Origin of the sequence: Enterococcus sp. DIV0436a, from assembly GCF_051711605.1 — a bacterium.
Classification (GTDB): Bacteria; Bacillota; Bacilli; order Lactobacillales; family Enterococcaceae; genus Enterococcus_B; species Enterococcus_B faecium.
Window position 1 is genome coordinate 1 of sequence record NZ_JBIONA010000001.1, and the last position, 57,671, is coordinate 57,671.

At 38.8% G+C, this 57,671-nt stretch carries 52 protein-coding genes (1 of these 52 running past the window's edge); 41 read left to right on the forward strand and 11 right to left on the reverse strand.

The window, feature by feature from the left end:
* The 14 genes from dnaA to IGL15_RS00070 form a co-directional block, all read left to right on the forward strand.
* Positions 1-1,335: chromosomal replication initiator protein DnaA (gene dnaA, locus IGL15_RS00005; protein WP_002288360.1), on the forward strand; the 1,335-nt coding region annotated here is incomplete at its 5' end.
* 197 nt (positions 1,336-1,532) lie between these two features.
* Positions 1,533-2,663 (forward strand): DNA polymerase III subunit beta, encoded by a 1,131-nt coding sequence (dnaN, locus tag IGL15_RS00010; RefSeq protein WP_002288361.1) that lies wholly within the window; start codon positions 1,533-1,535, stop codon positions 2,661-2,663.
* Positions 2,664-2,891: 228 nt separating this feature from the next.
* On the forward strand, positions 2,892-3,134 hold the full coding sequence (gene yaaA / locus IGL15_RS00015; RefSeq protein WP_002295251.1) for a S4 domain-containing protein YaaA: 243 nt from the start codon (positions 2,892-2,894) through the stop codon (positions 3,132-3,134).
* Positions 3,121-4,245, forward strand: coding sequence for a DNA replication/repair protein RecF (gene recF / locus IGL15_RS00020; RefSeq protein ID WP_002288363.1), 1,125 nt, complete (start codon positions 3,121-3,123; stop codon positions 4,243-4,245). Before yaaA ends, recF begins: the two co-directional genes overlap by 14 nt.
* Complete coding sequence (gene gyrB / locus IGL15_RS00025) at positions 4,242-6,188, forward strand: DNA topoisomerase (ATP-hydrolyzing) subunit B (protein ID WP_104765499.1); 1,947 nt, start codon at positions 4,242-4,244, stop codon at positions 6,186-6,188. The genes recF and gyrB overlap by 4 nt, the downstream gene beginning before the upstream one ends.
* Before the next feature lie 19 nt (positions 6,189-6,207).
* Positions 6,208-8,679 carry a DNA gyrase subunit A gene (gyrA, locus tag IGL15_RS00030; RefSeq protein ID WP_002307296.1) on the forward strand — a complete coding sequence of 824 codons (2,472 nt, stop codon included), beginning with the start codon at positions 6,208-6,210 and terminating at the stop codon, positions 8,677-8,679.
* Between the two features lie 235 nt (positions 8,680-8,914).
* The gene (gene rpsF / locus IGL15_RS00035; protein WP_002288366.1) at positions 8,915-9,214 is read left to right on the forward strand and encodes a 30S ribosomal protein S6; all 300 of its coding nucleotides are present in this window, start codon (positions 8,915-8,917) and stop codon (positions 9,212-9,214) included.
* Positions 9,215-9,263: 49 nt separating this feature from the next.
* On the forward strand, positions 9,264-9,776 hold the full coding sequence (gene ssb, locus IGL15_RS00040; RefSeq protein WP_002288368.1) for a single-stranded DNA-binding protein: 513 nt from the start codon (positions 9,264-9,266) through the stop codon (positions 9,774-9,776).
* A 25-nt stretch (positions 9,777-9,801) separates the two neighbouring features.
* Complete coding sequence (gene rpsR, locus IGL15_RS00045; RefSeq protein WP_002288370.1) at positions 9,802-10,038, forward strand: 30S ribosomal protein S18; 237 nt, start codon at positions 9,802-9,804, stop codon at positions 10,036-10,038.
* A 142-nt stretch (positions 10,039-10,180) separates the two neighbouring features.
* Positions 10,181-12,154, forward strand: coding sequence for a DHH family phosphoesterase (locus tag IGL15_RS00050; RefSeq protein ID WP_002288371.1), 1,974 nt, complete (start codon positions 10,181-10,183; stop codon positions 12,152-12,154).
* A gap of 5 nt (positions 12,155-12,159) precedes the next feature.
* The gene (rplI, locus tag IGL15_RS00055; RefSeq protein WP_002288372.1) at positions 12,160-12,612 is read left to right on the forward strand and encodes a 50S ribosomal protein L9; all 453 of its coding nucleotides are present in this window, start codon (positions 12,160-12,162) and stop codon (positions 12,610-12,612) included.
* A gap of 273 nt (positions 12,613-12,885) precedes the next feature.
* Positions 12,886-14,253, forward strand: a complete 1,368-nt coding sequence (gene dnaB / locus IGL15_RS00060) for a replicative DNA helicase (RefSeq protein WP_002288373.1) — start codon at positions 12,886-12,888, stop codon at positions 14,251-14,253.
* A gap of 780 nt (positions 14,254-15,033) precedes the next feature.
* Complete coding sequence (locus IGL15_RS00065) at positions 15,034-16,326, forward strand: adenylosuccinate synthase (RefSeq protein ID WP_002288375.1); 1,293 nt, start codon at positions 15,034-15,036, stop codon at positions 16,324-16,326.
* Between the two features lie 664 nt (positions 16,327-16,990).
* Positions 16,991-17,854 (forward strand): DegV family protein, encoded by an 864-nt coding sequence (locus IGL15_RS00070; RefSeq protein ID WP_002297799.1) that lies wholly within the window; start codon positions 16,991-16,993, stop codon positions 17,852-17,854.
* Between the two features lie 128 nt (positions 17,855-17,982).
* Here IGL15_RS00070 and IGL15_RS00075 read toward each other — a convergent pair whose 3' ends face one another.
* The gene (locus tag IGL15_RS00075; RefSeq protein WP_002297801.1) at positions 17,983-19,605 is read right to left on the reverse strand and encodes an ABC-F family ATP-binding cassette domain-containing protein; all 1,623 of its coding nucleotides are present in this window, start codon (positions 19,603-19,605) and stop codon (positions 17,983-17,985) included.
* A 248-nt stretch (positions 19,606-19,853) separates the two neighbouring features.
* On the opposite strand from IGL15_RS00075, the gene IGL15_RS00080 reads away from it, so the two are divergent.
* Positions 19,854-20,375, forward strand: coding sequence for an HdeD family acid-resistance protein (locus tag IGL15_RS00080; RefSeq protein ID WP_002324269.1), 522 nt, complete (start codon positions 19,854-19,856; stop codon positions 20,373-20,375).
* 185 nt (positions 20,376-20,560) lie between these two features.
* Here IGL15_RS00080 and spxB read toward each other — a convergent pair whose 3' ends face one another.
* The gene (gene spxB, locus IGL15_RS00085; protein WP_104765590.1) at positions 20,561-22,291 is read right to left on the reverse strand and encodes a pyruvate oxidase; all 1,731 of its coding nucleotides are present in this window, start codon (positions 22,289-22,291) and stop codon (positions 20,561-20,563) included.
* Between the two features lie 164 nt (positions 22,292-22,455).
* Between spxB and IGL15_RS00090 the strand changes: the two genes are divergently transcribed.
* Positions 22,456-23,274, forward strand: coding sequence for a ZIP family metal transporter (locus IGL15_RS00090; protein ID WP_002294342.1), 819 nt, complete (start codon positions 22,456-22,458; stop codon positions 23,272-23,274).
* A 102-nt stretch (positions 23,275-23,376) separates the two neighbouring features.
* Here the strand turns inward: IGL15_RS00090 and IGL15_RS00095 are convergent, their stop codons facing one another.
* Positions 23,377-23,574, reverse strand: coding sequence for a hypothetical protein (locus IGL15_RS00095; protein ID WP_002294340.1), 198 nt, complete (start codon positions 23,572-23,574; stop codon positions 23,377-23,379).
* Positions 23,575-23,742: 168 nt separating this feature from the next.
* Between IGL15_RS00095 and IGL15_RS00100 the strand changes: the two genes are divergently transcribed.
* Together IGL15_RS00100 and IGL15_RS00105 are read left to right on the forward strand one after the other, a co-directional pair.
* Positions 23,743-24,321, forward strand: coding sequence for a TMEM175 family protein (locus tag IGL15_RS00100; protein WP_002288651.1), 579 nt, complete (start codon positions 23,743-23,745; stop codon positions 24,319-24,321).
* A gap of 94 nt (positions 24,322-24,415) precedes the next feature.
* Positions 24,416-24,553: a hypothetical protein gene (locus IGL15_RS00105; protein ID WP_181045231.1), complete on the forward strand. Its 138-nt coding sequence runs from the start codon at positions 24,416-24,418 to the stop codon at positions 24,551-24,553.
* 801 nt (positions 24,554-25,354) lie between these two features.
* Here the strand turns inward: IGL15_RS00105 and IGL15_RS00110 are convergent.
* Complete coding sequence (locus tag IGL15_RS00110; RefSeq protein WP_002288650.1) at positions 25,355-25,858, reverse strand: VanZ family protein; 504 nt, start codon at positions 25,856-25,858, stop codon at positions 25,355-25,357.
* A 357-nt stretch (positions 25,859-26,215) separates the two neighbouring features.
* Here IGL15_RS00110 and IGL15_RS00115 point away from each other — a divergent pair, with 357 nt between their 5' ends.
* From IGL15_RS00115 to IGL15_RS00145, 7 genes are all read left to right on the forward strand, one after another.
* On the forward strand, positions 26,216-27,241 hold the full coding sequence (locus IGL15_RS00115; RefSeq protein WP_002325951.1) for an FUSC family protein: 1,026 nt from the start codon (positions 26,216-26,218) through the stop codon (positions 27,239-27,241).
* 322 nt (positions 27,242-27,563) lie between these two features.
* Positions 27,564-28,442 (forward strand): acyltransferase domain-containing protein, encoded by an 879-nt coding sequence (locus IGL15_RS00120; protein WP_002321472.1) that lies wholly within the window; start codon positions 27,564-27,566, stop codon positions 28,440-28,442.
* Between the two features lie 473 nt (positions 28,443-28,915).
* Positions 28,916-29,032 carry a putative metal homeostasis protein gene (locus tag IGL15_RS00125; RefSeq protein WP_002288644.1) on the forward strand — a complete coding sequence of 39 codons (117 nt, stop codon included), beginning with the start codon at positions 28,916-28,918 and terminating at the stop codon, positions 29,030-29,032.
* A 671-nt stretch (positions 29,033-29,703) separates the two neighbouring features.
* Entirely contained in the window at positions 29,704-30,876 is a 1,173-nt protein-coding gene (locus IGL15_RS00130; RefSeq protein WP_000195429.1) for an IS256-like element IS256 family transposase, read from the forward strand.
* Between the two features lie 427 nt (positions 30,877-31,303).
* Positions 31,304-31,642, forward strand: a complete 339-nt coding sequence (locus tag IGL15_RS00135) for a hypothetical protein (RefSeq protein ID WP_002288643.1) — start codon at positions 31,304-31,306, stop codon at positions 31,640-31,642.
* Between the two features lie 93 nt (positions 31,643-31,735).
* Positions 31,736-31,966 carry a DUF6568 family protein gene (locus IGL15_RS00140; RefSeq protein WP_002288642.1) on the forward strand — a complete coding sequence of 77 codons (231 nt, stop codon included), beginning with the start codon at positions 31,736-31,738 and terminating at the stop codon, positions 31,964-31,966.
* 399 nt (positions 31,967-32,365) lie between these two features.
* Positions 32,366-32,737, forward strand: coding sequence for a hypothetical protein (locus IGL15_RS00145; RefSeq protein WP_002288640.1), 372 nt, complete (start codon positions 32,366-32,368; stop codon positions 32,735-32,737).
* 273 nt (positions 32,738-33,010) lie between these two features.
* Here IGL15_RS00145 and IGL15_RS00150 read toward each other — a convergent pair whose 3' ends face one another.
* On the reverse strand, positions 33,011-33,703 hold the full coding sequence (locus IGL15_RS00150) for an HAD family hydrolase (protein ID WP_002288638.1): 693 nt from the start codon (positions 33,701-33,703) through the stop codon (positions 33,011-33,013).
* Positions 33,704-33,705: 2 nt separating this feature from the next.
* Positions 33,706-34,491, reverse strand: coding sequence for a DeoR/GlpR family DNA-binding transcription regulator (locus IGL15_RS00155; protein WP_002288637.1), 786 nt, complete (start codon positions 34,489-34,491; stop codon positions 33,706-33,708).
* Between the two features lie 236 nt (positions 34,492-34,727).
* Here IGL15_RS00155 and lacG point away from each other — a divergent pair, with 236 nt between their 5' ends.
* From lacG to IGL15_RS00175, 4 genes are read left to right on the forward strand one after another with little or no spacing between them, the layout of a single operon-like run.
* The gene (gene lacG / locus IGL15_RS00160) at positions 34,728-36,128 is read left to right on the forward strand and encodes a 6-phospho-beta-galactosidase (RefSeq protein WP_002288636.1); all 1,401 of its coding nucleotides are present in this window, start codon (positions 34,728-34,730) and stop codon (positions 36,126-36,128) included.
* A gap of 24 nt (positions 36,129-36,152) precedes the next feature.
* A complete protein-coding gene (locus tag IGL15_RS00165) occupies positions 36,153-36,470 on the forward strand; it encodes a PTS lactose/cellobiose transporter subunit IIA (RefSeq protein ID WP_002288635.1) in 318 nt (105 codons plus the stop codon).
* 12 nt (positions 36,471-36,482) lie between these two features.
* Positions 36,483-38,156, forward strand: coding sequence for a PTS lactose transporter subunit IIBC (locus IGL15_RS00170; protein ID WP_002288634.1), 1,674 nt, complete (start codon positions 36,483-36,485; stop codon positions 38,154-38,156).
* A 13-nt stretch (positions 38,157-38,169) separates the two neighbouring features.
* The gene (locus IGL15_RS00175; RefSeq protein WP_104765170.1) at positions 38,170-39,801 is read left to right on the forward strand and encodes a glycoside hydrolase family 53 protein; all 1,632 of its coding nucleotides are present in this window, start codon (positions 38,170-38,172) and stop codon (positions 39,799-39,801) included.
* A gap of 490 nt (positions 39,802-40,291) precedes the next feature.
* Here the strand turns inward: IGL15_RS00175 and guaA are convergent, their stop codons facing one another.
* Both guaA and coaA read right to left on the reverse strand, forming a co-directional pair.
* Positions 40,292-41,857, reverse strand: coding sequence for a glutamine-hydrolyzing GMP synthase (guaA, locus tag IGL15_RS00180; RefSeq protein ID WP_002298578.1), 1,566 nt, complete (start codon positions 41,855-41,857; stop codon positions 40,292-40,294).
* Positions 41,858-41,915: 58 nt separating this feature from the next.
* Positions 41,916-42,839, reverse strand: coding sequence for a type I pantothenate kinase (gene coaA / locus IGL15_RS00185; protein WP_002298576.1), 924 nt, complete (start codon positions 42,837-42,839; stop codon positions 41,916-41,918).
* A gap of 195 nt (positions 42,840-43,034) precedes the next feature.
* Between coaA and IGL15_RS00190 the strand changes: the two genes are divergently transcribed.
* From IGL15_RS00190 to deoD, 12 genes are all read left to right on the forward strand, one after another.
* Entirely contained in the window at positions 43,035-43,640 is a 606-nt protein-coding gene (locus tag IGL15_RS00190) for a class I SAM-dependent methyltransferase (RefSeq protein WP_002317543.1), read from the forward strand.
* Between the two features lie 311 nt (positions 43,641-43,951).
* On the forward strand, positions 43,952-44,968 hold the full coding sequence (locus tag IGL15_RS00195; RefSeq protein ID WP_002291103.1) for a LacI family DNA-binding transcriptional regulator: 1,017 nt from the start codon (positions 43,952-43,954) through the stop codon (positions 44,966-44,968).
* Between the two features lie 140 nt (positions 44,969-45,108).
* Positions 45,109-46,410, forward strand: coding sequence for a pyrimidine-nucleoside phosphorylase (locus IGL15_RS00200; protein WP_002298573.1), 1,302 nt, complete (start codon positions 45,109-45,111; stop codon positions 46,408-46,410).
* A 45-nt stretch (positions 46,411-46,455) separates the two neighbouring features.
* On the forward strand, positions 46,456-47,118 hold the full coding sequence (deoC, locus tag IGL15_RS00205) for a deoxyribose-phosphate aldolase (RefSeq protein WP_002289206.1): 663 nt from the start codon (positions 46,456-46,458) through the stop codon (positions 47,116-47,118).
* Between the two features lie 20 nt (positions 47,119-47,138).
* Positions 47,139-47,537, forward strand: coding sequence for a cytidine deaminase (locus IGL15_RS00210; RefSeq protein ID WP_002298572.1), 399 nt, complete (start codon positions 47,139-47,141; stop codon positions 47,535-47,537).
* Positions 47,538-47,602: 65 nt separating this feature from the next.
* Positions 47,603-48,685 carry a BMP family lipoprotein gene (locus IGL15_RS00215; protein ID WP_002289203.1) on the forward strand — a complete coding sequence of 361 codons (1,083 nt, stop codon included), beginning with the start codon at positions 47,603-47,605 and terminating at the stop codon, positions 48,683-48,685.
* A gap of 211 nt (positions 48,686-48,896) precedes the next feature.
* Complete coding sequence (locus IGL15_RS00220; RefSeq protein WP_002289202.1) at positions 48,897-50,459, forward strand: ABC transporter ATP-binding protein; 1,563 nt, start codon at positions 48,897-48,899, stop codon at positions 50,457-50,459.
* On the forward strand, positions 50,452-51,585 hold the full coding sequence (locus IGL15_RS00225) for an ABC transporter permease (RefSeq protein ID WP_002289201.1): 1,134 nt from the start codon (positions 50,452-50,454) through the stop codon (positions 51,583-51,585). Before IGL15_RS00220 ends, IGL15_RS00225 begins: the two co-directional genes overlap by 8 nt.
* Positions 51,585-52,541: an ABC transporter permease gene (locus tag IGL15_RS00230; protein ID WP_002289200.1), complete on the forward strand. Its 957-nt coding sequence runs from the start codon at positions 51,585-51,587 to the stop codon at positions 52,539-52,541. Before IGL15_RS00225 ends, IGL15_RS00230 begins: the two co-directional genes overlap by 1 nt.
* A gap of 98 nt (positions 52,542-52,639) precedes the next feature.
* On the forward strand, positions 52,640-53,806 hold the full coding sequence (gene deoB, locus IGL15_RS00235; RefSeq protein WP_002289199.1) for a phosphopentomutase: 1,167 nt from the start codon (positions 52,640-52,642) through the stop codon (positions 53,804-53,806).
* Between the two features lie 23 nt (positions 53,807-53,829).
* Complete coding sequence (locus tag IGL15_RS00240) at positions 53,830-54,648, forward strand: purine-nucleoside phosphorylase (RefSeq protein WP_002289198.1); 819 nt, start codon at positions 53,830-53,832, stop codon at positions 54,646-54,648.
* A 16-nt stretch (positions 54,649-54,664) separates the two neighbouring features.
* Positions 54,665-55,372, forward strand: coding sequence for a purine-nucleoside phosphorylase (gene deoD / locus IGL15_RS00245; protein ID WP_002289197.1), 708 nt, complete (start codon positions 54,665-54,667; stop codon positions 55,370-55,372).
* Positions 55,373-55,669: 297 nt separating this feature from the next.
* Here the strand turns inward: deoD and gpmA are convergent, their stop codons facing one another.
* The 3 genes from gpmA to rpiA form a co-directional block, all read right to left on the reverse strand.
* Entirely contained in the window at positions 55,670-56,356 is a 687-nt protein-coding gene (gpmA, locus tag IGL15_RS00250; protein ID WP_002294321.1) for a 2,3-diphosphoglycerate-dependent phosphoglycerate mutase, read from the reverse strand.
* Between the two features lie 171 nt (positions 56,357-56,527).
* The gene (locus tag IGL15_RS00255) at positions 56,528-57,109 is read right to left on the reverse strand and encodes a recombinase family protein (RefSeq protein WP_002294320.1); all 582 of its coding nucleotides are present in this window, start codon (positions 57,107-57,109) and stop codon (positions 56,528-56,530) included.
* 132 nt (positions 57,110-57,241) lie between these two features.
* A protein-coding gene (rpiA, locus tag IGL15_RS00260) for a ribose-5-phosphate isomerase RpiA (RefSeq protein WP_002294319.1) crosses the window boundary here: on the reverse strand, positions 57,242-57,671 show its 3' portion. The gene runs 254 nt beyond the window's last position; the window shows 430 of its 684 coding nt (coding positions 255-684); its start codon lies off the right edge, out of view; it ends in the stop codon at positions 57,242-57,244.

Genomic DNA, 57,671 nt, shown 5'->3' on the forward strand with positions numbered 1-57,671 from the left:
ATGGTATCCCTCGATGCTTTATGGAATGAATTAAAAGCAACATACCAAAAGGATTTATCGCCTGCTAGCTATAATACATGGATCGAAACAGCGAACCCTCGAACCCTTGATCAAAACCAGCTCGTTGTTGAGGTTCCTAGCAAGATTCATAAAGAATATTGGGAAAAAAACCTGGCGACAAAAATCGTTGAAGTCGGTTATATGTTATCAGGAAATGAGATTATCCCTCGCTTTATTACTGGCGAAGAAGCAGAGCAAGAAGAAGTTATAGAAGAAAAAAATCCAAAAGTTGTGGCACCTAGTCCGCTAAAAAAAGCCATGCTGAACCCTAAATATACCTTTGATACGTTTGTCATTGGTAAAGGAAACCAGATGGCTCATGCAGCAGCGCTCGTTGTAGCAGAAGATCCAGGTTCTATTTATAACCCGCTCTTCTTTTATGGAGGCGTGGGACTTGGTAAGACTCACTTGATGCATGCAATTGGTCATCAAATGCTGCAAAGTCAGCCTAATGCCAAAGTAAAATATGTAAGCAGTGAAACTTTTGCTAATGATTTCATCAATTCGATCCAAAACAAAACAGCAGAAGAGTTCCGTCAAGAATATCGAAATGTTGATTTACTGCTAGTGGATGACATTCAATTTTTTGCAGAAAAAGAAGCTACGCAAGAAGAGTTTTTCCATACTTTCAATGCCTTGTACAATGAAGGGAAACAAATCGTACTAACCAGTGATCGGTTGCCAAACGAGATTCCGAAACTGCAAGAACGCCTCGTTTCTCGCTTTGCATGGGGGCTGTCTGTTGATATTACACCGCCGGATCTTGAAACAAGAACAGCGATTTTACGTAAAAAAGCGGCGGCTGAACGTCTAGAGATCCCAGATGACACACTAAGCTACATCGCAGGACAAATTGATTCTAACATTCGTGAATTAGAAGGTGCGCTTGTTCGAGTGCAAGCTTTTGCTGCGATGAATAGTGAAGATATTTCGACTAGTCTAGCTGCAGACGCACTGAAAACGTTAAAATCAGGAAAAGGACATCCTCAATTGTCAATCCTGCAGATCCAAGAAGAAGTGGCAAAGTATTATCACATCCAATTGAAAGATCTCAAAGGAAAGAAACGCGTCAAATCTATTGTTGTTCCTAGACAAATCGCTATGTATTTGGCACGTGAGCTCACAGATAATTCTTTACCGAAAATCGGAGCTGAATTCGGTGGCAAGGATCATACAACGGTTATCCATGCTCATGAAAAAATCCAGCAGCTGATGGATTCTAGTGTCAGTATGCAAAATGAAGTATCAGAAATCAAAAACTTTTTACTAAATTAATTTGTCGATTCTATCAACTGAAAATAGCATGTGGATAAAAGAAAAAAACGTTCAAAAGTTATGCACACTTTTTCCACAGCTGTTTTTTCGTTTCTCTCTTACGTTTTTTGAGTTTTCCACAGAATCAACATGCCCTATTACTTTTATTATTCTTTTTAACTAATAATAAATAAACAAACATTCAAAGGAGATACATCATGAAAGTTACTTTAAACCGAGCTAGCTTTATGCAGGAATTGCAAACTGTTCAACGAGCTATTTCAAGCAAAACCACGATCCCTATTTTGACAGGTGTAAAAATCACACTGACACAAGAAGGTTTGACTTTGACGGGGAGCAACGCTGATATATCAATTGAAACTTTTTTGTCTGTTGAAAACGAAAAAGCAAATATGCAAATCGAATCTACTGGTTCCATTGTTTTACAAGCACGTTTCTTTAGCGAAATCATTCGGAGACTTCCTGAAGAAACATTTACTTTAGAAGTTTTAGAAAATAAACAAGTAGCGATTACTTCTGGAAAAGCGAATTTTATCGTAAATGGATTAGATGCAGATAACTATCCTCATCTTCCTGTTGTCGAAAGCCATAACCAGATGAAATTACCTGTACACGTATTGACTAAACTAATCAACGAAACAGTTTTTGCTGTCTCACAACATGAGAGTCGTCCAATCTTGACAGGTGTGCATTTCATTTTATCTGATAATTCTTTATTGGCTGTAGCTACTGATTCTCACCGTCTAAGTCAACGCGTGATTCCAGTAGAACAAGCGGCTGATCATTTTGATATTGTTATTCCTGGAAAAAGTTTGATCGAATTATCTCGCTCATTAACAAATGAAGAAGAAATCGTCGAAATCAGCATTATGGAAAACCAAGTGTTGTTCAAAACAGAAACGATGTATTTCTATTCCCGTTTGCTAGAAGGAAACTATCCTGATACCAATCGTTTGATTCCTTCAAGTTTTAATACAGAGGTTGAATTTTCTGTTCCTAGCTTTTTAGCGGCGATCGAACGGGCTTCTTTACTTTCTCATGAAGGCCGTAACAACATCGTTCGTTTATCTATTCGTCCAGATGCGGTTGTTTTATACGGAAATTCGCCAGAAATCGGGAAAGTAGAAGAAAGCTTGAGTTATACAGCAAGCAGTGGCGATCCATTAGATATTTCTTTCAATCCGGATTATATGAAAGCAGCGTTGCGTGCATTTGGAGATATGAGCATCAAAGTGAAATTTATCTCTGCTATTCGTCCATTTACATTGGAACCAACGGAAGATGGCGTTCAATTTATTCAGCTGATTACTCCTGTACGTACAAATTAACAATGATTTTCATTGTTCTTGAAAATTTAATTGAAAAGAAATAGAAAAAATAAAATTTTAAACAGAAGGCCCTAAAATCTCTTTTAAGGCTTTCTGTTTATTTTTGTTTAAATCACCTTTTTTAGATTAAATCGTCTTATATGGAAAAATATATGGATAAATTTGTTTTATTGCGAAAAAAAAGGTATAATAGAGTATACTTTTAATAATGAAAATGAGGGATGGGCATTGAAACAACAAGTCATTCTAAATACGGAATTCATGACGTTGGGCCAAATGTTGAAAGAAGTCACAGTTATCGGTAGTGGCGGACAAGCAAAATGGTATTTGGCAGAAAACACTGTGTTAGTCGATGGCGAACCAGAAAATCGTCGTGGACGCAAACTTTATCCCGGCATGATGGTTGAAGTTCCAGAAGTAGGAACTTTTTTTATGGTAAAAAAAGGAAACGACGATAATGAGGCTGAATAAGCTGTATTTAAAAAATTATCGAAATTACGAAGAGCTGAACATCGAATTTTCCAAGAACCTCGTCATCTTTTTAGGAGAAAATGCGCAAGGAAAAACGAATCTTTTGGAAAGTATCTACGTATTAGCTATGACGCGAAGTCATCGGACAAGTAGTGAGCAGGAATTGATTGGCTGGACTGACGATCAGGCGATGATTCAAGGAGAGATCACAAAAGGTTCATCCACTCTTCCATTAGAAATCTTATTATCTAAAAAAGGCCGAAAAACCAAGATCAACCATATCGAACAGAAAAAGTTAAGTACTTACGTGGGACAAATGAATGTCATTTTATTTGCACCAGAAGATCTTTCTTTAGTAAAAGGCAGCCCGCAGATCAGGCGGAAGTTTTTAGATATGGAATTAGGCCAGATCAATCCAATCTATCTTTATGATCTTGTCCAATACCAAGCAATTTTGAAACAAAGAAACCAGTATTTAAAGCAATTGAATGAAAAAAAACAAACTGATTTGCTTTATTTGGATATTTTGTCCGAACAACTAGCAGCGTTTGGCAGCAAAGTATTGAAAGCAAGAGCACAGTTCGTCAAGCGATTGGAGTTTTGGGCTAATTCTTTGCATCAGCAAATCACCCATCAAAAAGAGCAGCTGGAAATCGAGTATCTCACCGCAGTCGATTCTTTAGAAACACATACGCAAGAGCAAATCCAAGAACAATTTCTCGCACTTTTGAACCAAAATAAAAAGAAAGACCTTTTTCGGGGAACAACGACAGTTGGTCCTCATCGTGACGATCTTTCCTTTTTTATTAATCAGAAAAATGTGCAGACTTATGGATCGCAAGGACAGCAAAGAACAACTGCACTAAGTGTCAAATTAGCAGAAATCGATTTGATTAAAGAAGAGACAGGGGAATATCCAATCCTTTTGTTAGATGATGTGATGAGCGAGCTGGATGATAATCGTCAACTCCATCTGTTAGAAACAATCGAAGGAAAAGTTCAAACATTCTTAACAACAACGACACTTGACCATGTAAAAAATAAAATGACTGTTGAACCTGAGATTTTTTATGTTCAACAAGGGAAACTAAAAGGAGAAGAAACTGAATGACAGAAGAAAGAAGTTTAGTAGAACGCGCTAAAGAGTATGATGCCAGTCAGATTCAAGTACTTGAAGGACTTGAAGCCGTTCGTAAACGACCTGGCATGTATATCGGTTCGACTAGTTCTGAGGGTCTGCATCACCTTGTTTGGGAAATTGTCGATAATTCGATCGATGAAGTATTAGCAGGTTTTGCAACGAAAATCCATGTGATTATTGAAAAAGACAACAGTATCACCGTTATTGACGACGGTCGGGGGATACCTGTAGATATCCAGGCAAAAACTGGACGTCCTGCAGTTGAAACGGTCTTTACTGTTTTACATGCTGGAGGAAAATTCGGCGGTGGTGGGTACAAAGTTTCTGGTGGACTTCACGGAGTAGGATCTTCTGTTGTTAACGCGCTTTCTACACAGCTTGATGTCAAAGTATACAAAGAAGGAAATGTGTACTATCAAGAATATCGTCGTGGAGCTGTAGTGGACGACTTAAAGATTATCGAACAAACGGATCGCCATGGAACAATGGTTCACTTTACGCCAGACCCTGAAATTTTTACAGAGACAACCGAGTTTGATTTTTCAAAATTGGCTACCCGGATCCGTGAACTTGCTTTCTTGAACCGCGGGATGCGTATATCGATTGAAGACAAACGAGAAGAAGAACCAGTCATCAATGAATACCATTATGACGGCGGGATCAAAAGTTATGTCGAATACTTGAATGCAAACAAAACCGTGATTTTTCCAGAACCTGTATATTTGGAAGGTGAACAGCAAGATATCGCCGTTGAAGTCTCTATGCAATATACAGACGGCTACCATTCCAATATCATGAGTTTTGCCAACAATATCCATACGTATGAAGGCGGAACACATGAATCAGGATTCAAGACTGCTTTAACTCGTGTGATAAATGATTATGCCCGAAAACAAAAGCTGATGAAAGAAAATGATGACAACTTGACCGGTGAAGACGTGCGAGAAGGATTGACAGCTGTTATTTCTATCAAGCATCCTGACCCTCAATTCGAAGGACAAACAAAAACAAAATTGGGCAATTCCGAAGTACGGACAGTCACTGATCGGTTATTTAGCGAACATTTCATGAAATTCTTGCTGGAAAACCCAAGTGTGGGCCGTCAAATTGTTGAAAAAGGATTACTAGCTTCCAGAGCTCGTCTAGCAGCGAAACGTGCGCGTGAAGTAACGAGACGTAAAGGTGCTTTAGAGATTAGTAATCTGCCAGGAAAATTAGCGGACTGCTCTAGCAACGATCCTGAAAAATGCGAATTGTTCATCGTCGAAGGAGATTCGGCCGGCGGATCAGCTAAGCAAGGTCGTAATCGAGAGTTTCAAGCCATCTTGCCTATTCGTGGGAAAATCTTGAATGTTGAAAAAGCAAGCATGGACAAGATCTTGGCAAATGAAGAGATCCGGTCTTTATTTACTGCTATGGGTACAGGGTTTGGAGAAGATTTTGATGTATCGAAAGCTCGCTACCACAAATTAGTTATCATGACTGATGCCGATGTCGACGGCGCGCATATCCGTACATTGCTGCTGACTCTTTTTTATCGTTACATGCGTCCTATTGTTGAAGCTGGATACGTCTATATTGCTCAGCCACCTTTATACGGGGTAAAACAAGGGAAGAATATTACGTATGTACAACCAGGAAAAAATGCAGAAGAAGAGTTGAAACAAGTCGTTGCTTCACTTCCTGCCTCACCAAAACCAAGCGTTCAGCGTTATAAAGGACTTGGAGAAATGGATGATCATCAACTATGGGAAACAACTATGGACCCAAGCAATCGGATGATGGCCCGCGTCAGTGTGGACGATGCTATTGCAGCAGATCAGATATTTGAAATGTTGATGGGGGATCGAGTAGAACCCCGTCGTGCATTCATCGAGGAAAATGCACACTATGTGAAGAACTTAGATATTTAATCATGAAGGAGGAAAAAGAATGAGTGAAGAAATCAGAGAAAACATCCATGATGTCAATCTAACCAGCGAAATGAAAGACTCCTTCATCGATTATGCGATGAGTGTTATTGTCGCACGTGCACTTCCTGATGTCAGAGATGGTCTGAAACCCGTTCACCGCCGTATTTTATACGGCATGAACGAATTAGGTGTAACACCGGATAAAGCCCATAAAAAATCTGCCAGAATCGTCGGAGATGTCATGGGTAAATACCATCCTCATGGAGACAGTGCGATCTATGAGTCAATGGTACGGATGGCGCAGCCATTCAGCTACCGTTATATGCTAGTGGATGGTCATGGAAACTTTGGTTCTGTTGACGGTGACGGTGCCGCCGCTATGCGTTATACCGAAGCACGGATGAGCAAAATCGCTACAGAAATGCTGCGTGATATCAATAAGAACACTGTTGATTTCCAAAGCAACTATGATGATACAGAAAAAGAACCAGTTGTACTACCTGCTCGCTTCCCGAATCTTTTAGTGAACGGAACAACGGGGATCGCCGTAGGTATGGCCACGAATATCCCACCTCATAACTTGTCTGAGGTAGTAGCGGCTATCGATTTGCTGATGGATAATCCTGATGTGACGACCAATGAATTGATGGAAGTATTACCTGGACCAGATTTTCCAACAGGTGGTTTGGTTATGGGGAAATCAGGAATCCGAAGAGCGTATGAAACAGGTAAGGGTTCTATTACCGTACGTGCAAAAGTTGAGATTACTGAGATGCCAAATGGTAAAGAACGGATCATCGTGACAGAATTGCCTTATATGGTCAATAAAGCAAAATTGATCGAACGGATTTCTGAACTGCACAGAGACAAGCGTATCGAAGGGATCACAGATTTGCGGGACGAATCTTCCCGTGAAGGTATGCGGATCGTCATTGACATCCGTCGTGACGCCAGCGCATCCGTTATCTTGAATAACTTATATAAATTGACATCCTTGCAAAATTCATTTGGATTCAATATGTTGGCGATCGAAAAAGGTGTGCCGAAAGTTTTGAGCTTGAAACAAATTCTTGAAAACTATATCGAACATCAGCGCGAAGTCATCACAAGACGGACGGTCTTTGAAAAAGAAAAAGCAGAAGCAAGGGCACACATTTTAGAAGGTTTGCGTATTGCTTTGGATCATATCGATGAAATTATTGCGATTATCCGTGGGTCTAAATCAGATGACGAAGCAAAAGCGACGATGATCGAACGGTTCGATTTATCCGATCGCCAGTCCCAAGCTATTTTAGATATGCGTTTACGCCGATTGACCGGTTTGGAACGGGAAAAAATCGAAAATGAATACCAAGAACTCTTAAAACTGATTGAAGATTTAACTGACATTCTGGCAAGACCAGAACGTGTTACAGAAATTATCAAGAATGAATTAGCAGACTTGAATCAACGATTTGGTGATAAACGACGCACAGAATTACTAGTCGGTGAGGTCTTAAGTCTGGAAGATGAAGATTTAATCGAAGAAGAAGAAATCGTTATTACATTGACAAACAATGGTTACATCAAACGTTTGGCAAATAATGAATTCAGAGCTCAACGAAGGGGTGGACGTGGTGTCCAAGGAATGGGTATCCACAATGACGACTTCGTCAAAAATCTGGTTTCTTGTTCTACCCATGATACATTGTTATTCTTTACGAATAACGGAAAAGTGTATCGGGCAAAAGGATATGAAATTCCAGAATACGGGCGTACAGCCAAAGGAATCCCAATCATCAATTTACTAGGTATCGATTCGAGTGAAAGCATCCAGGCAATCATTGCGGTGACGGGAGAAGCAGAAGAAGGCCACTATCTCTTCTTTACGACGCGTCAAGGTACAGTAAAACGTACTTCTGTCACTGCTTTTGCTAACATCCGAAGTAATGGTCTGATCGCAATTGGTTTGAAAGAAGACGATGAGCTCGTCAATGTGCTACTGACAGATGGTCAATCTAATATCATTATCGGAACACATAACGGCTACTCTGTCACTTTCAAAGAAGAAGCAGTCCGCGATATGGGACGTACAGCTTCCGGGGTCAGAGGGATACGCCTGCGTGAGGAAGATTATGTCGTTGGGGCAGCCTTAATGAAGGGAAATCAAGAAGTATTAGTGATCACAGAAAAAGGTTACGGAAAACGGACAAAAGTATCGGAATATCCAGTGAAAGGCCGCGGAGGTAAAGGGATCAAAACGGCGAACATCACTGAAAAAAATGGTCCACTAGCTGGGTTGACCACTGTTTCTGGAGATGAAGACATCATGCTGATTACAGATAAAGGTGTCATTATCCGTTTCAACGTATCGACTGTTTCTCAAACTGGACGTTCAACATTAGGCGTACGTTTGATGAAGATGGAAGCTGATACGAAAGTTGTCACGATGGCAGCAGTCGAACCAGAAGCTGCAGAACAAACAGTTGAAGAACAAGGATCAGAAGAATAACCATCAAGACTAATTGTGTAAGCTAGCAAGAATGACCGATTAAAAAATCTGGTTATTCCTGCTGGCTTTTTTGATTAGTTGAATTTCTCTTAAAATATTCGAAACTGTTCATTCTGTATTGCTTTTGACCAAAATAGAGTGTATAATCAGAGCTTGTGAGTAGTCTAATTAATTAGATAACTCTCCTTGCTCTTAGGAACCTAAGAGCCGAAAGTCCACAGGGAGGTGAATATCAATGGAAAACACGAAATATGAAATCATGTACATTATTCGTCCAAACATTGATGAAGAAGCAAAAACTGCTTTAATCGAACGTTTCGATGCAATCTTGAAAGATAACGGAGCAGAAGTTATCGAATCAAAAGATTGGGAAAAACGCCGTTTCGCTTATGAAATGAACGGTTACCGTGAAGGTATCTATCACATCGTTAAAGTATCTTCTCCATCATCAGCAAATGCTGTCAATGAATTTGACCGTCTTGCTAAAATCAACGACGATATCATTCGTCACATGATTGTTAAAGAAGAAGCTTAATTGTTGTTTCATGTGAAACAATAGAAAACGATGAGAGGAGATGACTATTTTGATTAATAATGTTGTATTAGTTGGACGTCTGACGAAAGATCCAGATTTGCGTTACACAGCAAGTGGTACGGCAGTCGCAACATTTACTTTGGCTGTGAATCGTAATTTTACAAACCAAAGCGGCAATCGCGAGGCTGATTTTATCAACTGTGTGATTTGGCGCAAATCAGCAGAAACTTTAGCAAACTATGCTCGTAAAGGAACACTTTTAGGTGTTACTGGACGTATCCAAACTCGTTCTTATGATAATCAGCAAGGACAACGTGTATACGTGACAGAAGTAGTAGCTGACAACTTCCAATTGCTGGAAAGTCGTTCTGCATCTGAAAATCGCCAACAAAGCGGCGGATTCCAAAGTTCTGGTCAATCAGCTGGCGGATTTGGCGGAAACAATAACTCTAATCAAACATCTCAATCATCCAACGGTATGCCTGATTTCGACCGTGATACTTCTGACCCATTCGGCTCAAGTTCAACGATCGACATTTCAGACGATGATTTACCATTCTAAACGAATTTGATAGGAGGGAAATAGAATGGCACAACAAAGAAGAGGCGGACGTAAACGTCGTAAAGTAGACTACATTGCTGCTAACCATATTGAATATATCGATTATAAAGATATCGAATTACTAAAAAGATTTATTTCAGAACGCGGTAAAATCTTGCCACGTCGTGTAACTGGTACAGGCGCTAAAAACCAACGTAAAATTACTGTTGCAATCAAACGCGCTCGTATCATGGGCTTGCTACCTTTCGTTAGCGAAGACTAATAAATCCTAGGAATTGAATGACTGATCCTTTTGATCAGCTATTCAATTCCTTTTTTTCTGTAAAAATAACCTCTATTCGTTTAGTCGCTCGAATGACGAAAGTTATGGTAAAATCAAATTAGTCATATATGGGAGGAAAATTATGGAAAATAAAAACAATCATTTATCCCCGAAACCTCTCTTCCTTATCCTGTTTATATTAATCGAAGTATTGGTAGTCTTAATTTTACCATTTCGTTTTGTTAGCGCTTCGGTCATTCTATTGATGAATTTATGGGGTGTTCGCTATTGGTTGAAAATGAAACGTTGGCTTATTTTAAATAAACGTGAAAAAATCCAGCAGGCTTCGACTGTAGCTGAAACCAATCTAGCTTATGTCTCAGAAGTCATGCCTGTAGGAGTGATTGCTTATCAGCCATCAAGCCAAAAAATCGAATGGCTCAATCCATTAGCATTGAAAATCAAAGATCAAAGTGGATTAACAGAGGAAGAATTGCTAGATACTTTTTTTACTGCAAAAGAAAAAAAGAAAAACCAAGTCTATCTAGCAGATAAAACATTTCAGTTTGATATGGATACAGTAAAGGGTGTTGTTTATTTTAATGATATTACCCAAAACCAGTTGTTAAAACTCCATCAGACGAACAGTCAGCCGGTGATTGGTATTTTATCTATTGATAACTATGCAGATGCCATTGATAAATTAGATGACAAAGAGATTTCTTATTTGAACTCTTTCGTCACTACACTAGTTTCTGACTGGATGAATGAATACCATGTCTTTTTCAAAAGAATCAACGCAGAACGGTTTTTCTTCGTAGCACAGATGATCGATCTGAAAAAGATGATGGATAAAAAATTTGATTTGCTGGATCGCTTTCGAGCAGAAGCTGAAAAACAGAGCTCGCCTATCACCCTTAGTATGGGGATTGCTTATGGCTCAAGAACCCTCGATGAAATCGGTGGAGAAGCTCAGAATAATTTAGATGTTGCTTTAGTCCGTGGAGGCGACCAAGTTGTCGTGAAAGAGGTAAAAGAAGGAGCAAAACCTGTTTATTATGGGGGGAAATCTGCTAAGAATGTCAAACGCACGCGTGTTCGTTCTCGAGCGATGAGTACCGCTTTGCGTCGGATTTTTGATGAAACAGGCGATGTGTTTATCATGGGGCACAAGTTTCCGGATATGGATGCTTTAGGCTCTGCTTTTGGTGTCAGTTGTCTGGCACGCTTCAACCAGAAAAAAGCTTACATCGTTATCAACGAGAACGAGATCATTCCAGATGTAGAACGGTGTCTTGAAGAAATCCATAAGCATCCTGAATTAGAAATGCAACTAATCTCTCCAGAACGTGCCATAGAGCTGAAAAAAGAAGAGGACCTCCTCGTGATGGTGGATTACCATAAACCTTCTCTATCGATCTCTCAGGGCCTATATGAGCAATTTGATAAGATTGTGATCATTGATCACCATCGTCGTGGAGAAGAGTTTCCAAGTAAACCTCTGCTGACTTATATCGAATCTTCAGCTTCTTCAGCTTCAGAGCTAGTTTCTGAGCTGATCCAATACCAAAGCAGCAAAACAAATCGCTTAGATCGTTTTGAGGCCACATTATTGCTTGCAGGGATGGTTGTAGATACAAATAGTTTCAATGTCCGTACAACTGCACGAACTTTTGACGTTGCCAGCTATTTAAGGTCTTGTGGAGCAGACGCATCCTTAGTACAATATTTATTGAGCTCGGATTTAGCGACATACTTGGAGATCAGCAATTTGATTGCTGGAAGCGACTATGTGACTTCTGATATTGTTGTGGCGGCAGGGACAGACGAAAAAGAGTATAATAGTGTTATAGCAGCAAAAACAGCAGATACATTGCTTTCGATGATCAATATCAATGCAGCTTTCGTCATTACAAAGCGGACAGACGGCTTGATTGGGATCAGTGCCAGAAGTACCGGCACGATCAACGTCCAAATCATCATGGAATCCTTAGGTGGCGGAGGACACTTCACAAACGCAGCTACTCAACTGGAAAATACGACAGTTGAGGAAACAAAACAGAAGCTATTTGCTGCAATCAAAGAAAATATGAATCAAATATATGATAAGGAGTAATCCAAATGAAAGTAATTTTTTTACAAGATGTAAAAGGAAAAGGTAAAAAAGGGGACATCAAAGAAGTTCCAGCAGGTTATGCACAAAATTATCTAATCAAAAATAACTTGGCAAAAGAAGCAACGAAAAGCAGTATCAGTCAGTTAGCAGGACAAAAGAAAGCGCAAGAAAAACACGAAGCTGAAATCTTGGAAGAAGCTAAAAAGTTAAAAGAATTCTTGGAAAAAGAAGATACTGTAGTCGAATTGAAGGCGAAAGCAGGGGAAGACAGCCGTTTGTTTGGTTCGATCCCTTCAAAACAAATTGCTGAAGGGTTAAACAAACAATACAAAATCAAATTAGATAAACGAAAAATCGAATTAGAAAATCCGATCCGTTCACTAGGCTACACAAACGTACCTGTTAAGCTTCATCATGAGGTGACGGCTACGATCAAAGTTCATGTCGTACAAGAATAACAAATCTTGATAGCGATGTTCAGCTGGTAAGTATAACCAGAAGGAGAAAAGACAAACCGAAATTTATCTGAGAAAACAGCTGCAGCAATGAAAGCAAAAGCTGCAAATCGATTTCAGATTGATTTCGGTTTCTTTTTTGGGAACAGCAAAATAACATAAAGAAAACGAGTATAATAAAAGAGAACTATTTTTTTATTACACTTTCGGTACGAATGATGACTTTTCTCTCATTTTCTTGTAAAATGAAGCAATTGAAGACAAGGAGCGATACGTATGAATGAAGTGTGGCAGGATCGAATCCCACCGCAAAATATTGAAGCTGAACAAGCGGTTTTAGGCTCTGTTTTTCTTGACGCAGAAACGATCATTGATGCCATGGAGTACATAGAGCCAAAAGACTTTTATCGTCGCGGCCATCAAATTATTTTTGAGACAATGATCGAGTTAAATGATCGTAATGAAGCGATTGACGTGGTTACTGTCAAAGACCGGCTGGAACAAGCCAATTTGTTAGAAGATGCCGGTGGTTTAAGTTATCTCTCAGACTTGGCATTAGCAGTTCCGACAGCAGCAAATATCGTCTACTATGCGAAAATCGTTGAAGAAAAATCATTGCTGCGTACATTGATCCAGACAGCAACAGGAATCGTTACGAAAGGATTCGAGCAAGGAGAAGAAGTTCAAACAATTTTAGATGATGCCGAACGCAGTATCTTGGAGGTTTCGGAAAAAAGAAATCGAAGCGGCTTTTTATCTATTGCTGAAGTACTGAACTCCACGATTGAAAATATCGATCGACTAGCTCAAAACAATGAAGAAATCACAGGTCTACCAACTGGCTATCAAGGTCTGGATAAAATGACAGCAGGTTTCCAGCCCGAAGAACTAATCATTCTTGCTGCACGTCCAGCGGTAGGTAAAACAGCGTTCGCATTGAATATTGCTCAAAATGTAGGAACAAAAACAGATCGTTCTGTTGCGATATTCAGTTTGGAAATGGGGGCAGAATCTCTTGTAAATCGGATGCTTTGTGCAGAAGGTTCGATTGAGGCCAGCCATTTACGTACAGGTCAGCTTTCGGAAGAAGAATGGTCGAATCTGATCGTTGCGATGGGGAGTCTTTCTCGAGCAAATATTTTTATCGATGATACACCAGGGATCAAAATCTCTGAAATCCGTGCGAAATGTCGGAAACTAGCTCAAGAAAAAGGCAATCTAGGCTTGATATTGATCGATTATTTGCAGTTGATTGAAGGTAACGGTAAAGAGAACCGTCAACAAGAAGTATCAGATATCTCTCGCCAACTGAAAAAACTGGCGAAAGAGCTGAAAGTACCTGTCATTGCTCTTTCACAGTTATCTCGTGGAGTAGAACAGCGACAAGACAAACGACCAGTGCTAAGTGATATTCGTGAATCCGGATCAATTGAACAAGATGCGGACATCGTAGCCTTCTTGTATCGAGATGATTATTATGAAAGAGAAGGCGGAGATGACGATGATGGAAACGAGCCAAAAAATGACAACGTCATCGAAGTCATCATCGAGAAGAACCGAAGCGGTGCACGAGGAACAGTTGAACTACTGTTTATCAAAGAATACAATAAGTTTTCGTCGCTTTCGCCAAGAGAAGAATTTTAAAGAAGAGGTTGTGAGCCTTGAGCAATGCCGAGAGCTCTCGTAAGAAGATGCAAGGAGTAACCGCAGGAACGACTAGAGTACTTAATTTAAACAGATCTCCAAAGGGATTGTGACAAAAGTCTTGTCACAGTCCCTTTTTCCGAATAAACGGTGTTCAATCAGCTGACCCTTGGTATTAGCTCAGCAAAAGTCAAAATATGAGGAACTATTTTGACGTTTGTTTCTCTAATACTCAGGTCAAAACGCTGATCTTACAACCTCTTTTCCTTAAACGGTGTTCTCCTGCCAACTCCTCGGTCACAAGTCACAATATCATCAAACATGAGAAGCAGTTTTTTGAAATTGCTCCTTGTGACTCAGAGTTAAACGGCAGGCTCACAACCTCTTTCTTAAACGGTGTTCAAAAGCTTGCATCTGCGGTAATACGCCCAATCAAACGAAAAATATGAGAAGCTATTTTTGTTTGGCTGTTCTTATTACTTGATGCAGGACAGCTTTTTCACAACCTCTGATTCACGGTGTTCCAAAAGTAGCTTCTTCGAAAAATAAGTCGAAATTTCACAAAAATTTGAGAAGCAATTTTCATACATTCCTTCTTATTTCTTGAAGCTGACCACTTCTGTTACAACCTTTTTTTTAACAATCACTCTAAAACGATAAAAGTTCGTTTTTTAAGCGTTTTTATAAAATAAAAATAAAAATCATTCGATTTTATTTGAAATATGTATCTATTATTGATACAATGGTTCAGGATTAAATAATATAGAACGAGGTGTTCACATGTCATCTGTAGTAGTAGTAGGTACGCAATGGGGCGATGAAGGGAAAGGAAAAATCACAGACTTTCTCAGTGAAAATGCTGAAGTGATTGCACGGTACCAAGGTGGCGACAATGCAGGGCACACAATTAAGTTTAACGGTGTGACTTATAAACTGCATTTGATTCCTTCTGGGATTTTTTATAAAGACAAGATCAGTGTGATCGGAAACGGCGTTGTAGTCAATCCTAAATCATTGGTTAAAGAATTAGCTTATTTACATGAAAAAGGTGTAGAAACAAGTAATTTGCGTATTTCTGACCGCGCGCACGTAATCTTGCCTTATCATATCAAATTGGACCAATTACAAGAAGATGCTAAGGGCGAAAACAAGATTGGTACAACGATTAAAGGAATCGGACCTGCCTATATGGATAAAGCAGCTCGTGTAGGTATCCGTATTGCAGACTTATTAGATAAAGAAATTTTTGAAGAACGTCTTCGTTTGAATCTAGATGACAAAAACCGTCAATTTGTAAAAATGTTTGATTCAGAACCACTTGATTTTGACGATATTTTTGAAGAATATTATGAATACGGACAACAAATCAAACAATACGTCACAGATACTTCCGTTATCTTGAATGATGCCTTGGATGCAGGCAAACGCGTGTTGTTTGAAGGCGCACAAGGTGTAATGCTGGATATCGACCAGGGAACTTATCCTTTTGTTACTTCTTCTAACCCAGTAGCCGGTGGGGTAACAATCGGAAGCGGTGTAGGGCCTTCAAAAATCAATAAAGTTGTCGGCGTCTGCAAAGCCTATACGTCACGTGTCGGTGATGGACCATTTCCAACTGAATTATTTGATGAAACAGGAGAACAAATCCGCGAAGTAGGACGAGAATACGGTACGACAACTGGTCGTCCGCGTCGTGTAGGCTGGTTTGATTCTGTAGTTATGCGCCATTCTAAACGAGTTTCAGGTATTACCAACCTATCTTTAAACTCGATCGATGTATTAAGTGGATTGGAAACAGTAAAAATTTGTACGGCTTATGAATTAGATGGCGAACTAATCTACCACTATCCAGCAAGCTTGAAAGAGTTGAACCGCTGCAAACCAATCTATGAAGAATTGCCAGGCTGGTCAGAAGACATTACAGGATGCAAAACACTAGCAGAACTGCCAGAAAACGCACGTAACTATGTACGTCGTATCTCAGAGCTTGTTGGTGTACGTATCTCAACATTTTCTGTCGGACCTGATAGAACACAAACAAACATCTTAGAAAGCGTCTGGGCGCAAATCTAAGGATAAAAACGACGACTGAATCAGGACGTTCTTACCAGAGCGAGTCGAAGTGTTTATCTATACGATAATAATAACTTGAAGAGGTAGTGAAAGAGACGTTTAGCCTTATTGCCGATAGGCTGTCTCTTGAACACTGTTTATTCAGAAAAAGGGACTGTGACAAAAACCGTGTCACAGTCCCTTTTTCCGAACAAACGGTGTTCAAAAGCTTGCATCTACGGCACTAAGCCCAATCAGATGAAAAATATGGAGTGCTATTTTTATCTGATTGTTCTTACTGCTTGATGCAGAGCAGCTTTTTCACAACCTCTCCACTAAACGGTGTTCTCCTGCCAACTCCTCGGTCACAAGTCACAATATTCAACAAACATGAGAAGCTGTTTTTTGAAATTGTTCCTTGTGACTCGGAGCTAAACGGCAGGCTCACAACCTCTGATTCACGGTGTTCCAGAAGTAGCTTCTACGGAAATAAGCCGAAATTTCACAAAAATTTGAGAAGCAATTTTCGTAAATTCCTTCTTATTTCTTGAAGCTGACCACTTCTGTCACAACCTCTTATTTTGATTAGAACTTGCGAAAATAAACCGGTTAAAGTGTGTCTAGCGCAAGAGATTTGCTATAATAGACGATAAGGGTAAAATGTAACGAGAAGGGGTTGAAAAATGTGTATCAAATTGTAACAGATTCTTGTTGTGATCTGCCATACCATGTATTAGCAAAAGAAAAAGTTGATTTTTTATCAATGAATCTCCAATTGAATGATCAAGAGTTAGTAGATGACCTCGGAAAGACATTCAATTATGACCGCTACATGAATCAGCTGAAAAATGGTGCGATGCCTACGACATCACAAATCAATGTTGGCCGATATTTAGAATTTTTCCGTTCTTATGCGGAAAAACAGATTCCTGTTTTATATGTGGCTTTTTCCAGTGGATTAAGCGGCTCTTACAGTAGTGCGCTTCAAGCGGTTGAATTGCTGAAGGAAGAATATGAAGACCCTGAGATCTATGTTTTTGATACAAAAGCTGCAAGTATTGGGGAAGGGCTTTTAGTATTGGAAGCTGTAAGATTGAAAAAAGAAGGTAAAGGCATCGAAGAAACCCTAGAGTGGCTGGAAAGTAATTATTTGAAAGTCCATTCATGGGTAACAGTAGACGATCTGAAATATCTAGAACGAGGCGGTAGGATTTCCAAAGCAAGTGCTACTCTTGGCAGTCTATTGAGTGTAAAGCCTATTATTACGGTGGATAAAGAAGGAAGGCTGACGAATGTTGACAAAGTTCGAGGAAGAAACAAGTCGATCCAGACAATCGTCAATGAGACGGTAAAAACAATCGTTGCACCACTTGATCAAATCGTTTATGTGGCTTACGCTGGGGATCTAGAGAGCGCGGAGAAGGCAAAACGGCTTTTGGAAGAGCAGATAAAGATGAAAGATGTGAAGCTTTATCCCTTAGGACCAACGATCGCCAGTCACACAGGCTATGGCTGTATCGCGATTTTTTCGATGGGAATCAGTCGATAAAAGCAGTAACTCATTCTGTAAAAAAGCCCAGAAATTGATTGTAACAAAAACAGCGACTCTTAAAAGATAGATGAGCATCCTATCTCTTAGAGGTCGCTGTTTTTTTATTTTTTAAGCTAAATAGGCCATTATGCCCATAACTCGTTCAATTGTTTTTGAATATCTGCATTTTCCAAAAATTCATCATATGTCGTATCAGCTCGATCGATCACACCTTTATCCGAAACGGCAATGATGCGGTTTGCCAATGTTTGGATAAATTGATGGTCATGTGACGCAAATAAGATTGAGCCAGTAAATGCCATCAAGCCGTCATTCAATGCTGTGATTGATTCTAAGTCTAAATGGTTCGTTGGATCATCTAATACAAGTACGTTAGCTTTCGAAAGCATCATTTTTGAAAGCATGCAACGGACTTTCTCTCCACCAGATAAAACATTCACTGGTTTCAATACTTCTTCACCAGAAAACAACATTCTTCCTAAGAAGCTTCTTAAGAAGGTGTTATCATCTTCTTCTTTACTTGCATATTGACGCAACCAGTCTAAAATTGTTAGATCAGTATCGAATTCTTTCGTTGTATCCTTTGGTAAATAAGAATTACTTGTTGTCACACCCCAACGTACTGTTCCAGTATCTGGCGTAATTTCACCCATGATAACTTTGAATAGCGTTGTTGTTGTTATATCATTTTCTGCGACGAAAGCGACCTTGTCTTCTTTGCTCAAATTAAAAGATATATCATCTAAAATTTTCTTTCCATCAATCGTTACACTTACATTTTCTACCTGCAATAAGTCGTTTCCAATCTCACGTTCAGGTTTGAATCCAACGAATGGATAACGTCTAGAAGAAGGTTGGATATCGTCTAAAGTAATTTTTTCAAGCATTTTTTTACGTGAAGTTGCTTGTTTTGATTTTGATGCATTCGCACTAAAGCGGGCAATAAATTCTTGGAGTTCTTTGATTTGTTCTTCTTTTTTGGCATTTGCGTTTGCTTGAAGTTTAGCCGCTAGTTGACTAGATTCCAACCAAAAATCATAATTTCCTACATAAAGTTTGATTTTACCAAAATCTAGATCCGCCATATGTGTACATACTTTGTTCAAAAAGTGACGGTCATGGGATACAACGATCACAGTATTTTCAAAATTGATCAAAAATTCTTCCAGCCAATTGATCGATTGGATATCCAGACCGTTTGTTGGTTCGTCTAGCAAAAGAACATCAGGTTTACCAAATAGTGTTTGTGCTAATAACACTTTTACCTTTTGTCCACCAGTTAATTCACTCATTTGCTGATGGTGCAATTCTTCAGGGATGTTCAGACCTTGCAGTAAAACAGCTGCTTCTGGTTCAGCTTCCCATCCATTAAGCTCAGCAAATTCTCCTTCTAATTCAGCTGCTCGAATACCATCTTCGTCAGTGAAATCCTCTTTCATGTAAATCGCATCTTTTTCTTTCATCACTTCATACAGACGCTTGTGTCCCATGATGACTGTTTCAAGTACAGTATAGTCTTCATAGTCGTAATGGTTCTGCTTCAATACGGCCATCCGTTCATCTGGTCCCATAGTAACGGAACCTGTGGAAGGCTGCAGATCCCCTGATAACACTTTAAGGAACGTTGATTTACCTGCACCATTTGCACCAATCAAGCCATAGCAGTTTCCGGGGGTAAATTTAATATTCACATCATCAAATAGTTTGCGGTCTGAAAAGTGCAAACTCACATCATTTACAGTAATCAATTTTTTTCCTCACTTTTATCATTATTAGTTTTGACAAGTCTTATAGAATTATATAGGGGAAAGGTAAAAGATTCAAGGCAATCGAACATTCTTTGTGTTTCACGTGAAACAGAATGAAAAAAATAAAAATAAAAGAGGAGCGAAAATAGCTACTATAGGATTTATTAGTTTGCAACAGCATAATTTTTGACGTTATTTATAAGAGGGAGTACTATAAAACTGTAAAAGAAATGAAAGAAGGATTGAAAATGGATGAAAAAAGAACTACCGACTGGGGCTCATTGATTTTAGGGATTTTATTTGTACTTGTCTCATTGTTATCATTTCAAGACCCTGTCGGAAATTTAGTTGCAATTGTAGTAGTCTTTGCGATTTTTGCTTTTATTAAAGGGATATTTGAACTGTTTGTACGTAACAGATTAAAAGAGCTAACAGGATATAAAGGAAAAATGCCCTTAATAATCGGGATCATCGATATTCTAGTTGGCGTCTTTTTCTTATTTAATATTGGTGCAGGAGTCGCAGCATTGCCTTTTGTTTTTGCAGTATGGTTTATTGCTGATTCAGTTTTAGCGTTATTTACTGCTGACTTGGCAAGAGGAGTAAGTGAAGGATATTATTGGTTTACGATCATCGTCAATATTTTAGGAATTTTATTAGGAATTTTCTTATTGTTTAATCCAATTTCTTCTGCGTTGACATTAAGCTTTTTAGTTGGATTCTATTTTATGTTATTTGGTATCACACATATCGTCTATGCATTTAGATAAGTAAAATCAAACAAATAAAAAAGCCGGCTTCCGATTACAGTTTTACTGTTGTAATTGGAAGCTGGCTTTTTTATCATGGACAAATATGCACGAGGTGATTTTTAGGTGACGAGACAAATTTATGCAAAAATGTGAGAAGCTATATACACAAATTTTATCTTAATACTCGAAGCATAGCGCAGTTGTCACAACCTCTTTTCATATAATTCATTCAATACTGGCAAATCATGGACTTCATATTTTTCTTTGAATGCTTGGATTTCTTCTTCAGAATATTTTCTTGGATCTAAATGCAGATCTTCTACTGGCAATGGGCGCTTGTTATTGATCTTCACATCGATTACTACAGGACGATCTGATTTTGCAGCTGCATCAAAGGCAAATCGAAGTTGCGAGTATTCTGTGACTGTAAAGCTATTTGCCCCGAGCGCTTCTCCAACTTTACCGAAATCTGCATCTTCTAAAAATACACCAAATTTCTTTTGTTCCGTATCTTCTTGTTCTGCTTCGATGAAACCAAAAGAATCATTCGAAAAGACAACATTAATAATTGGAAGCTGATATTTGACTTGTGTAATGATATCTTGCATGACCATAGCAAATCCGCCATCACCACTTAAGGTAAATACTTGTTTTTCTGGGTAGCTTAGTTGTGCGGCAATTCCTCCTGGCACACCATTACCCATAGTTGCGAACCATCCAGATGTCGTATGTTTTTGTTTACCGTTCATATTCAATAAACGAATAGAATGGATAGTCGTGTTACCGACATCTGTGACGAAAATCGCATCGTCTTCAGCAATACGATTGATTTCTTTATAGACAGCCTCTGGACGAATCGGTTCTTCCTCTCGATCTTCAAAAGATTTCAACCAATTTACCCATTTTTCTTTATTTTCTTGATTTGCTAGGTACCAGCTATCAGCAGGGCGAGCATCCCCTAACTCGACAAGTCTTTGCAAAGCTGTGTTTGCATCACCGAGGATCGACAAAGATGTTTCATGGCGTCGTCCAAATTTTGACGCATCGATATCGATTTGGATAAATTCAGCAGTTGGATTAAAAAATGCACGTCCAAATGGGAAGTCGCTACCGACAAATAAGATCAGATCGGCTTCTGCCAATGCTTCATTTCCGGGTTTAGTAGCGACACGTCCAGCAAAACCAAGAAAGTTTTCATAATCATCAGGAATAATTCCTTTTGCTAGAACGGAAGCGACAATAGGAACTGAAAAATGTTCTGAGAATTCTTTGATTTGCGGAAATCCGTTTCGCGTTCCTTGACCAACATAAAGAACTGGTTTTTTTGCTTTTTCAAGATAAGGCAAAGCAGCTAGCAAATCTTTTTCTTCTGGTAATATCACACTTGTTTTGTGAGTGTGAGCGGTGGAGAAAGGTTGTTCGTCAATTTCTTCAAAACCAAGATCAACAGGGATAGTCACGATAGCCACGCCTTTATGCTCATAGGCGGCTTTAATGGCTTCATCTACTACATGCGGAAGACTTTGTGGTGTCATGACTGTAAGATTGTATACGCTGACATCTGCGAAAATAGGATTTTCATTTAGTTCCTGGAAAGAGTTATAGTTCATGGATGTAGAAGCAACTTGTCCTAAGAACGCTACTAGAGACACATGGTCCATCTGTGCATCATACAAACCATTGATCAAATGTGTCGCACCAGGTCCTGCAGAGCCGAAGACAGCGCCGACTTTCCCCGTTAATTTTGCATCTGCAGCGGCTGCGAGTGCGCCGACTTCTTCATGACGAACTTGAATGTAGTTGATTTCGGTTTTTTCTTGATATAGCGCATCCATAATTGAATTGAAAGATCCTCCGGGAATGCCATAAATATGGTCGATACCCCAGCTTTCAAGAACTTTTACCATTGCGATTCCTGCATTGATTTTTGACATGGTGTTTCACTCCTTTAGCAATGATGATACATAAATTTTTTGTAACTAGAGTATAGAACTTTTTATCGAAAATCCCAACTAATTCGTCTTTTCACAAAAATGTAGTCATGTTTTTGGGAATATGCTAGAGTAGTACATAGATAGATTCAAGAGAGGGGAATGGCATGGTTGAATGGCTATTGAGACTTGAACCTTGGCAGCAAGCACTTGCTGGGACAGCTTTTACTTATTTTATGACAGCTCTTGGTGCCGGGTTGGTTTTTTTCTTTAAAGAAATTAAAAAAGAAGTGCTAAACTTGATGTTAGGATTTGCTTCTGGTGTCATGATTGCTGCAAGTTTTTGGTCTTTGTTAGATCCGGCTATTACAAAAGCAGAAGAAAATGGAGATATTGCTTGGCTAGTTGTAAGTATTGGGTTTGGTTTAGGCGGTGTGTTTTTATATATGGCAGATAAAACACTGCCCCATATGCATTTTGGACCACAACATGAAGCAGAAGGATTGCCTACCCATTTAAAACGAACGATCTTGCTTGTTTTTTCTATTACATTGCATAACATTCCTGAAGGTTTAGCCGTGGGGGTAGCATTCGGTGCAGCAGCAACTGCGGATAATCCGACAGCCGCTATATTAGCCGCTGTTTCGGTGGCGCTAGGTATTGGTATCCAAAACTTCCCAGAAGGAGCAGCTGTATCAATCCCGTTGCGACAAGAAGGTCTGAGTCGTAAAAAGGCCTTTGTTTACGGACAAGCTTCTGGAATCGTTGAACCAATTGCTGGAGTGATTGGAGCGCTACTAGTAACGAAAGTGGAGCTGCTGCTTCCTTATGCACTTGCTTTTGCCGCAGGAGCAATGATTTATGTCGTGGTGGAAGAATTGATCCCCGAAGCACAGCAGACATTGTCCAGCAAACGTCATTTTGCAGTTTTTGGCGTCATGAGTGGATTTATCATTATGATGATTTTGGATGTGGCATTAGGATAAATAAAAAAAATATATATGATATATCAAATAGGGTCGCGAACTTATATCGCGACCCTATTTTTTTAGTAAGTTATATCATAATGAAGTGAATGGTATCATACATTAATAATAGTTTTTTCTATGTGTATTTCCTTTGATCCAGCGAACAAGCCAGATGATAAGTGCGATTGGGATTAGAACTTTGACCGCAAACCATAAAAGCCCGCTTAGGACACTGACAAAAAGACTGATGACGAAGCTAGCTGCAATTAGCACTAAAAGAACCATGAAGATATTTAAGAACATATTTTTTTGACGCATACAAAACCCTCCTCTTGTTCATTCTTTACTATAGAAAAAGTATAACAGGGATTGTTTAAAAACACCTCCAACTGAAGACTGATTTTTACTTCATCTACTTAAATGATCAAACAATTGCTTTTTCTCTGGTTTATCATCTAAAATAGAGCGGAAAAGGAGGAGAATATCATGCCTAAAAATCGTCTTGAAGCATTTACAGATGCTGTAATCGCGATTATCATGACTATTTTAGTTTTAGAACTTCACGAACCTAACGGAGATACGTGGGAGGCGCTCGCTGCATTAGGTTACCGATTTTTTATCTATATTGTCAGTTTTATCATTTTAGCGATTTATTGGAACAATCATCATCATTTATTTCAAGTTGTACATAAGATAAATGGACGGGTCTTATGGGCGAACAGTTTCTTTGTTTTTGCGCTTTCGCTTTTTCCGTTTGCAACTTCATGGATCAGTGAGTACATCAATAGCCTGGCTCCAGAAATGACTTATGGTTTTGTTACCTTGACCGCTAATATTGCGTATTATATCTTGGCAAAAGAACTTGTCAAAGCAAATAAAGGCCACGAGAAAGCATTGAAGGCGATGTTGAATAATTACAAGAAATCGTATTTATCGATTGGCTTGAATGTGTTAGGAATTGTCTTAGGGTATTTAGTAGCGCCAGTAGCCGTGCTGATCGCAAACATCGTGATTCTAGCTGCTTGGATCATCCCAAGTCGTACCATCGAATCACAATATCGGTAAAATGATCCATGTTTAAAATTTAAGAGAAAAATATAGAAAAAATAAATAAACGATCAAATATCCGAGTGATACTAGTATTCAAAGAGGGATGCAGATGGATCAAAAAAGAATTCATGTAGGACTGATTACTAGTTTTGTCACGATGCTTATTTATTTGGATCAAGGTCAATTGACTTGGACAGTAGTTGGTGTCGTAGGATTTTTGACATTATTCACAGCAATAAAAAAATAAACATCTTTATGTAATATGATGTTCTATCTATTTAAGAAAAGCATGTTTACAGCAGTATGATTCTGTTGTAAACGTGTTTTTATTTGTGGAAAATTTAATTTTTAGAAAAGTGTATCGAAAAATAGATAGTTAGTTTTTCCACAGTGGATAACTTCGTAAGAGATAAAAATAAAAAACTAGTCAAAGAAGGGCGTATAGATTTCTTTTGATAGGAGATATACAACAGAAATGAATAAATATTAACGTTTTTTCAAACAGTATAAAACGGTGTGGTTTTTGGAATAAAAAAATAACGTATCTCATTTTATGCTTTTGTTATTTTATACTTAAAAAATAACGACACAGAAAATACCGTGTCTCAGATTTCTCTACTACTTCTAAAAACTACTGTTTTTTTCCTTTGAAATGCCTTCAAAAAGTAGGATCAGGCAGAATATACTGGCAGAATCAAGGAAAAGGGAGCCTAAATAAGGAGAAAAACCATAGAAAATGTAAAGTAATTACTTATAAAACAAGCTTTTTATAGAAAAATAATATACCTGAGCAGGGTATAAATTAAGACGGAATTCCTTTCTAGATTGAGATATTGACTAGGAAGAATGTTAAGCCTTTAAGCTAAAAAACCCTTTTTGTTAAATAAGGGGAATATAGCCTGTCAGTTTCAAACTGCAAGTCGTCCTGCTGCAATAATATAGTAGATTAGAGATGAAAATAGATTTTTTTAAACCAATGACTGAATAAAAAGACCGTCATAGATACACATTGGAATGTGTCTATTACGGTCTTTTTTTACGAACGATTTTATTGAAGACGGACAGTTCGGGTCAAAAATAAAAAAGCTACGATCAGAAATAAGAATAAAATGTATCCCAAAATAATGGCTAGACGGTCTAACTTATTTGTCGATAGATGTTTGTTTAGAAGCTGATAGGCCCATAAACCTATCAGTCCTCCTGTTGTATTAGTTATCAAATCAGTGATGTCCGCTACTCCAATACCGAATAGGAATTGAATCAATTCTGCCAAGAAGCTTACAAGGAAAATAATCCCTAATTTTTTAGAAAAAGAAAGTCTCTTGAAATTGACATTCAAAAGCACCCCAAAAGGAAAAAAGACAATCAAGTTATAAGTGGTCTCGCGTAATACCGTTGTATTTTCAAAAGAAAAAGTAGAAAAAGGGACGAGATTGACATTGCTGTAAGAATAAGTGAGGAATTGTGGAAGATTAAATGATAGCTTGAATAAAATCAACCATAATAAAAAGAATAAATAAATTCCTAATAAAAATTTTGATACATACCGCATAGACATCTCCTCCATTTAAAAAGTATACCATCGAAAACCGCTGAAAAATCATAAAAAAGTATGAAGTTTAAGGACCAGCGTAGTTATCGTACGAAAATTAAAAGCTTTTTTTGTTGGGAATCCGGTTTCTTTAACAAAGCTAAGATAGCGAGTTGCTTGGAAAAGTTGCTATCTTTTTTTTGTTAAAACGACTCGGAATGTTCGTTCTTTGTTTTGACTTTTCCAAGCCTTTTTCTTCTTGACACTAATTTTATGAAAAATCAAGAAATAGTTGTTATACTAGGTAATGCTGACAAACGGGATTGGCATTTCATTTTGATTCAGCTTTTTTTCCAATTACTAGGAAGGAGGGATAGATTGTTCAAGACTTATTTTCGTTTCAATAAAATACAAGATAATCCTTTTCGTATCATGAACCTGATGCTACTTATCTTTATTGTATTATGGTTAGGTTACATAAATCATGATTTTTTGATTTCAAGTTTTTCATCATTAGGGATCTTTACTTTTTTCTATTATCAAAACATACCGATGAAATATTTGCTGAAACGTATGTTTCTGATCGGTTGCGGACTGTTGGTTGCTTTCGTTTTGGGGATCTTATCGACTTATGTTTTATGGCTTGAACCATTTGCCGTAGCTTTGGTTGCTTTTTCCAGCAGATTCGTGTTGCGATTATTCCATATTTCTAAACCAGGTGGCTTGTTTTTTGCGATGCTTTCTGCCATGGGAACGAGTATGCAGCTGCCGATCGTCCAATTACCAATCGTCTCACTTTATTTTTTTATGGGCGTCGTTTTTGCACTGATTGCGGCAGTGATTACAAAATTACTGGATTCACGGCCTGAGCAGACAATTGAAAAAGCAACTTTAAAAGAAAGATTTCACGAAGAGCCTTTAGTGATCATTGATTCTGTTTTCTACAGCGCTGCCTTATTTCTTTCCGTTTATGTCAGTCACGGCTTGAATCTGCATAATCCTTATTGGTTGACCTTGTCATGTGCATCGATTTTGCTAGCAGAAAACTTGGATGCGATGAAGCATCGACAAGTCCAATATCTGATTGGATCGATGGGTGGGTTATGTGTGTCGGCATTCTTGTCATTTGTGCCGTTTACGCAGTTGCAGACCATTTTTCTGATCACTTTTCTATATGGAATCGCACAATTTCTAGTTGCTAGAAATTATGCAGTTGCTAATATTTTTCTTAATCCGATGGCGTTGATGCTATCTACACTTATTCGTGGAGCATACTTGATTTCTTTGATCGAATATCGTTTTTTAGGGATCGTCATAGGAAGTTTCATCGGTTTAGGTGTTGCGTGGGTAATGACGGTTGGTTTGCAACATTATTTAACGGTTGTTCGTCAAAAATTAGAATAGAAGGACAAATATATGTGCCAAAAGAGGTTATGACAAGATTTTTGTCACAACCTCTAATTCAAGGTGTTCAAAAGCCAGATTCTCAGCATTAAGTCAAATTCACACAAAAATGTGGAAAGGAACTTTCAAAAAAATTTTATATTTATTCTATCAAAAAATTTTGTTTATGATGGTAACTGAATAAACTTTCCTGAGATGGTCAATGCTTTCCTTGAAAGTCTTACAGATATTCTTTCTTCATAGAAAGTTTAAGTTTTATAGTTAGTGTACAATAAAAGTATGTTTATACCATATGGTGTCCGGATAATCAGTCATTTAAACAATGAGGTTCAAAGATATGAAAAGGGGAAATTTGATGAAGAAAATAAGCAATGAAATCCAAATTCTGGCAGAAACTTTAACTCTTCCCAAAGTCGTTATAGAGCAAATGATTGTACAAGCAAAAAACATCCTTGATGAGGTGTTTGAGCAATATAGTCATGAACTAATGGATCCTAATAAAGCAAAGGCGACTGCAAAGAAAATAGACAAAGTCTATGAAGAGGAACCTTTTGCAGCATTAGCTATTTATCTATATGCAGCTTCTCAAAGTTGGAAAAAAATTTATCAACCATTGAAGATTCCAAGAACTATCTATTTGGCAACAATGAATGCTTTTACTAGATTTATTCATGAACATTTCCAAGTAACAGGAAGCTATCGCTTTGACCGTGGTTTTTGGATTTGGCATTACACTAGTGGCTTGATCTTTCGGATTGGTGAATTGGAGTACGAAATGACATATTTTCCGAAAGGGTACACGGATCTAAGATTAGAAGGAAAGCAGTGCCTTTCTCTTCATATTCCTTCCGATGCAGATTTATCTCAGAATAAGATAAGAGATAGTTACGAAAGTGCCATTCGTTTTTTTGAACTTTATTTTCCTGATTACCATTACCAAGTGATGTACACAGATACTTGGTTACTATCACCCAATCTTACTAAATGGTTGAAAAAAGAGTCAAAAATCTGTCTTTTTGCAGCCGATTATCGATTATTATCAGTTGATGAACAGGACGATAGTGGAGTCCCTTGGATCTTTGGACGAGTAGATGCCCAAATACATGATTATCCAGAAAGTACGAGTTTACAGCGACAAGCAAAAGAGCAATTGCTTGCAGGCGAGCACATTGGCTCTGGCTTAGGTATTCTCACTTCATAAGTTTAGTACTTCGAAATAGTTTAAAAGAGCGTGAGACAAAAGTAAAGAACACTTTTGTCTCACGCTCTAAACACGTATAAACGGTGGAAGCAGAAGCAACTCCTTCGGAAATAAGCTGAAATTCACAAAAATTTGAAAAGCAATTTTCGTGAATTTCTTCTTATTTCTTGGAGTTAAACGCTTCTGTCCCAGCCTCTTTTTTAGTGTTCTATCGAACACAGTACGTTCAATAGGTAAACTAGCTATAACAATAGATATTAAAGTTAACGGACAAGAGGGCCTTTTTTAGGTAGCTAAAACGTAATAATGAAAATTTATTTCCAGAGATAGGAGTCAATCAGCTAGTCTGATCGACTGTTTTAACAAGTTGACTTTCATTTTAACTTTTGATACCATTTAAAACACAAATCGTAATTGTTTCGATTTGTGTTTTTTAGCATGACTACAATCAAAGAAGAAAGTGGGTCGTCCATATGGAAAAAACAGATATCTCAAGTGCATACCGCCGCTTGAAAAGTCCAAATATCAAAACACGAAAACGTGCGCTGAAGATCATCAAAGATGTGAAACGGAATAGTGGGAAAAGGTAAGAAGAAGGAAACTTAATTAAAAAAATAGCCGAAAAACGTTTTTCGGCTATTTTCAATAATCGGTTTTTGTGTAAGGTTTCCGAAAGAACTGCTGTTGATTTTCCATTTTTAACATATGATAAATTGGTAGAATCTTTCTTTTCAAATTGATACCATTCCCTAATTCCAGTTATATAGTTAACTACAGAACCACAAAGCACGTACGTTTATAAAAGTATTATCTGTAGTTATTTTTCAATTCCCTTTCAACCTCTTATTTTGACCAGTAGTATTGATCACTTTACCTTTTAACACCTTTGTTCGTTTTTGAAACATTTTTAGTCAAGAATGGAAACGTAACTACATAATCAAAGGTTTTGCGAAATATTTCATGAAATATTTCATGAAATATTTCATGTAGAAGCGAGCAATACGGTTGCAAATAACCATTATCGTTTAATAAGCAGTTACGAAAGCTCCCAATATCTCTAACGTTCAGCTCACTCCATTTCTTTTCTTCAAAAAAATCAGTGATTCGTATCTCTTTCTATTTGTCGAAAAAGTTAACTTTAAAAAGTAACGCCGAAAAAAGATAAAGTCCGTATAATTGTGTAAAAGTAAAAAGGCCATATAACAGTCCTTTTACGGTACAATGTTTTTAACGACAAAAACATACCCAGGAGGACTTTTACATGACCCAAGTACATTTTACACTGAAAAGCGAAGAGATTCAAAGCATTATTGAATATTCTGTAAAGGATGACGTTTCTAAAAATATTTTAACAACGGTATTTAATCAACTAATGGAAAATCAACGAACAGAATATATTCAAGCAAAAGAATATGAACGAACAGAAAACCGACAAAGTCAACGAAATGGCTATTATGAGCGCAGCTTTACGACACGTGTAGGCACGCTAGAATTAAAAGTACCCAGAACACGTGATGGCCATTTTTCACCCACAGTGTTTGAACGTTATCAACGAAACGAAAAAGCCCTCATGGCTTCAATGTTGGAAATGTATGTATCAGGCGTTTCAACTCGTAAAGTATCAAAAATTGTGGAAGAACTTTGTGGTAAATCCGTCTCTAAGTCCTTCGTTTCTAGCTTAACAGAACAGCTAGAACCTATGGTTAACGAGTGGCAGAATCGTTTATTATCAGAAAAAAATTATCCTTACTTAATGACCGATGTACTCTATATAAAAGTACGAGAAGAAAATCGAGTACTCTCAAAAAGCTGTCATATAGCGATTGGAATAACCAAAGATGGCGACCGTGAAATTATCGGCTTCATGATTCAAAGTGGCGAAAGCGAAGAGACCTGGACAACATTTTTTGAATACCTAAAAGAACGCGGTTTACAAGGTACGGAACTCGTTATTTCTGATGCGCACAAAGGATTAGTCTCTGCCATTAGAAAATCCTTCACCAACGTAAGTTGGCAAAGATGCCAAGTTCACTTCCTAAGAAATATCTTTACCACCATTCCTAAAAAAAATTCAAAATCTTTCAGAGAAGCTGTTAAAGGAATTTTTAAGTTCACAGATATTAACTTAGCGCGTGAGGCTAAAAATCGATTGATTCATGATTATATCGATCAACCAAAATATTCAAAAGCTTGCGCATCATTGGATGATGGATTCGAAGACGCCTTTCAATATACCGTACAAGGAAATTCCCACAATCGACTAAAGAGTACCAATCTAATTGAACGACTGAATCAAGAAGTACGCAGAAGAGAAAAGATTATTCGCATCTTCCCCAATCAAACATCAGCCAATCGCTTAATTGGAGCCGTTCTTATGGACCTACATGATGAATGGATTTATTCTTCAAGAAAATACATCAATTTTGATAAGTAGAAATGGTAAAAACATTGTATAGCATTTTACACAGGAGTCTGGACTTGACTCGAAAAAATATGCAAAAAAATAAAAAAGCAGTTACTATTGCTAGAATAACATCAAGGAATAATAAGTTTTGGTTTTCAGATAATAGTCGATAAGTTGTGTATTGGAATTTTAGATACAGTAATAAAGTATTTTTCATGAAATTTTGTGAGAATCACTATTACAAGTATCTTTAATAAAATTAATGGTTAAGGAGGAACTTAAAGTAGAATGTAAATGAATAGTTGTAGTCAGTCGATTGTGATACTAGACTCAAAGTTGCAGGAATAAGTTTTTCAATTTGTGATTGGAAGATAAAAAATGAAAAAGAAGGGCTTTTTTTTATACTTTGTTGATTGTAGTGTTTATTTTCCCTCTGTTTAGCCAAGTAACATTTTCTATGACTCAACCAGTTTCAAGTGAGGAACATGATAACCTTTTTCGTGCTACAGAAGAGTTTAAGAAATATCAGGAAAATATTGTTCCGGAGACTCCATTAGCTAGTGAGCCAATTACTGATATTGATGGAAACCAAATAGGATGGTATATACAGTACGAAGTTATGGTGGTAAATAATGACTCAATAGTAAAAAATACAGTAGGCTTAGAGCTAACACCGATTGAAAAGGTGAGTTCATTGTTAACGTATATTTATACTGATGAAAGTGACGAGACTGAGATCATTTTAACGGATTACTCAAAAATTGCTACTGATAAAAAGTATATATTGTGGATGTAGACACTAGTGAAATACTTTATGATATAGAAATTGATGAAAATTTACTAGATGTAGCACAAGAAATCGATCATCAAAAGCAGGAAGCTATTCGATATGCTGGTAGAAAAGGGAAAAGAAAATATTTATTACGTGAATGTAGCAAAAGTTAGAGAAGATGAAAATGAGTGGAAAGAATTCAAGAGTCGCTACTCAATTAACTCGACTCCGACATTTACAGTTTACAGAGAAGGATCGATAGAAAAAACTGTTTTTTGGACTAAAGAAAGTGGAATGTCTTTAGCTGAAGTAGAAGAGTTTTTGGATTATGTTAGTATGCAACAGTAAGGGAGTTCTTATTATGAAAAATTTTGACACATATTATGTTATTGTTTTTTCGATATCTTTGCTGTTAATATTACTAACTTTAATGCAGTATAAAGAGTATCCAGAGTATTTTATTTTAACTTTTGTATATTTAGTAAGTAGCTACACACTTCTATATAAATTCAGAAGTTCTTCTAGAGTTTCTAAAGTTTGTTTCTTAATTAGCTTATTGATTCTATAATATTTTTGATTTATATAGGAAATTAAAAATATTATAGAATCAACACTCAGAGAACGGGTTGGTTTTTAATAGATTTAATAAGTACTGATAATGAAATTTCTCCTGGTTGGGAAAACGAAGTTGGTTACCCTGTAGAAGAATTTTTTCAAGATTACTTTGCGGAGTATGCCGATAGGATAATGAGAGATTACGTAACAGATAAAACTCAAGAAGTCATCAATCAATCCCAGTCATTAAATGAATTATCTGATAAGGCGAAAGAAGAAGCAGTTGCCATTATTTCTTCAGGGATTAGTGACTATATTGATATGAGTGGTGAAATCAATTATGGCGATAAAGACAAAATTGTACGCATGATAAAAGCTTTTATCAAAACTTTTGATGTGAAGGCAGATCTTAAGTTTAATGATACTTACCTAGTAGGAAAATTAATTAATATCCTTGGGACAGAGAAAGATACGGAAACGTTTATTTCCTCTTTGTCTATGTTGTTTACAGATAAGCATTTTTCAACTCAGCTTGGTGGAGAGGAACTAGTGGAAATCTTTTAACCATTACGCCCAGCATTAATAAAAGTATATCAAAAAAGTACTCCTGATGATTTTTAAGATTGGTTTGAGAAATAATGTGAAAACACTATTTTTAATGTTAATTATAGATAGAGATGAACGCGTCATATGGTTAAAAGAATGAAAAAGTCAAAGATACACTGCTATATTTCACTAAGGATATAGCAGTGTATCTTTCATGTCGTTTCACTGGCAGTTTTTTATAAAAGGAGGTGTGCATTTCAGTTGCTTTTCTTTGGTAGTTAGTTGAATCGTTTAAGAATTAACGGATGTGGCAGACAGGTGCTCTGTCCAAAAACCAGTAAAATCTTTGATGGTTCCATCTTTATTTAGCTGTGCCTGTTCAAATACTGTTTTGTTTTTACCGAATGGATCAATTGCAATAATTGTTCCGATCCCCGCACGTTTGGCAGCAAGTAATCCTGAGTAAGCATCTTCGATAACAAGACAATCAGCCGGAGCTAAGCTCAGTTTGTCTGCCGCTTTAAGAAAAATATCCGGTTGCGGTTTCCCAGGGAAAGAGCCGTCGTCATAGACAATCTTGTCCCAGTCAAACCAGCGGGCTAAATCGAAAATATCAAAATAAAAAGCAACATTCTCTTTGACAGTAGCCGTGGCAATCGTTAATGGAATCTGTTGGTCAGTCAGCTGGTCAAGAGTCGCTTCAAGCCCTTTTGTCAACTGAAGCTCGTTTTCATTTTGCAAGCAAAGCATACGATAATAGCTTTCTTTTTCTTCTGACAATACGGCGATCTCAGAGGCGGTCAAATGCTCTGAAATGAAATGTTTCAAAATCTCCGTATTCGTCCGACCATGAATATTTTTTAAAATATCCTCGTCTGATAAACCATCTTTTGTATGATCATGTATCATATGCAGCCAAGCAGCTTCATGCAGATGAGAGTCCAAAAACATTGTTCCGTTGAAATCAAATATAATCCCTTTCATAGTTACGCTCCTATAGTGGTATTTTCGGTTGAATCAGCAATTTGCAGATCGACATATTGTGCATAGTGCTCTTGAACCTCCCGCGAGATCTGGCGATCCGTAATGAGCAGATCGAAATCATGCAAATTATAAAACACATAAAAATCATCTCGATTGAATTTTTTATTATCAACGAGTAGATATTTCTTACGGGAATTATTTAGAGCGATCTGCTGTGCTTCTCCTTCTTCGGTACTGTAAGTAGAGATCGCTTCGTTGTGAACGCCATTTGAACTGATAAATGCTTTTGTAAACTTTAGTCTTCTTAAATTGTCGTTGGTGATCGGTCCGACAAATGCGCCGGTATTTTTCCGGAAATCACCGCCAATCAGTAGAATTTCTGGTCCATCTGCTTGAGCAAGAATATCAAAAACTGGATAATTATTTGTAATGATCCGAATTTTCTTGTTCAGTAAATGCGTCGCCAATAGTTCGATTGTTGTACCTGGTCCTAAGAAAATCGTTTCTCCCTCGTGAATCAAGGAGGCTGCTGTGGCAGCAATTTCTTTTTTTTCTTGAATCTGCAGAGTGGCTTTTTCAGTGTGAGAAAGTTCTTGATCTAAAGTGTAGGAAAGACTTTGAGCCCCTCCATGGACACGCAGCAGCTTGCCCGATTTTTCTAATTCATCTAAATCTCTGCGAACGGTCATATCAGAAACATCTAATTGATTGATGATTTCATTAACGGTAAGGATTCCTTTTTTATTGACCATTTCTACGATAGTAAGCAATCTTTCTTTTTTCAACATTGTCTTCACCTCTAATTTAAGGATAATCTATCATATAAACGGACAACAGTCAATCTAATTCGAACAAAAGTAAACATTTAGGGTGGTTTTTATGTTTGTTACAATAGATTTTATTGCTGTTTTCTGGTTTTTATGATTATTTGTGTTTGTTTTTGTTGACAAATGTTTTGGATGCGTTTACAATGCAATCAGTTAGAAAGAGCGAAAACTGATTATAGATTTGAGGAGAGATGTACATGCTTAAATTACCAGAAGATTTTATTTTTGGCGGAGCCACAGCAGCCTATCAGGTTGAAGGAGCCACTAAGGAAGGTGGCAAAGGCGCTGTTGCTTGGGATGACTTTTTAGAGGAACAAGGGCGATTCAGTCCCGATCCGGCAAGTGATTTTTATCATCAATATGCAAAGGACATTGAATTGTGTGAACGTTTTGGTGTAAATGGTCTAAGATTATCCATTGCTTGGAGCCGCATTTTTCCTGATGGAGCTGGGAAACCAAATCCAGAAGGAATCGCTTTTTATCATCGTGTGTTCGAAGAATGTAAGAAAAGAAACGTAACGCCGTTTGTGACGTTGCATCATTTTGATACCCCTAAACGTTTGTTTGACCATGGAGATTTTTTGAATCGAGAAACAATAGAAGCATTTGTTTCCTATGCCATTTTTTGTTTTCATGAATTCAAAGAAGTCAAGGTGTGGAGTACCTTTAATGAAATCTATCCAGTTGCAACCAATCAATATTTGTTAGGTGTTTTCCCACCAGGAATCAAATATGATTTTACAAAGATCGTCGCCTGTCTTCATAATATGATGGTTGCTCATGCCCGTGTAGTGAACTATTTCAAAGAAAACGAACTTCCGGGTGAAATTGGTGTAGTTCACTCATTAGAGACGAAATATGCGGCAACAGACGCGCCGGAAGATAAGCATGCTGCCTTTTTAGACGATGCATTGTCGATCCGTTTCTTATTAGATGCTACCTATTTAGGCTATTATTCAACTGAAACCTTGACTGCTCTTGATGAGATATGTGAAGCAAATCAGGCCAGCTATCATTTTCCTGAAGAAGATTTCGTTGAATTGAAAAAAGCATCCACGCGTAATGACTACTTAGGGATCAATCACTACCAATGCCATTTTGTCAAAGCTTACGATGGAGAAAATGCAATCCATCATAACGGTACGGGTGAAAAAGGGACCTCTGTTTATAAAGTGAAGGGAATCGGAGAACGTATTTATAAAGAAGGAATTCCTCGAACTGATTGGGACTGGCTGATTTATCCAGAAGGTCTATATGACTTGTTGCTGCGAATTAAAAGCGATTACCCACATTACAACAAAATCTATATCACTGAGAACGGGATGGGGTATAAAGATCAGTTTGAAGATGGCATTATTATGGATCAGCCGAGAATCGACTATTTGAGAGTCTATTTGGAATCCTTAAGCAAGGCGATAACAGCCGGGGTAAATGTGAAGGGGTATTTTTTGTGGTCGCTTATGGATCTTTTCTCATGGACAAATGGGTATAACAAAAGGTATGGCTTGTTTTATGTTGATTTTGAAACCCAGAAGCGTTACCCAAAAGAATCAGCTTACTGGTACAAGTTGGTCAGTGAAACCAAAACGATTATTTAATAAGTGATAATGGAGGAAGAAAAGATGAATAAAGAGGAATTACAAATGCTTGGTTTTGAGATCGTTGCATATTCAGGCGACGCTCGCAGTACATTATTGAAATTATTGAAAGAAGTAAGACAAGGAAACTTTGAACATGTTGATTCGGCGTTGAAAGAAGCCGACGAAAATTTAACCCTTGCACATAATTCGCAAACAAAAATTTTAGCGGAAGAAGCATCTGGGAAAGAGATGGAGATGGGATTCATTTTTATCCATGGGCAGGATCATTTAATGACCACTTTATTGCTGAGAGATCTGATTCAAGACTTTATTGTACTGTACAGACAGAATCAAGGATAGGAGAAGAACGCTATGGATGGAATCATTAAACAAATCGAAAAAGGGAAACCATTTTTTGAAAAAATCTCACGTAATAGTTATTTAGGAGCCGTTCGTGACGGATTTTTAACAGCGATGCCAGCTATTTTATTTTCAAGCATTTTCATTTTGATTGCTGCGGTTCCTGAGATTTTTGGTTACCAATGGCCTGAATCTGTCTCCACATGGCTATGGAAAGTCTATAATTATTCGATGGGTGTTGTAGGGTTACTCGTTTCAGCAACCACTGCTCGCTGCTTGGCTGATTCGATGAATCGTCGCTTACCGAAAAACAAAGTAATCAACACCACCTCTGTGATGCTGGCCTCTGTGGTAAGTTTCCTGTTGTTAAGCGTCTCTCCGATTGAAGGTGGATTTTCAACGGAATATATGGGGACAAAGGGACTACTGGCTTCCTTTGTCGCTGCATTTTTAACAGTTAATTTATATAAGTTTTGTGTGCTGAAAGATATTACCATTAAAATGCCTAAAGAAGTTCCTGGAACGATTTCGCAAACCTTCCGAGATATTTTTCCTTTCTCTTTTTCAGTATTTGCGGCCGTTTTAATTGATTTAGGCATTCGACAAATCTTCCAAATCTCATTTGCAGAAGCAATCATTACGGTGCTGCAGCCGCTATTTACAGCAGCTGACGGGTACTTAGGAATCGCTATTATCTGGGGAGCGATGGCGCTGTTTTGGTTTGTCGGTGTTCATGGACCGTCGATCGTGGAGCCGGCAATTGCGGCAATTATCTATGCCAATGTGGAAACCAATCTGCAATTGTTCAATTCCGGTGAACAAGCTTCTAAAGTACTGACGGTGGGTTTAGGGAATTTTGTAGGAACTATGGGAGGAACTGGGGCAACATTGGTTGTTCCTTTTATCTTCCTACTCTTTGCTAAGTCTAAGCAGTTGAAGGCAGTTGGGAAAGCTTCCTTTATTCCAGTAAGTTTCGCTGTCAACGAACCATTGCTATTTGCGGCACCCATGATTTTGAACCCTTATTTTTTTATTCCATTTTTGTTAACACCTGTTGTAAACGTTTGCCTGTTCAAGTTTTTTGTCGATGTATTGGGCATGAACAGCTTTATGTACGTTTTGCCTTGGGCAACTCCAGCACCGATCGGTTTGGTTCTAGGAACGGGCATGGGTATCTTAGCTTTTGTTCTAGCAGCGGTTCTAATCGTCGTTGACTTCCTGATCTATCTACCATTTTGCAAAGCATACGATGCTGTCTTAGTAGAGAAAGAAGCACAAAAAGCAGAGGTGATCGCAACCGAGGAAGGTGCTTCTGCCGATGTACGTGAGGAAGTACCTGTGGCAGCGAGTCAAGTTATCAGCGATGCAAATAAAGAAATCAATGTGTTGGTACTTTGTGCTGGCGCAGGGACAAGTGCGATGTTAGCTAATGCTTTAAAAAAAGGTGCATCTGAATCGAAAGCACCGATCAGTGCAATGGCGGGTGCTTATGGTTCTCATTACGAAATGCTGCAGGATTTTGATATGGTGGTCTTAGCACCGCAAGTCAATTCTTACTATGATGATATCAAAGAAGACACCGATCGCTTAGGAATCAAGCTGGTTGCGACAAAAGGAGCAGAATATATCGGATTAACGAGAGATCCTGAAAAAGCTGTTCAGTTTATTCTGAACCAATTTCAATAAAGGAGGAGCCATAATGAAAATGGGAATTTGGTTGCGTAAAGCTGTTTTATTTGCAGCTGTGTTAGGGGCTTTGGGGGCTGTTTCAAAAACTGTTGAAGCATCTGCCAGCGAATTTATTCGCGGAGCAGATATTTCGATCCTGTCAGATATGGAAAAATCTGGTGCAAAATATTATGAAGACGATATTTCAAAAGATGCCTTAGAGATTTTAAAAAATAATGGTGTCAACTATGTTCGACTGCGTTTGTGGCAGGATCCTTATAATAGTAATGGAGAAAGTTATGGAGCAGGGACAAATGATCTGGAAACGACGATTGACCTTGCAAAACGAGCAAAAAATCTGGGACTTAAGGTGCTGCTGGATTTTCACTACAGTGATTTTTGGGTTGATCCTGGGAAACAGAATCTTCCTAAAGCATGGCAAGGTCTGACCTTTGAAGAAATGAATACGGCATTGTACGACTATACAAAGAACGTTCTGTCGGAAATGAAGCAGCTGGACGTTTATCCTGATATGGTTCAGATCGGCAATGAACTGAATAGCGGAATGCTCTGGCCTTATGGCAAGTCTTGGGGAGAAGGCGGGGGAGAATTTGATCGATTGGCTGCTTTTTTGAAGTCTGGTATCCAAGCTGTTCGAGACACTCAACCTAAAACAACTCCAGTAATGCTCCACTTAGCTGATGGTGGCGATACAGGAGCATTTACTTGGTGGTTTGATGAAATCACGAGTCGAGGTGTGTCATTTGATTTAATTGGAGTGTCGTATTATCCGTATTGGCACGGTTCAATGAATGAACTTCAAACCAATATGAATGCGATCAGCCAACGGTATGGTAAAGAAGTGATCGTAGTTGAAACAGCTTATGGGCATACAACAGCGAATGCCGATACTATGCCAAATGCTTTTGGCGAAGCCGAAGCAGCTGCGGGGGGATATGAACCAACACCGACAGGACAAGCAGAGTATTTGCTGGATCTTGCCGATCGGATTCAGGCAGTACCGAATAATCGCGGGGCGGGCTTCTTCTATTGGGAACCTCTTTGGTACAACGGAAATGTGAGTTGGGCAACACAAGCAGGTATGAATTATCTCAGTGTTCAATCCACTATGGGAAACGAATGGGACAATCAAGCGATGTTTGATTTTGCTGGAAACGCCTTGCCAAGCTTGCGTGCGTTTAAACAAGCAGGGGCGCAAATAAATCTAGTTAAAAATGCAAGTTTCGAAAGCGATGGACCAACGACCAGTCCTTCCAATTGGCAAACCTGGTTTCAACAAGGAACCGCTAAGGGTACGATCAAAACGGAAGCGGGCACTTTTTTTGGGGACTACAAACTAACTTTTTGGCAGGATCAAGCATACGAGGCATCAGCTTATCAAAATGTTAGTGGCATAAGCAGAGGAACTTACACATTGAGTGCCTATGTAATGTCTGGGGGAGAGTTTGATACTAATCAGTTATATATCAAAAATTATGGTGGAGCGGAACTAAATACTGCGGTTGTTAAAACAAGTGAATGGACAAAAATTACAATCAAAGACATTCCAATTACAACAGGTGTTTGTGAAATTGGGGTTTATAGCAAGGCTTCAGGAAATGCTTGGACGAACGTTGATTTTGTTTCATTGGTGAAACAATAGACTGCGGATCGTTTCGATTCAAGATCGGAGGTTCCCTTCAGCCACATCGTTAGCGTAGAAGGCAGGAATCGAACCTGCACCTCGCCTTTGCCAAAAATAACCAGAAACGATTTCCAGTCATTTTTACCAAAACGAGTAAAGCACCAGACTTCATCTACACTTTGTATTATGCTAAAGAGAGTTCAACGATTTCGTAAGAAGCAATGAAAAAATTGCAAAAAGTTGTGCAGATAACATAAAGTTTGTTTAAGAAAGGGTAACCTTAGAATTCCGTCGTGAATATGATTTGAGCACTTAGATGGATAGAAAAAAGTTCTCGGAAAACAGTTCGTTTTTCGAGAACTTCTTTTTATGATAAGAATGAAACAAATTAACTTATATTATAGTCTCTTTTGGTAGGGAACCATCTTATTTTTAATGAAAATCAAGCATTTTAGCTATTGAAGAATGTTGATTTATAGGGATTCCCCCTCCATATTATGTTGGCTCTTTATTCCCACTCCACTGTTGCTGGTGGTTTAGAAGTGATGTCATACACGATACGGTTGACGTGGGCTACTTCGTTTACGATACGTACAGAGATTTTTTGCAAGACTTCCCATGGGATACGGGCAAAGTCAGCGGTCATTCCGTCGATTGAAGTTACAGCACGGATACCGACTGTGTAGTCGTAAGTACGTCCGTCACCCATAACACCGACAGAGCGGATCCCTGGAAGAACAGTGAAATATTGCCAGATATCACGGTCAAGTCCAGCAGCTGCGATTTCTTCACGCAAGATAGCATCAGATTCGCGTACGATTTCTAGCTTGTCTTCAGTGATTTCGCCAAGAACACGAATACCAAGACCAGGACCAGGGAATGGCTGACGCCAAACGATTGAATCAGGCATGCCTAACTGAGTCCCTAATTCACGGACTTCGTCTTTGAATAATGTGTTTAATGGTTCGATCAATTCAAATTGCATATCTTCTGGCAGTCCGCCTACATTATGGTGAGATTTGATCGTCTGTGCTGTTTCTGTACCAGATTCGATAACGTCAGTATACAACGTTCCTTGTGCTAAGAAAGAGACGCCTTCTTCACCAGCAAGTTTTGTTGCTTCATCATCAAAAACATATACGAATTCATTCCCAATGATTTTACGTTTTTGTTCTGGGTCAGATACACCTTTCAACTTGTCTAAGAAGCGATCTCTTGCATCGACTTTGATGATGTTCAAGCCGAATTTTCCGCCTAGACTTTCCATTACTTGTTCCGCTTCGCCTTTGCGTAGCAGACCATGGTCAACGAAGATAGATGTCAATTGGTCACCAATTGCTTTTTGTAAAAGAACCCCAACGACACTAGAATCAACGCCGCCTGAAAGACCAAGCAAGACTTTTTTGTCACCAACTTGTTCACGGATTTTTTCTACTTGCATATCGATAAAGTTATCCATTGTCCAGTTACCTTCACAGTGACAAACATCAAAGGCAAAGTGGCGCAGCAATTCGATTCCGTATTCGGAATGACGTACTTCTGCATGGAATTGGATACCATAAAAATTACGTGTTGTGTCTTGGATAGAAGCAATCGGACAATCTTTGCTTGTTCCGACTGTTTCAAAGCCTTCAGGAACTTTAGTTACCAAGTCACCATGGCTCATCCATACTGTTTGTTGTTTTGGTGTTTCTTTAAACAAGACAGCTTGATCGCTTGTTACTTCTAACAAGGCTTTCCCATATTCGCGGTTTTTAGCAGGCTCTACGGAACCGCCAAGTTTGTACGTGATCAATTGCATACCATAGCAAATCCCTAATACAGGAATACCTAAATTGAAGATCTCAGGATCGATCCCAAATGCATTCTCATCATATACACTGTTTGGTCCGCCAGAAAGAATGATTCCCTTTGGATTCATCGCTTTTACTTCTTCTGCAGTAATGCGGTGGCTCAATAATTCGGAAAAGACTCCAAGATCACGAATACGTCTTGTGATCAATTGGTTATACTGACTACCGTAGTCTAATACGATAATCTTTTCAACGTTCGTCATATCGGCAACGTTTGTCAAATTTATTACCCCTATCCCTTTAAATTTTATCTCAAAATAGTCAAACTATTTTAAAATGCTAATATTTTCGCATGAAAATCGAATCGATGATATGATTTTCAGTTTTATGGAGAATTATATCGGCTCTTCCTCGTGTAGGCAAGATATATTCCTGTAAATTTTTCAAATTCACATTTTTCCATACATCTTTTGCCATTTTAAAGGCTTCTTCACGATCTCCGATAGCAAAACGATAATAATAATTCTCTGGATTTTGGAAAGCTGTATCCAGTAACGCACCAAAACGATCCAAATACCATTTTTCGATCAGCAAGGGATCAGCATCGACATAGACAGAAAAATCAAAAAAGTCGCTGACGTAGATTTGCTGATTCGCAGGTAATTGAAGCGTATTGATCCCCTCAACGATCAAGATATCAGGTTGCTGGATCAATTCGTACTTGTCTGGAATGATATCATACACATCATGTGAGTAAACAGGTACTTTTATCTCTTCCTGACCAGATTTTACACGGTTCAAGAAATCGATCAGCATCTCCATATCATAACTTTCAGGAAATCCTTTACGGTCCATGATTCCACGCTCTTTTAATATACGATTTGGATAAAGAAATCCGTCAGTCGTGATCAGCTGAACGTTTCTTCGTTTGAAGGTACGAGACAAAATCGTCTGCAGCAGTCTGGCTGTTGTACTTTTTCCAACGGCTACACTTCCGGCGATCCCGATAATAAAAGGCGGTACTTCTACGTATTTATGAAGAAATAAACCTTTACTCAAGAACAAAGATTCAAATTCTTTCATATAAAGATAAATCAGATGAGCAAGAGGTACATAGATATCTCGAACATCCTGCATGGAAATGCGGTCATTCAAACTTTTGATATTATCTAGTTCATCTTGTGTCAAAGGTGCTTGCCCATTACGATAAAATTCTCGCCATTCTTCTCTTGCCACACGGTAGTAGTTCATTGGATCATTCATATTAGCCTCCTGCGTTCTCCCATCAATGGAACTATTTTAACACAAAATAAACGCAAACCCCACCACTTAAGAGAGATTGCCGATCTTTTTGTATAATCTTTATAATAGAAAGAAACGGAGTCTTATTCTTGACTTGCGCACGGATACATAAAAGGATAGACTGTTGTCATGAAAGAAATGAGAAGGATGGAAGACATGACAAATCATTACTATTCTGAACGCCCAGATACGGCGCACGATTTTGAACAATGGGCTTTTGAGTTAAAAGGCAAAACCTTTCAATTTGTAACAGATTCTGGTGTATTTTCACGTGAAACAGTGGATTATGGTTCACGTGTCCTGATTGATGCTTTCGATTGGGAAGAGTTACCTGATGAAGGAAAGATCTTAGATGTGGGATGCGGGTATGGACCGATTGGGTTAGCTTTGGCATTTGCGACACAGCGGTTTGTTGAAATGGTCGACATTAATGAACGAGCGGTAAGTCTAGCGCAAGGAAACGCAAAGCGTAACCAAATCGAACATGTTGATATCCATCAATCGAATATCTATGAAGCAGTTCATGAAGAAACCTATGCAGCTATCGTAAGCAATCCGCCGATCCGTGCTGGAAAAAAAGTTGTACATAAAATTTTGACAGGCGCATATCATCGGTTGAAGAAGGGCGGTACACTGACAATTGTGATCCAGAAGAAACAAGGAGCGCCGAGTGCGCAAAAGAAAATGGAAGAAACATTTGGCAATGCAGAAATCGTCACAAAAGATAAAGGATATTATATCATCAAAAGTGTGAAAGAATAACTAGCTGAAAAATAGTGGAGCGACGAAAGAGTGGAACTGGGCGTACATATTACATATATGGTACGCATCAGTTCTTTTTTATTGATGACTTTTTTAATCAAGGAACTATCTTTTCTTAAAAAAGAAGTAGCAGAATCAGAATCATGTTTTTTTACGATAAAATAAATAAGATACAGAACTTGTATAGAAGGCTGCCAAGTCGGTAGATAAAGGAGATTTTTATCAAAAAACATACTTTCCTTTTTTCTCTATTCTTTTCTTGGGGGTTTTGGTACACTGATAGGGAATTTAGATAGAAGGGAGCCAATAGGATGAAGCTGACCATCAGAGATATCGCAGAAATGGCAGGCGTATCAGTAACAACTGTCTCACAGATTTTGAATAACAAAGGAAGCAGATTTAGTGATAAGACAAGGAAAAAAGTGTTGTCGATCGTGAATGAACATCATTATAAGCCCGATTATTTCGCTTCAAATGTGATCAATCGACATTCAAAGACCATCGGAATGATCGTCCCTGATGTCACTGATTTCTTCTTCTCCAAACTGATCGAAGGTGTAGAGAGCTATTTGAATCCTTTGGGCTATGTGATCATGTTATGCAATTCTCGTCATAGCCAAGAAAATGAGATCAAGTATTTACAAGAGCTTTCCCACCGCTCAGTGGACGGAATCTTGCTGGCCACACCAAATATTTTACCTGAGAAATACGCATTAGACAGCGGATTTTATCAAAAAATGCCAATCATTTTAATCGATCGCGGATTGAATCGTCGGGATAACGGACGGCTTATCGTAAAGGAATATGAGGGCGCCTATCAAGCTGTTTCGCTGTTTATTGAAAGTGGCCATACGAAGATCGGCATGCTGAAGGAAACCACTGGATACTATCAATTAGAAGAACGTTTCAACGGATATCGTCATGCGCTGAAAGATCATGGCCTGCCTTTTAATGGGAAATTTGTTGAACATGGAGAGTTGACTGTTCAAGGTGGATATACTGCATCAAAAAAATTACTCAAACATAAAGATATCACGGCTATTTTTTGCGGGAATGATGCCATGGCGATCGGATGCTATCAGGCGATCGATGAATTGGGCAAAAAAATCCCAGAAGATATCTCAGTCATAGGATTCGATGGATTAAAGCTGTCAGAATACATGATTCCGCAATTGACGACAGTGCAGCAGCCAAGTTTTGATATTGGATTTTATGCTGCACGTTTCCTGATCGATACGATCGAATTTCCTCAAAGAAAAGTTCCGAACAAAGTGTTCGAAACAAAATTAATTATTCGTGAGAGCGTAAAAGTATTGACAAAAGGCTAACTCGGCGGTATATTGCTTATGTAAGCATTTACAAAGGTGAGTTAGTGCTTTTTTTATTTTTAGTAAACCAGTTTACTAAAGTGGTTTACCTTTCCTAAAAATAATGTATAATACCGAATGAAGACAAGGAGGATCAGGCAATGCGAATGGTGGATCTGATTGAAAAAAAGAGGGATGGAAACGAGCTGTCGAAAGAGGAAATCGAGTACATCGTCACGAACTATACGAATGGAAAGATTCCAGATTATCAAGTCAGTGCCTTATTGATGGCAATTTTTTATCAAGACATGACAAATGAAGAAATCACGAACTTAACATTGGCGATTGCTAATTCTGGTGATGTCATCGATTTGAGTTCTCTTGAAGGAATAAAGGTAGATAAGCATTCGACAGGTGGCGTTGGTGACACGACCACATTGATTTTAGCCCCCCTAGTAGCTAGTGTCGGAGTGACAGTGGCTAAAATGTCTGGACGCGGTCTAGGTTACACAGGTGGTACACTAGACAAGCTAGAAGCAATTCCCGGATTTCAGATCGAGCTTTCGGATGAAGAATTTGTACGCATTGTTAATGAAAGTAAAGTAGCGGTAATTGGTCAATCAGGAAACTTGGCACCGGCGGACAAAAAATTGTATGCCTTGCGTGACGTCACAGCGACCGTTGATTCTCTTCCGCTGATTGCCAGTTCAATTATGAGTAAAAAAATCGCGGCAGGAGCAGATGCAATCGTTTTGGATGTGACCACTGGAGACGGTGCTTTCATGAAGAACATCGAAGATGCAAGACGTCTGGCAAAGACCATGACGAGCATTGGGAAACTGGCTAACCGAGAAACAGTGGCGGTTATCTCAGATATGTCAGAACCTCTTGGCGAAGCCATCGGAAATAGTCTAGAAGTTGTCGAGGCAATCGAAACATTACAAGGAAATGGTCCAGAAGATCTAGTAGAAATGTGCTACGCCTTAGGAAGCCAAATGGTTGTTCTTGCTGGCAAAGCTAAGACAACCGATGAAGCAAGAATGTTGCTTCAAGAAGCTCTGGAATCTGGTAAAGCGTTAGCAAAATTCAAAGAAATGATCCAAAATCAAGGGGGAGACCCAGCGATCGTGGAACATCCAGAACGAATTTTGACTGCACGCTACACAATGGAGCTTCCTGCTAAACAAAGCGGAGTTGTGTCAAAAATCGTGGCAAATGAATTAGGAATTGCTGCAATGATGCTAGGTGCTGGGCGTAAAACCAAAGAAGAAGATATTGATCACGCTGTTGGATTGAAACTGCATAAAAAAATTGGTGACACTGTGACAAAAGGTGAGTCACTATTGACGATCTATAGTAACGACGAAGAAATCACTTCTGTCATTGAATTATTATATAAAAATATTGAAATTGGTGAATCGGCAATGAAGCCAACGTTGATTCATGACATCATCACAGAATAAAGGAAAAAAGCGGACTTTACCGTTTTAAAGAAAAGGGGAAAAGAAATGGAACTAAACCGAATGATCGACCATACTATTTTGAAAGCAGACGCATCTAAAGAAGCTGTGATGCAAATTATCGAAGAAGCAAAAAAATACCATTTTTATTCTGTCTGCATCAATCCAGCATGGGTTGCGCTAGCGAAAGAACAATTACAAGGTGAGCCAGTAGCCGTATGTACAGTAATCGGGTTTCCTCTAGGAGCAAACACACCCGAGACAAAAGCATTTGAAACAACAGATGCCATCAATAACGGTGCAGATGAAGTCGATATGGTCATCAATATCGGTGCTTTGAAATCAAAGGATGATCAACAAGTCCAAAAAGATATCGAAGCAGTTGTTGAAGCAGCAAAAGATCGTGCGCTTGTCAAAGTTATTATTGAAACATCGTTATTAGATAGAGAAGAAATCATCCGAGCTTGCGAAATAGCAAAAGCTGCAGGCGCTGATTTTGTCAAAACATCAACTGGTTTCTCAACAGGCGGAGCAAAGGTAGAGGATGTCCGTTTGATGCGTGAAACTGTAGGACCAGAAATGGGTGTCAAAGCTTCCGGCGGTATCCATAACGAAGAAGAAGCAATGGCAATGATCGAAGCTGGTGCTACAAGAATCGGAACAAGCGCAGGAGTAGCAATCGTATCTGGTTCAACTGGTGAAGGCTATTAATTTTTTCAAAGGAGAAGCTCATGGCAGAACTCAAACAAGAATGGATCAACACAGCTATTGAAGCGTTAGATAAAGCCTATGTTCCTTATTCCCATTTTCCGGTAGGCGCTTGTCTCGTAACGGAATCAGGCAAGATTTATCAAGGCATCAACATTGAGAATGCATCATTTGGATTAACGAATTGTGCCGAGCGCACAGCTTTTTTCAAAGCAGTATCTGAAGGAGAAAAAACATTTACGCATCTAGTCGTAGCGGGGCACACCCCCGATCCTATCTCTCCTTGTGGTGCATGTCGACAAGTAATGGCAGAATTCTGTTCCCCTGATATGCCGGTTACGCTAGTAGGAGACAATGGTGTGACGAAGGCAACGACCGTTCGTGAACTGCTGCCTTATGCATTTACTGAAAAAGATCTATAACTCATGTTCATTCAGTCAGCTGACTGTTGAAAAATAAAACAATTATTTTAGGAGGCTTTACAGAAATGAAAAAAGCAAAATTATTTGGTTTAGGTGCTGTCGCACTAGCAGCAGGGTTATTTTTAGGTGCATGCGGCAACAACGGCTCTACTGATTCATCCGGTGGCAAAAGCTCATCAGACACAACAACTGCAGCATTGATCACAGACACAGGTGGTGTAGACGACCGTTCATTCAACCAGTCAGCTTGGGAAGGACTAGAAAAATGGGGGAAAGATCAAGGACTTTCACGAGGAAATGATGGCTTCCAATATTTCCAATCTTCAAATGAATCAGATTACATCCCAAATATTGACCAAGCATTGAATGCTGGATTCAAAACGATTTTTGGTATTGGTTATAAACTAAAACCAGCGATCCAAGAACAAGCAACAAACAATACAGGTACGAACTTTGTTATTATCGATGATGTCATCGATGGATTAGATAACGTTGTATCTGCAACTTTCAAAGACAACGAAGCTTCTTATCTTGCAGGTGTTGCAGCAGCTTATACGACTGAAACAAACGTAGTCGGCTTTATCGGCGGTGTAAAAGGTGAAGTAATCGATCGTTTTGATGCTGGATTCAAAGCCGGTGTTGATGCAGGTGCGAAAGAATTAGGAAAAGAAATCAAAGTATTGAATCAATATGCTGGTGACTTCTCTGCTCCAGATAAAGGACGTTCAATTGCTCAAGGTATGTATGCACAAAACGCAGATATCATCTTCCATGCTTCAGGCGGTACAGGTAACGGTGTATTCCAAGAAGCAAAATCATTGAACGAATCAGGCGACAAAAAAGTTTGGGTTATCGGTGTTGACCGCGACCAATCAGACGAAGGCGAATACACATTAAACGGCGAAAAGAAAAACTTCACATTGACATCTACACTGAAAGCAGTTGGAACAGTAGTAGAAGATTTGGCACAAAAATCAGCGGACGGTAAATTCCCTGGCGGCGAACACACTGTTTATGGATTGAAAGAAGACGGTGTTGGTCTAACAGAAGGACAACTTTCTGACGAAGCGAAAAAAGCAGTTGATGAAGCAAAAGAAAAAATCATTTCAGGTGACGTAAAAGTTCCAGAAACTCCTGAAGAAAACTAAAACCATTTCTATAGCCTTGTTAGACACATGTTTGACAAGGCTATGGTTTGATTAGAACAAGAATTGTTCATTTATCCAAGCTGCCTTGTGACAGTTTGGATAAGGGAACAACTCCCTGAAGTAATGTTTGTTTCAAAAGAAGAACGCTCACTAAGCGTGAATCTTAGTCAATCGTTGCCCTAGATAGAAATCGTTAGGATGTGAAAAAAAGGTGGTTCAAGAAAATATTGTCATAGAAATGCAGAATATTACCAAAGAATTTGGAACATTCAAGGCAAATGACAACATCAATTTACAAGTAAAGGCAGGAGAAATTCATGCGTTGCTTGGAGAAAACGGTGCTGGCAAATCTACATTGATGAACGTGCTTTCCGGATTATTAGAGCCGACATCAGGGAAAATTTTGATGCGTGGGAAAGAAGTAAAGATCACAAGTCCGACCAAAGCCAACCAATTAGGGATTGGGATGGTCCATCAGCACTTTATGCTTGTTGATGCCTTTACTGTAACAGAAAACATCGTGTTGGGAAGCGAGCCTAGTCGTGCAGGGATGCTTGACCATAAAAAAGCACGAAAAGAGATCCAAAAAGTTTCTGAACAGTATGGATTGTCAGTCAACCCAGATGCTTACGTTCGTGATATTTCAGTTGGGATGGAACAACGGGTAGAAATTTTAAAAACACTTTACCGAGGAGCAGATGTACTGATTTTTGATGAGCCGACAGCTGTATTGACCCCTCAAGAAATTGATGAATTAATCGTGATCATGAAGGAATTAGTCAAAGAAGGCAAGTCGATCATTTTGATTACGCATAAGTTAGATGAAATCAAAGCAGTAGCTGACCGCTGTACAGTTATCCGCCGTGGAAAAGGAATCGGTACAGTCAACGTTAAAGACGTAACCTCACAACAATTAGCCGATATGATGGTTGGAAGAACGGTTTCATTCAAAACGATGAAAAAAGAAGCGAAGCCTCAAGAAGTCGTTTTGTCTATTGAAAATCTAGTGGTGAAAGAAAATCGTGGATTAGAAGCCGTGAAAAACTTGAACTTAGAGGTTCGTGCTGGCGAAGTACTTGGTATCGCTGGAATCGATGGAAACGGGCAGTCGGAGTTGATCCAAGCTTTGACTGGTTTGCGAAAGGCAGAAAGCGGACATATCAAGCTAAAAGGGGAAGACATCACTAATAAAAAACCCCGAAAAATCACTGAACATGGTGTAGGACACGTGCCAGAAGACCGTCATAAATACGGGTTAGTCCTAGATATGACATTATCTGAAAATATCGCACTACAAACTTATCATCAAAAACCTTACAGTAAAAACGGCATGCTGAATTATTCAGTGATGAATGAACATGCCAGAGAATTGATCGAAGAATATGATGTTCGAACAACGAATGAACTTGTTCCCGCAAAAGCTTTATCAGGCGGAAATCAGCAAAAAGCAATTATCGCTCGTGAAGTCGACCGAGATCCTGATCTGTTGATTGTTGCAAATCCAACTCGTGGACTGGATGTAGGTGCGATCGAATTTATTCATAAACGTCTGATCGAACAAAGGGACAAATACAAAGCAGTGTTACTGATCAGTTTCGAATTAGAAGAAATTTTAAATGTTTCGGATCGTATTGCTGTTATCCATGAAGGAGAAATTGTCGGTATCGTTGATCCGAAAGAAACATCTGAAAATGAATTAGGTCTATTGATGGCGGGCTATACCTTAGAAGAAGCACGAAAAGAGTTAGAAAAGGGGGCTGGCGCACATGAATGATCGCAGCGAAAAATTCCGTAATTTATTAGTGCCTGTACTTTCAGTTGTTTTAGGATTGATCTTAGGCGCGATATTGATGGCTGCTTTTGGTTTTCAGCCCATCCAAGGTTATTCTTCTATGCTAGATGCAGCCCTTGGTTCGCAAAGAGGGATAGGTGAAACGTTAAGGCAAGCAACGCCGTTGATTTTTACAGCATTAGGTTTTTCTGTAGCTAACTCAGCAGGGTTTTTCAATATTGGGCTTTCTGGACAAGCACTTTGCGGGTGGATCGTCAGTGTCTGGGTGGCACTTGCGTTTCCAGATCTGCCAAAAGTTGTTTTGCTTCCGTTATGCGTGATCTTAGGTGCCTTAGCTGGTGCGATGGCAGCGGCTGTTCCAGGTTTACTTCGAGCATTTTTTGGAACAAGTGAAGTGATCGTAACAATCATGATGAACTATATCTTATTATACGTAAGCACATTTGCTTTACATGAAGTGATGCCTGAAAGCTATCGCTCAAGTTTGGACTCTTCCAATATGATCAGTCAAAATGCCTCACTGCGGTTACCATGGTTAACACAAGCTTTTGGCGGCTCTCGCGTAAACTCAGGATTATTTTTAGCAATCATCGCGCTTATTTTCGTTTGGCTGCTGATGAAGAAAACGACTTTAGGATTTGAAATCCGTTCTGTTGGATTGAATCCTTTTGCTTCTGAGTATGCAGGAATGAGTAGTAAACGTACGATCGTTTTGTCGATGGTCATTTCTGGCGCTTTGGCAGGGCTTGGCGGTGTGGTTGAAGGATTAGGAACGTATCAAAACTTCTTTGTTCAAACGACTTCGCTATCTATTGGATTTGACGGAATGGCTGTCTCCTTGCTTGGTTCTGGATCAGCAATCGGTATTCTTTTATCAGCGATCTTGTTCAGTATTTTGAAGATCGGTGGACTTGGCATGCAGACAGGAGCAGGTGTTCCGTTTGAGATCGTCAATGTATCGATTGCTTTGATTATCTTCTTTGTCGGGATCAACTTCCTGATTCGTTTCGTCATGGCTAAAGTCTTCCAAGGGAAAAAACAAGAAGAGATCGTTGCGACAATCGAATCGAAACCAACGAATCAAAACCATGAAGGGGGCGAACTATAATGTCGACTATCGAATTAATTGCTTTGATCCTTACTTCTACACTGGTTTATTCAACACCGTTGATCTTAACATCATTAGGCGGAACTTTTTCTGAACGAAGCGGGATCGTAAACGTAGGGCTAGAGGGAATCATGGTCATGGGTGCTTTTAGTTCCATCGTTTTCAACTTGACGATGAGTCCATCACTTGGTTCTATGACACCATGGATCGCTATTTTAGTGGGTGGCGTCGTAGGTATCCTATTTTCTCTGATTCACGCAGTAGCAACAGTCAGTTTGCGTGCTGACCATATTATCAGCGGGACAGTAATTAATCTGATGGCACCTGCTTTAGGTGTTTTCTTGATCAAAGCATGGTATGGTAAAGGTCAAACTGATAACATCACGCAGAATCTGGGGTATTTTTCTTTCCCAGGATTAGCAGATATTCCGGTCATTGGACCAATTTTCTTTAAAAATACATTCTTACCTGCTTATTGTGCTATTTTGATTGCTGTCCTAGCTTGGGTGATCATCTTCAAGACGAAATTCGGCTTGCGCCTCCGTTCAGTTGGTGAAAATCCTCAAGCTGCCGACACATTAGGTATCAATGTATATGCTATGCGTTATTCAGGCGTACTGATTTCTGGCTTGTTAGGCGGTATGGGCGGTGCTGTTTTTGCTCAGTCGATTTCCGGTAACTTTTCAGCTGGTACGATCGTTGGACAAGGGTTCATCTCCATGGCTGCTATGATCTTTGGTAAGTGGAATCCTTTAGGGGCAATGGGTGCCTCATTGTTCTTTGGTTTTGCTCAAAGCTTGAGTATCATTGGCGCACAATTACCAGTTATTTCTTCGATTCCGCCAGTATTGCTGCAAATTGCTCCATATTTGCTGACAATCATTGTGCTGGTTGTTTTCTTAGGGAAAGCTTCTGGTCCAAAAGCAAACGGGAAGAACTATATCAAATCAAAATAATCTTTTAGCGAATAAAAAGGGTGGGTTACGGGAAGTGTTTTTCGTCTCGCCCTTTTTGTTTTAAAGGCAATAAAAATAAAAAGAAAGAAGGAATAATCATGTTTAAACGCGTACATCTGATCGTCATGGATTCAGTAGGAATTGGAGAAGCACCAGATGCCGATAAGTTCGGTGATGTTGGTTCTGATACATTAGGACACATTGCGAAAGAAGCAGGATTGAACGTTCCACATTTAGAGCAGCTTGGTTTAGGAACAATCCGTCCTCTTGAAGGTGTGGAATCAGTGAAAGATCATCAAGGCTATGCGACGAAATTAGAAGAAGTTTCTGTAGGGAAAGATACGATGACAGGCCACTGGGAAATCATGGGATTGAATATCAAAACTCCATTTCGTGTGTTTCCGAACGGATTCCCTGACGATCTGATCAAACAAATCGAAGAATTTTCTGGCCGTAAAGTCGTATGTAACAAACCTTATAGCGGAACAGCTGTTATTGACGATTACGGTGAACACCAAATGAAAACAGGCGATTTAATTGTATATACTTCTGCCGATCCTGTCCTTCAGATCGCGGCACATGAAGAAATCATTCCTTTAGAAGAATTATATCGGATTTGCCAATTCGTTCGTGATATAACAAAAGATGATCCGTATATGATTGGCCGAATCATTGCACGTCCGTACGTGGGTGAACCAGGAGACTTCACACGAACAAGCAATCGCCATGATTATGCGTTGAATCCATTCGGACACACAGTCCTTGATTCTTTGAAAGAAGCAGGAAAGGACGTGATTGCTGTTGGAAAGATCAACGATATTTTCAACGGACAAGGAATCACTGAATCTGTCCGCACGAAAAGCAATATGGATGGCGTTGACCAGCTGCTGAAAGTTATGAAAAACGATTTTTCAGGAATCAGCTTTACCAATTTAGTAGATTTTGATGCATTATACGGTCATCGTCGGGATGTAGTCGGCTATGCGCATGCGATTGAAGAATTTGACTTACGAATTCCAGAATTGCTTGAAGCGATGGAAGAAGACGACTTGCTAATGATTACAGCCGATCACGGAAACGATCCGACGTTTACTGGTACCGATCATACGCGAGAATATGTACCGTTATTGGTTTACAGTAAAAAAATGAAAGAACAAGGGGCATTGCCTCAAGGATATTATTCAGATATTTCAGCAACGATTGCTGAGAACTTTAGTGTTTCTTCGACTGAAAATGGCGAAAGCTTCTTGAAATTATTAAAATAATCTTTTTAAATAGGAGAAAGCAAATGACCAAGTTAAGCGAGATGTTACAAGAAACGACCCAGTTTATCCTTGATAAAGGAGTAAAAGAAATTGATTTTGGTTTGATTCTAGGTTCAGGATTAGGTGAATTAGCAGATGAAATCGAAGATGCTGTAATGATTTCTTATGATGAGATCCCGTTCTTTCCTGTTTCGACAGTAGTTGGGCATGCAGGAAAGCTAGTTTATGGGTCTCTGGCAGGCAAGAAAGTGTTAGCCATGCAAGGGAGATTCCACTACTATGAAGGTCATTCCATGCAAACAGTGACCTATCCAGTACGTGTGATGGCCGGACTAGGGGCCCATTCAGTCATTGTGACTAATGCATGTGGTGGTGTCAACGAATCATTTGTACCAGGAGATTTGATGCTGATTACCGATCATATCAATTTTACTGGTGAAAATCCTTTGATCGGTCCGAATGAAGATGCAATGGGCCCTAGATTTCCAGATATGAGTCAAGCTTATACGCCTGACTATCAAGCAACAGCAAAAGCAGCAGCAGAAAAACTAGGTTTGGATCTTAAAGAAGGCGTATATATGGGCTATTCTGGACCAACTTATGAAACGCCTGCGGAGATCCGAATGTCTCGGACAATAGGAGCCGATGCAGTAGGGATGTCGACTGTTCCAGAAGTCATCGTAGCAGCTCACAGCGGATTAAAAGTGTTAGGAATCTCTTGTATTACCAACTTAGCAGCAGGTATGCAAGCGAATCTGAGCCATGAAGAAGTTGTAGAAACAACTCAGAGAGTCAAACAATCTTTTAAAGCATTGGTTAAAGAAACATTGACATTATTGTAATAGGAGGAACAATAAAATGAGTGTGCATATTGAAGCGAAAGAAGGCGAGATCGCCGATAAGATTTTACTTCCGGGAGATCCTTTGCGAGCTAAATATATTGCGGAGACTTTTTTGGAAGATCCAGTTTGTTACAATCAGGTACGCGGTATGTTAGGCTTTACCGGCAAATATAAAGGAGAACGTATTTCTGTTCAAGGAACAGGAATGGGAATGCCATCAGCCACCATCTATGCCCATGAATTGATCCAGTCGTATGGTGTAAAGAAATTGATTCGAGTAGGTACATGCGGTGCATTGTCAAAAGACGTCCATGTTCGTGATTTAGTACTAGCACAAGGTGCAGCGACCAGTTCTTCGATGATCGAAAAAAATTTCCAAGCCTTTCATTTTCCTCCAATCAGTGATTTCAATCTATTACTGAAAGCATATGAGATAGCTAAAGAAAAGGGCTATACGGTTCATGTAGGAAATGTTCTTTCGGAAGATTCTTTCTACAAAGATGATTTGACAGAGACATTCCAATTAGCTGAACTTGGCGTTTTAGGAGTGGAGATGGAAGCAGCGGCTCTTTATTACTTAGGCGCGAAATACCATGTGCAGACATTAAGTTTGATGACCGTTAGCGACCATTTGATCACCGGTGAAGAAACAACAGCTGCAGAACGTCAATCTACGTTCAATGAAATGATCGAAGTAGGATTGGAAACAGCGATAGCAGAATAAGAAGGAAATGAAAAAGCTGCCCTGCATTAAGTAATAAGAACATCCAAGCAAAAATAGCTCCTCATGTTTTTGACTTGGCTGGACTTATTATTGCAAATGTAAGCTTTTGAACACCGTTTACCAAGAGGTTGTGAATCTGCCGTTTAACTCTGAGTCACAAGGAACAATTTCAAAAAACAGCTTTTCATGTTTGATGAATATTGTTACTTGTGACCGAGAAGTTGGCAGGAGAACACCGTTTATACGAAAAAAGGGACTGTGACAAATCGTGTCACAGTCCCTTTTTTATAGTGTTTTTTATAGGTAGTATTTTTTAGCAACTGTTAAGTCATCATTTAATTCATAAACAAGTGGTTGACCTGTTGGAATTTCAAGATCCATGATGTCTTCGTCAGAGATACCTTCGATATGTTTAGCTAGGGCGCGTAATGAGTTACCATGTGCAGCTACTAAAACAGTTTTGTTGTCTAGTAATGCTGGAGCAATTTCATCTTGCCAGAATGGTAAAGCGCGTTCTAATGTCACTTTCAAGTTTTCTCCACCAGGAATATCGCGTTTGTCTAACATTGCGTAACGACGGTCATTTGCTGCAGAACCTTCGTCAGTTTCTTCCATTAATGGAGGAAGAGTATCGTAAGAACGACGCCAGATGTGTACTTGTTCGTCGCCGTATTTTTCAGCTGTTTCTTTTTTGTTCAAACCTTGTAATTTACCATAGTGACGTTCGTTTAAGCGCCATGATTTGATTTGTGGTACCCAAAGTTGATCTGAATATTCTAAGATCAAGTTACATGTTTTGATTGCACGAGTTAAAACAGAAGTGTAAGCAACATCAAATTCGATTCCAGCTTCTTTGATTTTGCGTCCGCCTTCTTTTGCTTCTTCGATTCCTTCTGGTGCTAGATTTACATCAGCCCAACCAGTAAATTGGTTCAATGCATTCCATTCACTAAGACCGTGACGAGAAAAAACTAATTTTGGCATGTTTAGCTCTCCTTTTAAGATAGGTTTATATTTCTGAAATTTTCAGTTCTGTTTTATTGTACAATTTTTTGGAAGAGATTTCCATCGAAAAATTAGATAAGATTCTATGAGAAAACAAGTAGAGAATATAAAAAAACGAACAGTGCCCACGCAACTGTTCGTTTTTAGGTATTAGATGCATAATTGCTCGATTTCTTTTTCAGGTAAATTGATATATTTATAACATGTTCCAACTGAAACACCGCATTTTGAAGAAATAAATTGGATCGTTTCTTTTTTTTCATAATAGAGACGTCGGATTTTTTTGATCGTTTTTGCATCGATTTTTGGTCTTCCGCCGATTTTTCCTTTTTTACGAGCTTCATCTAATCCAACTAATGTACGTTCTTTGATCAATGCGCACTCCATGTTTGCTAGGTTTTCCATTAATTGGAAATAGATTTTTCCCATTTCGCGCGTATCGATTCCTTCATCAAGACTAATCAAGTGCAGCCCGCGATCTTTGAATAATTGCGTGAGTTCTGTTAATTGCCGCGTAGATTTGCCTAATCGATGAAGTTGGCAAATGACTAGTGCATCGCCTTGTTGCATGTCAGCGATCACTGACTCCAAATGAACAGCAGTAGAATCATTTTGTTCCACTTCATATGTCTCATGGAAAATTTCTTGACAACCAAAGTCAGATAATTGATCAACCTGAGTTGTTAAATCAACGTCATTTATGGTTGTGCGTGCATAACCAATAATTTTCATGGTGATTCCTTTCTAGCAGTGATTTTCTAACTGGATATAACAGTAAAAATGTAGCATAAAGTACGTCAAAAAGATAGTTTTTTCGCAAATTTTCCGCTGTCTTTTTTTATTGGATGATCAAGCAGTTTTTCTTTATTTACGACGGATTGCGTCAAGAATCTCAACGCCTTTTTCTGAGCCGACAACTACTTTAGAAACCATGTTTAGGAAAAGCCCATGTTCTACTACCCCAACAAGTTCATCTAAATAGGTAGCTAAGCTTTCTGGCTGTTCGATGACTTCTAGATGCAGATCAATGATGTAATGACCACCATCTGTGGTTAGGACTTCTCCGTTTTCGTCTGTACGCAAGACAGGTTGGAATCCTTTTTCTTCAAAAATATGAAGTAGCTGTTGGGAGCCATAAGGGATCACTTCAACTGGGAGTGGGAACTTCCCAAGTTTATCGACTAATTTAGAAGAATCAACGATCCAAATCGTTTCTTTTGAGTACGTAGCGACTATTTTCTCGAAAAGCAAAGCAGCGCCGCCGCCTTTGATCCCTTGAAAATCAGCACTGATT

Bases quoted from the DNA above. Each gene is read 5' to 3' on its own strand.
- IGL15_RS00170 (WP_002288634.1), top strand. From the start codon at position 36,483: ATGGATGGAATCATTAAACAAATCGAAAAAGGGAAACCATTTTTTGAA.
- gpmA (WP_002294321.1), bottom strand. From the start codon at position 56,356: ATGCCAAAATTAGTTTTTTCTCGTCACGGTCTTAGTGAATGGAATGCA.
- IGL15_RS00200 (WP_002298573.1), top strand. From the start codon at position 45,109: ATGCGAATGGTGGATCTGATTGAAAAAAAGAGGGATGGAAACGAGCTG.
- rpsF (WP_002288366.1), top strand. From the start codon at position 8,915: ATGGAAAACACGAAATATGAAATCATGTACATTATTCGTCCAAACATT.
- IGL15_RS00165 (WP_002288635.1), top strand. From the start codon at position 36,153: ATGAATAAAGAGGAATTACAAATGCTTGGTTTTGAGATCGTTGCATAT.
- rpsR (WP_002288370.1), top strand. From the start codon at position 9,802: ATGGCACAACAAAGAAGAGGCGGACGTAAACGTCGTAAAGTAGACTAC.
- gyrB (WP_104765499.1), top strand. From the start codon at position 4,242: ATGACAGAAGAAAGAAGTTTAGTAGAACGCGCTAAAGAGTATGATGCC.
- IGL15_RS00125 (WP_002288644.1), top strand. From the start codon at position 28,916: ATGGAAAAAACAGATATCTCAAGTGCATACCGCCGCTTGAAAAGTCCA.
- IGL15_RS00130 (WP_000195429.1), top strand. From the start codon at position 29,704: ATGACCCAAGTACATTTTACACTGAAAAGCGAAGAGATTCAAAGCATT.
- deoC (WP_002289206.1), top strand. From the start codon at position 46,456: ATGGAACTAAACCGAATGATCGACCATACTATTTTGAAAGCAGACGCA.
- IGL15_RS00210 (WP_002298572.1), top strand. From the start codon at position 47,139: ATGGCAGAACTCAAACAAGAATGGATCAACACAGCTATTGAAGCGTTA.
- IGL15_RS00230 (WP_002289200.1), top strand. From the start codon at position 51,585: ATGTCGACTATCGAATTAATTGCTTTGATCCTTACTTCTACACTGGTT.
- IGL15_RS00090 (WP_002294342.1), top strand. From the start codon at position 22,456: ATGGTTGAATGGCTATTGAGACTTGAACCTTGGCAGCAAGCACTTGCT.
- IGL15_RS00240 (WP_002289198.1), top strand. From the start codon at position 53,830: ATGACCAAGTTAAGCGAGATGTTACAAGAAACGACCCAGTTTATCCTT.
- dnaB (WP_002288373.1), top strand. From the start codon at position 12,886: ATGAATGAAGTGTGGCAGGATCGAATCCCACCGCAAAATATTGAAGCT.
- lacG (WP_002288636.1), top strand. From the start codon at position 34,728: ATGCTTAAATTACCAGAAGATTTTATTTTTGGCGGAGCCACAGCAGCC.
- deoD (WP_002289197.1), top strand. From the start codon at position 54,665: ATGAGTGTGCATATTGAAGCGAAAGAAGGCGAGATCGCCGATAAGATT.
- dnaN (WP_002288361.1), top strand. From the start codon at position 1,533: ATGAAAGTTACTTTAAACCGAGCTAGCTTTATGCAGGAATTGCAAACT.
- deoB (WP_002289199.1), top strand. From the start codon at position 52,640: ATGTTTAAACGCGTACATCTGATCGTCATGGATTCAGTAGGAATTGGA.
- IGL15_RS00080 (WP_002324269.1), top strand. From the start codon at position 19,854: ATGGATGAAAAAAGAACTACCGACTGGGGCTCATTGATTTTAGGGATT.
- spxB (WP_104765590.1), bottom strand. From the start codon at position 22,291: ATGTCAAAAATCAATGCAGGAATCGCAATGGTAAAAGTTCTTGAAAGC.
- IGL15_RS00150 (WP_002288638.1), bottom strand. From the start codon at position 33,703: ATGAAAGGGATTATATTTGATTTCAACGGAACAATGTTTTTGGACTCT.
- IGL15_RS00215 (WP_002289203.1), top strand. From the start codon at position 47,603: ATGAAAAAAGCAAAATTATTTGGTTTAGGTGCTGTCGCACTAGCAGCA.
- IGL15_RS00100 (WP_002288651.1), top strand. From the start codon at position 23,743: ATGCCTAAAAATCGTCTTGAAGCATTTACAGATGCTGTAATCGCGATT.
- rplI (WP_002288372.1), top strand. From the start codon at position 12,160: ATGAAAGTAATTTTTTTACAAGATGTAAAAGGAAAAGGTAAAAAAGGG.
- IGL15_RS00135 (WP_002288643.1), top strand. From the start codon at position 31,304: ATGACTCAACCAGTTTCAAGTGAGGAACATGATAACCTTTTTCGTGCT.
- IGL15_RS00050 (WP_002288371.1), top strand. From the start codon at position 10,181: ATGGAAAATAAAAACAATCATTTATCCCCGAAACCTCTCTTCCTTATC.
- IGL15_RS00175 (WP_104765170.1), top strand. From the start codon at position 38,170: ATGAAAATGGGAATTTGGTTGCGTAAAGCTGTTTTATTTGCAGCTGTG.
- IGL15_RS00255 (WP_002294320.1), bottom strand. From the start codon at position 57,109: ATGAAAATTATTGGTTATGCACGCACAACCATAAATGACGTTGATTTA.
- coaA (WP_002298576.1), bottom strand. From the start codon at position 42,839: ATGAATGATCCAATGAACTACTACCGTGTGGCAAGAGAAGAATGGCGA.
- IGL15_RS00095 (WP_002294340.1), bottom strand. From the start codon at position 23,574: ATGCGTCAAAAAAATATGTTCTTAAATATCTTCATGGTTCTTTTAGTG.
- recF (WP_002288363.1), top strand. From the start codon at position 3,121: ATGAGGCTGAATAAGCTGTATTTAAAAAATTATCGAAATTACGAAGAG.
- IGL15_RS00195 (WP_002291103.1), top strand. From the start codon at position 43,952: ATGAAGCTGACCATCAGAGATATCGCAGAAATGGCAGGCGTATCAGTA.
- IGL15_RS00140 (WP_002288642.1), top strand. From the start codon at position 31,736: ATGCTGGTAGAAAAGGGAAAAGAAAATATTTATTACGTGAATGTAGCA.
- IGL15_RS00105 (WP_181045231.1), top strand. From the start codon at position 24,416: ATGGATCAAAAAAGAATTCATGTAGGACTGATTACTAGTTTTGTCACG.
- IGL15_RS00190 (WP_002317543.1), top strand. From the start codon at position 43,035: ATGACAAATCATTACTATTCTGAACGCCCAGATACGGCGCACGATTTT.
- gyrA (WP_002307296.1), top strand. From the start codon at position 6,208: ATGAGTGAAGAAATCAGAGAAAACATCCATGATGTCAATCTAACCAGC.
- IGL15_RS00065 (WP_002288375.1), top strand. From the start codon at position 15,034: ATGTCATCTGTAGTAGTAGTAGGTACGCAATGGGGCGATGAAGGGAAA.
- IGL15_RS00145 (WP_002288640.1), top strand. From the start codon at position 32,366: ATGAGAGATTACGTAACAGATAAAACTCAAGAAGTCATCAATCAATCC.
- IGL15_RS00225 (WP_002289201.1), top strand. From the start codon at position 50,452: ATGAATGATCGCAGCGAAAAATTCCGTAATTTATTAGTGCCTGTACTT.
- IGL15_RS00120 (WP_002321472.1), top strand. From the start codon at position 27,564: ATGAGGTTCAAAGATATGAAAAGGGGAAATTTGATGAAGAAAATAAGC.
- IGL15_RS00155 (WP_002288637.1), bottom strand. From the start codon at position 34,491: ATGTTGAAAAAAGAAAGATTGCTTACTATCGTAGAAATGGTCAATAAA.
- IGL15_RS00110 (WP_002288650.1), bottom strand. From the start codon at position 25,858: ATGCGGTATGTATCAAAATTTTTATTAGGAATTTATTTATTCTTTTTA.